We start from the raw sequence: 55,290 nt of genomic DNA on the forward strand, positions 1-55,290 counted from the left end.
TACTCCCCCATGCGCGAAGTCTTCCAGCAGGAGCTCCAGGACGTCCAGGAGCGACTGACCGAGATCGCCGGGCTCGTCGAGTCCGCCATCACCCGTGCCACCCAGGCCTTCAGCGACTCCGACGTCGCGCTCGCCGAGGAGGTGATCGCCGACGACGCCAAGATCGACGAGGCCGCCAACAGCCTCGACGAGATCGCGATCGACATCCTGGCGCGCCAGGCTCCGGTGGCCCGCGACCTCCGCGTCGTCGTCACCGCCCTGCGCGTCAGCTCCTCGCTCGAGCGCATGGGCGACATGGCCGAGCACATCGCACAGCTCGCCCGGCAGCGGTTCCCCGAGAAGGTCGTGCCGAAGGGCCTCCGCGGCACCTTCAAGCAGATGGGCGCCCACGACGTCGCGATGGCGCAGAAGCTCACGCGGCTGCTCGCCACCGAGGACATCCAGCTCGCCGAGGAGATCCGCGACGAGGACGACGCCGTGGACGAGCTGCACGCCAGCGTCTTCGACTTCGTGCTCGGCGAGACGTGGAAGGGTGCGCCGGTCGACACGGTCGACGCGACCCTCGCCTCGCGGTACCACGAGCGCTTCGCGGACCACGCGGTGTCGATCGCGAAGAAGGTGCAGTACCTGGCGACGGGCGACTGGACCGGCGCCTCGAACGCGACCGCGGCGGTCTGACGCCCGGGCTGGCCCCGGCCGCGGCCTCGGTCGCGCCCCCGGCCTCGGTCGGGTTCGCACAACCAAAGTCTCCTCGCGCCGCGGTTCGCCGTGGTTCGGGGAGACTTTGGTTGTGCGCGGCGCGAGCGCGCGCACGCGGCAGGGCATGGCGCGGCGCGGCGCGAGCACGCGGCACGCGGCGCGCGGCACCGCTGCGGTCTGCGAGGATCGTGGCATGGCCCAGGTCGCGATCATCGTCAACGGCATGCCCGGTTCGGGCAAGAGCACGATCGGGGCCGCCCTCGCCGAGGTGCTCGGCTGCCCCTTCCTGTCGAAGGACCGCATCAAGGAGCCCCTCGCCGACGTCGTCGGGCCGATGATCGCCTCGCGGCCGCTCGGCGCCATCGCGATGGAGACGATGTGGTCGATGGCGGGGGCCGTCGAGAACGGGGTCGTCCTCGACGCCGTCTGGCTGCCGTCGCGTGATCGGGACCTCCTGGAGGCGCGGCTCGCCTCCGCCGGGTCGCCTCGCGCCGTCGAGGTCTGGTGCCACGTCGACCGGGCGACCGCCGAGGACCGGCTGCGGGACCGCTACGACCCGGGCACGGTGCCGCCGCGGCACGAGGTGCACGGCGACCTCGCCGATGTCCTGGCGTTCTGGGACGAGCACGGCACCGTCGCCGAGCCGATCGCGCTACCGGGCGTCCCCGTCGTCCGGGTCGACACGACGAAGCCGTACGACGTCGGGGCCCTGGTGCAGGAGATCGCGTCGCACTTCGTCTGACCAGCCGCGGCTCGAGGAGCCGACCGCGCTGCCGAAGCGACACGTCGTCGATGCGGTGATCCGTTCCTCCCGGCAGCGCGACAGGAGTCGGCGGAACGTTCGCGGCACACTGTCGCTCTCGCGAACCCGCCCAGCCGGACGACGAACGCCCCGTCCGGAGACCGGACGGGGCGTTCTGCGTGGCTGGGTTACTTCTTCGCGCCCTGGGCGGCGACCGCGGCGGCGCCGGCAGCGGCGGCCTCGGGGTCGAGGTAGTACGCGGGCTTCGTCGGGCGGAACTCGTCGTCGAGCTCGTACACCAGCGGGATGCCCGTCGGGATGTTGAGGCCGGCGATGTCGTCGTCCGAGATGTCGTCGAGGTGCTTCACCAGCGCCCGCAGCGAGTTGCCGTGCGCCGTGACGAGGACGGTCTTGCCCGCGCCGAGGTCCTTCGTGATGTCCGACTCCCAGTACGGCAGCAGACGGTCGATCACGAGCTTGAGCGACTCGGTGCGCGGCAGCTGGTCGCCGAGCTCGGCGTAGCGGCGGTCCCCGGCCTGCGACCACTCGGCGTCGTCGGCGATGGGGGGCGGCGGCACGTCGAACGAACGACGCCACTCCATGAACTGCTGCTCGCCGTACTCCGCCAGCGTCTGCGCCTTGTCCTTGCCCTGCAGGGCGCCGTAGTGGCGCTCGTTGAGGCGCCAGTCGCGCTTCACCGGCAGCCAGGCCAGGTCCGCCTCGAGCAGGGCGATGTCCGCCGTCTGGATCGCACGGGTGAGCAGGGAGGTGTACAGGACGTCCGGGACGATGCCCGACTCGCTGATGAGCTCGCCGGCGCGCTTCGCCTCCTTCTCGCCCAACTCGCTGAGTCGGACGTCGACCCAACCGGTGAACAGGTTCTTCTGGTTCCAGTCACTGTTGCCGTGACGGAGCAGGACGAGCGTGGAGGTCATGCCACCGATCCTACCGAGCGGCACGTGGCCCGTACGCTGGACGGCATGCCCATCGGGAACGTGACGCGCGGGACGACCGGGTACAACCGGCTCCGCCGAGTCGACCGGTGGATCGCCGCGCTGCCGGCCCTCCGGCGGACCTCCGACCCGCTCGTCGCGGACGTCGGCTACGGCGCGCGGCCGACGACGACGCTCGAACTCCGGGACCGGCTGGCCCGGGTCCGTCCGGACGTCGAAGTCACCGGCATCGAGATCGAACCAGCACGTGTCGCACTCGCGAACGCCGGCACGCGCGACGGGGTGACGTTCCGGCTCGGCGGCTTCGAGACGCCGACCCCGGGCGGCCGCCGGCCCGTCGTGATCCGGGCGTTCAACGTCCTGCGGCAGTACGACGAGTCCGAGGTGACGGCGTCGTGGCGGATCATGCAGGACCGGCTCCAGCCCGGCGGCGCGCTCGTCGAGGGGACCTGCAACGAAGTGGGCCGGGTGGCGTCGTGGGTGACGCTCGACGAGCTCGCTCCCCGGATCTTCACGGTGTCGCTGCGGCTCGCCGGGCTCGACGTGCCGAGCATCGTCGCGGAGCGGCTGCCGAAGGCGCTCATCCACCGGAACGTCCCGGGTGAGCGGGTGCACGCGTTCCTGCGCGACCTCGACCTGGCGTGGGCGGTCGCTGCGCCGCTCGGCACGTACGGGCCCCGGCAGCGGTGGATCGCGGCGGTCCAGGGCATGCGCGACCGGGGCTGGCCGGTGCTGCACGGGGTGACGCGCTGGCGGCTCGGCGAGCTCAGCGTCCCGTGGTCGGCCGTCGAGCCGGCTTGACCGGCGGCGGTGGGCACGCGCGGCGGCCCGGTTCGAAGTGCCGTCGCACAACGGAAGTCACGCCGAACCGCAGATTCGTCCGGTTCCGAGTGACTTCGGTTGTGCGAACGGCCGGCCGCAGGCCGTCGGCGCCGGCCGTCGGCGCCGCCGGCAGGGCGGGTCAGCCGCGCTTGACCGCCCCGAGCCGCGGCAGGCGCGGCACGTTCGCGGTCGCGCCGGCCTCGGGCGGGACGATGGTCTCCTGCGTCGCGGTCACGACCACGTCGTCGGCGGTGAGCGTCAGCGTCGCCGCGCGGTCGAGGGAGCGCTTCACGATCGCGAGCCCGATCGGCCCGAGCTCGTGGTGCACGGCCGAGGCGGCGAGGCGACCGACCTCCTTCTCGTCGAGCACGACCGGGGTTCCGGGCGCCGGGAGCACCGCGTCGGACCCGTCGAGGTGCAGCATCACGACCCGGCGCGGCGGGTGCCCGAGGTTGTGGACCTTCGCGACGGTCTCCTGCCCGCGGTAGCAGCCCTTCGACAGGTGCACGGCGGAGCGGAGCCAGTCGAGCTCGTGCGGGATCGTGCGCTCGTCGACGTCGGACAGCGCCGGACGCCAGGCGGCGATGCGCAGGGCCTCGTACGCCAGCAGTCCCGCGGCGGGTTCGTCCGACGCGGCGATCGCCGACGCGGTGCCGGGGGTGACCACCGCGATGCGGAGGGTCCAGTCGGAGCCGGGGTGCGCCTCCAGGTCGGCGTAGCCCCATCCACCGGGCGTGACGGACGACCACGGGTCGACCCACTCGGCGAGCGGCGTGTCCGGCAGCTCCACGGCGGCGAAGGGCGCGGACGACCCGAACCAGCCGATGGTCGCGAGCTCGGCGGAGCGGTCCGTCACCTCGACGCGGAGCATGAAGCGCATCGACGACAGCCAGGCGGCGAGCGGGGCCGCGTCGGCGGCCTCGGTGAGCAGCCATGCGACCGACCCGTCGTCCACGACGCGGGCGGCGTGCTCGACGCGGCCGGACTGGTCGAGCACGAGGGTCTCGGTCGAGACCCCGGGTTCGAGGCCGAGCAGGAGCTGCGACGTGATCGAGTTGAGCCACGACAGCCGGTCCGGACCGGACACCGTCACGACGCCGAGGCCGAGCTCGACGACGGCGCGACCGCGGGCGAGCAGACGTTGCTCGCCGAGCGGGTTGCCGAAGTGGGCGGCGGGTGCGGCCGTCGCTTCGGACGCAGCGACGAAGCCGGCCCGCGACGCGAACGCTGCCGTGGACGCCATCTCAGTCGACCTTCGCGAGCTGCCCCGAGGCGTGCGAGGTGAGTTCCTGGCCGAGGGCGGCGATGTCCCACGCCCAGAAGAGCTTGCCCTCGACCAAGCCGTACAGCCGAGTCGCCGCCGAGTAGTCCTTCGCGTTCGGCGAGCGCATCACGGCGTCCGTCGCCAGGTCGATGCGGCCCTTCCGGACCCGCCCGACGTAGAGCTCGTTGACGCCCGTCGGATGGATGATCGCCGCCTCGACGTCGAAGCCGTCGTTGTTGTTGCGGAGCGCCTCGACGCTCTCGACGGTGCTGAACGGCGTCGGTCCCTCGCCGAGGAGCATCGCCGGGCCGCGGTCACCGGGCTCGGCCGGACGGTCGATGCGCCAGTAGCCCATCTCGGCCGCGAGCGGGGTGCGCTCGTCGTCGAGCAGCCACGTCGTGGACGAGTAGTTGAGGTACGGCAGCCCGTCGTGGCTGAAGCTCACGCGCTGGCCGAACTCGTAGTTCCGGGGGTCCTCTTCGTCGCCGACGGGGTACTCGACCACGCCCGTGCCCTCCCAGACACCGACGAGCCACGACAGCGGGACGAGTTCGGGGGCGAGACCCTCGGGCAGTTCGATCAACGCTGACCCTTGAACAGCTTCACGACGACGGTCACCGAGACGAACGCGATCGCGAGCGACGCCAGGCCGAGGAGGCCGACGTAGAAGAGCTCGAGCGCAAGCAGCGAATCCATGGTGCGAGTCTACGCGGCACGCCTGACGGCGCCAGGCGAGTGGCGGCGCGTCACCGCGCCAGGAGCACCACCGCGGTGACGAGCACGACGACGAACGCCCCCGACGACGCGATGCTGATCCGCTCCACCAGGCCGTCCTTCGTCGCCGTGATGAGCTGCAGCACGAAGCTGACCAGCACGCAGAGCACGTAGACGAGCAGGAGCCACGCGAAGGAGTCCTTCTGCGTGAGCGTCAGGACCAGCACGGCGCCGACGACCGCGAGCAGCCAGACCGGCAGCACGGACGTCAGCCGGAGACGACGCTGATCGGTGGGCGGCACGGGCTCGGTCACGCGCTCCATCATGACAGAGGCCCCGTCCCGACCGTCCGGTCGGAGAGGTACTTCCCGAGCATCACTAGGATGTGTGCACGACTCCCCCACGCCCTGGAGGTCCTGTGGCCCAGCTCCTGGTACTCACCTCAGCCGCGCCCGGCGACGTCCTGCCGAGCCTCGGGCTGCTGAGCCACCGGATCCGCCACGTCCCCGCCGAGGCCGCACAGCTGGTCAACGCACCGCAGAGCGACCTCATGTTCGTGGACGCCCGCACCGACCTCGCGAGCGCGAAGGCCCTGTGCAAGATCCTCGCGACGAGCGGCTCGACGACCCCGATCATCCTCGTGGTCACCGAGGGCGGCCTCACCGCCGTGAACAGCGAGTGGAACGTCGACGACGTGGTGCTCGAGAGCGCCGGCCCCGCCGAGGTCGACGCCCGCATCCGCCTCAGCGCCGGCCGCGCGTCGAAGAATCAGACGGGGTCGAAGATCCAGGCCTCCGGCGTCGTCATCGACGAGGCGAGCTACTCCGCGAAGGTCCGCGGTCGGCCGCTCGACCTCACCTTCAAGGAGTTCGAGCTCCTCCGCTTCTTCGCCACGCACCCGTCGCGGGTGTTCACCCGCGAGCAGCTCCTCAGCGAGGTCTGGGGCTACGACTACTTCGGCGGCACCCGCACGGTGGACGTGCACGTCCGACGGCTCCGCGCCAAGCTCGGCGACCTCGAGTCCCTCATCGGCACCGTCCGCAACGTCGGGTACCGCTTCAACGTCTACGACGACGAGGCCGACCGGCTCTCGGCGCAGTAGTGGCCGTCGACCTGTCGCGCTTCGCCGTCCCGGGCGAGGCACCGCCGTTCTCGGACCAGACGCTGGTCGACGTCCGCGCCGGACGCGCCACCGTCGTCGGGGACGAGCGCGGGGTCGCCGTGGTGCGCGACGGCGAGCTGGAACTGGCGGTCGGCCTGGAGGCGCGGGGCCAGGGTCTCGGCACCGCCCTCGTCGCGCAGGTGCTCGGGCTGGACGGCGGGGCCGCCCCCGTGGCCGGTTCCGAGTCCGGGCTCACGTCGGCGCCCCGGCTCGCGTCGGCGCCCGGGCTCGCGTCGGCACCCCGGCTCGCGTGGGCGCACGGGGAGCACCCCGCGGCGCGGGCGCTCGCCGCGCGGTTCGGCTGGACCGCCGTGCGCACGCTGCTGCAGCTCCGCGCGCCGATCGCCGACGTCGCACCCGACCCCGGCGTACCGGCCGGGTACACCCTGTCGTCGTTCCGAGCGGGCGACCCCGGGGACGAGGCCGACTGGCTCGCCCTCAACGCCGCCGCGTTCGCGCACCACCCGGAGCAGGGCCGGATGACGCTCGACGACCTCCGCGCCCGCGAGGCCGACGCCTGGTTCTCCGGCGACGACCTGCTGCTGCTCCGCGACGAGGCCGGCACGCTGGCGGGGTCGTGCTGGCTCAAGGTCGAGGGCGACGTCGGCGAGTTCTACGCCGTGGCCGTCCGACCCGACCTGCAGGGGCAGCGGCTCGGCGGGGTGCTCATGCGTGCGGGGACGGCCCGGTTGACCGGTCGTGGCCTCGCCACCGCGGCGCTCTACGTCGAGGGCGACAACGGGCCGGCGCTGGCGCTCTACCGCCGGTCCGGGTTCGCGCAGCACGCGATCGACGTGCAGTACGCCGCTCCCTGACCCTCCTCCACACCGCGCCGTTCACCGTCGGTTTCCACAGCGTCCACCCGGGACGCCCCGGCCGCAGGGGGCGGGTGGCAGGATGTGGGCATGGACACCGAACCGCAGCTCGACGGCGAATCCGTCGCACCGGACCTCGACGACTTCGACGAGGTCGTGGAGATCGAGCACGAGTCGCTGCCGACGGACCGCTACTTCGACCGTGAGCTCAGCTGGCTCCGGTTCAACCAGCGCGTGCTCGAGCTGGGCGAGGACCGCACGCAGCCCCTCCTCGAGCGGGCGAACTTCCTGGCGATCTTCGCGTCCAACCTCGACGAGTTCTTCATGGTCCGGGTCGCCGGCCTCAAGCGCCGCATCGACACCGGCATCGCCGTGCCGACCAACGTCGGCCGCGCGCCCTCCGACGTCCTGCGCGACATCGCGAAGAAGGCGCACGAGCTGCAGGACCGCCACGCGCAGGCCTTCATCGGCTCGCTCAAGCCGGACCTCGACGCCGCGGGCATCCACATCGAGCACTGGTCCGACCTCGACGAGGCCGACCGGCTGCGCATGCGCGAGTACTTCAACGAGCAGATCTTCCCCGTCCTGATGCCGCTCGCGGTGGACCCGGCGCACCCGTTCCCGTACATCTCCGGGCTCTCGGTCAACCTGGCGGTCCGAGTCCGCAACCCGAAGTCGCAGCGGCAGGAGTTCGCGCGCCTCAAGGTGCCGCAGAACTTCTCGCGCTTCATCAAGCTGCCGGACGACAACTCCGGCCGTCTGCGCTTCATCCCGCTCGAGGACCTCATCGCGAACCACCTCGACGACCTCTTCCCGGGGATGGAGGTGCTCGAGCACCACGTGTTCCGGGTCACCCGCAACGAGGACGTCGAGATCGAGGAGGACGAGGCCGAGAACCTCATCCAGGCCCTCGAACGCGAACTGCTCCGTCGCCGCTTCGGCCCGCCGATCCGTCTCGAGATCACCGAGGACATGGACCCGGTGACGCTCGACCTGCTCGTGCGCGAGCTCGACATCACCGAGCAAGAGGTCTTCCGGCTGCCGTCGCCGCTCGACCTCGGCGGGCTGTTCGAGATCTCGAAGATCGCCCGCCCGGACCTGCACTACCCGAAGCACGTGCCGACGACCCCGGTGCAGTTCCAGCCCGGCGAGCCGAACACCAAGCCCGACCTGTTCCGCGCGATCGCCGCGAAGGACGTCCTCGTGCACCACCCGTACGAGTCCTTCGCGACGAGCGTCCAGGCGTTCCTCGAGCAGGCCGCCGCCGACCCGCACGTGCTGGCGATCAAGCAGACGCTGTACCGCACCTCGGGCGACAGCCCCATCGTCGAGGCCCTCATCGACGCGGCCGCCGCGGGCAAGCAGGTCCTGGCGCTCGTCGAGATCAAGGCGCGCTTCGACGAGCAGAACAACATCACCTGGGCCCGCAAGCTCGAGAAGGCCGGCGTGCACGTGGTGTACGGCCTGGTCGGGCTGAAGACGCACTCCAAGCTGGTGCTCGTCATCCGGCAAGAGGGCGGGACGCTCAAGCACTACAGCCACATCGGCACGGGCAACTACAACCCGAAGACCTCGCGCATCTACGAGGACATGGGCCTGTTCACCTCGGACGACGTCGTCGGCAAGGACCTCACGCGCCTGTTCAACGAGCTGTCCGGCTACGCGATCGAGAAGAAGTTCAAGCGTCTGCTCGTCGCGCCGCTGCACCTCCGGAAGGGCCTGCTCAAGCGGATCCAGACCGAGGCCGACCACGCCCGCGCCGGCCGTCCCTCGGGCATCCGGATCAAGGTCAACTCGATGGTCGACGAGCAGATCATCGACGCGCTGTACCTGGCGAGCCAGGCCGGTGTGCCGATCGACGTCTGGGTGCGCGGCATCTGCTCGCTGAAGCCGGGCATGGAAGGCGTCAGCGACACCATTCGCGTGCGGAGCGTCGTCGGCCGGTACCTCGAGCACTCCCGGGCGTTCGCGTTCCACAACGACGGCGACCCGGCCGTGTTCATCGGCTCGGCGGACATGATGCACCGGAACCTCGACCGTCGGGTCGAGGCTCTCGTGCGCCTGTCCGACCCGGCGCACGTCAACGAGGTCGAGGAGATGTTCGACCTCGCGATGGCGGACACCACGAGCTCGTGGCACCTCGAGTCCGACGGCGAGTGGACGCGCCACTCCACCGACGAGGACGGCCGACCCCTCGACGACGTGCAGAATGTCCTCATGCGGAAGATCTCGGCGCGGAAGCGCTCCACTCGGTGAGCGGCGGCTCATCCGGGCCGGTCGTCGCAGCGGGCGCCGTCGTCTGGCGTGAACAGGACGGCGTCCCGCTCGTCCTGCTCGTGCACCGCGACCACCACAAGGACGTCTCGTTCCCGAAGGGCAAGGTCGACCCGGGCGAGAGCGTCCCGACGACCGCCGTGCGCGAGATCGACGAGGAGACCGGCTACCGCGTGCACCTCGGTGCGCCCCTCGGCACGGCCGAGTACGTGCTGCCGAGCGGTCGCGACAAGGTCGTGCACTACTGGGCTGCGCGGGTCTCCACGAAGGAGCTCGAGCGCGCCGGCACGTTCCACCCGAACGACGAGGTCGCCGCGGTCGAGTGGGTCACCCTCGACGACGCCCGCGCCCGACTGACGTACGAGCGCGACGTCGCGATCCTCGACCGGTTCGCCGACCGCGTCGCCGCCGGGGAGCACCGGACCTTCGCGCTCATCGCACTCCGGCACGCCAAGACCGTGCCCGGCTCGGACTGGGACGGCCCCGACGCCACCCGTCCGCTCCTGCCGGTCGGCCGGAGCCAGGCCAGGGCGGTGGCGTCGCCCGTCGCCGCGTTCGGCCCGAAGAAGATCATCAGCAGCACGGCGGCACGGTGCCTCGCGACCGTCGAACCGCTGTCGGCGAAGACCCGACTCGGCGTCTCGAGCACGCCGGACATCAGCCAGGACGCCCACGACCTCGGTGCGGCGAACGTGAAGGGCGTCGTGCAGAAGCGCCTCGAGAAGGCGAAGTCGACCGTCCTCTGCTCACACGGCCCGGTGCTGCCGGACATCATCGCCCGCATCGCCACGGCGACGGCGGACGACAGCGGCCGGTTCGACCTCCGTCGCGCCGCCATGCTCTCGGTCGGCGACTTCGCCGTGATGCACATCGCCGACGGCCGACTCGTCGCCGTGGAGACGCACCGCAACACCGTCGCGGCGTAGGCCGACGTCGGCGGGGCGACCCGCGCCTCCAGGCCCGCACGTGCCCGCCCCGAGCCGGAAGCCGCCAGTCGGGCGCATGCGTCTGCATGCTCCTGCGGAGTGCACGACGTTCCCGATCCTGCACCCGTCGGCGCGCCCGCGCACGGCGCCGCGTCCGACACAACCCCTCGTTCACCTCCCGTTCACCAGCGCGGGGGAACCCCGTCACTTCGCGTCCCTACAGTCGCTCCCGGGTCGGCACCGGCCCGCGGGACCACCACAGCGGTCCCACCTGCACTGACTTTCCCGAAGGGACCCCTGTGAACATCAAGCGAATCGGTACCGTGGCGGCGATCGCCATCGTCGGCGCCGTCGTGCTGTCCTCCTGCGCCGCGAACGAGGGCGCGGGCAACGCGCCCTCCGCCACGTCGAAGGCCGGGACGGACTACTCGAAGCTCTCCGGCACGCTGACCGGCTCGGGTTCGTCCGCCCAGCAGACCGCCGAGGCCACCTGGGCCGCCGGCATCCAGAACGTCGCCTCGGGCCTCACGGTCAACTACTCGCCCGACGGCTCCGGCGCCGGCCGCAAGAACTTCATCTCGGGTGCCGCGGACTTCGCCGGCTCCGACGCCGCGCTGAAGGACGAGGAGCTCTCCGGCTCGTTCGCGCTCTGCGCCGCGGACTCGAAGGCCATCGACATCCCGGTCTACATCTCCCCGATCGCCATCGCCTACAAGGTCGACGGCGTCAAGGACCTCACGCTCGACGCGAAGACCATCGCGGGCATCTTCTCGGGCAAGATCACCAAGTGGAACGACTCGCAGATCGCGTCGCTCAACAAGGACGCGAAGCTGCCGGACGCGACCATCACGGTCGTGCACCGCTCCGACGACTCGGGCACCACGCAGAACTTCTCCGAGTACGTCTCGGCGAACGCCGGTGACGTCTGGACCAAGGAGCCCAGCCAGACCTTCCCGTTCCAGATCGGCGACAGCGCCAAGGGCACCTCGGGTGTGGCCTCGGCCATGGCCGGCGCCTCGAACGCGATCACCTACATCGACGACTCCGGCGCCGGTGACCTCGACAAGGCGAAGCTCATGGTCGGCGACAAGGCCACCGAGATCTCGGCCGAGGGCGCTGCCAAGGTCGTGTCGGACTCCAAGGTGGCCGAGGGCCGCGCGGACAACGACCTCGCGATCGACATCGACCGCAAGGACACCGCGGACGGCGCATGGCCGCTCGTGCTCGTCTCGTACGCGATCGCCTGCCAGGAGTACAAGGACGCCGACAAGGGCACGCTCGTGAAGGGCTACCTCGACTACGTCGTCTCGAAGGACGCGCAGGAGGCAGCCGCGAAGGAGGCCAAGTCGGCCGCCCTCACGGACGACCTCTCGGAGAAGGCCGCCAAGGCCGTCGCCTCCATCAAGTAAGGCACCCTGATCGCCCGGACGCCGGTCCCACCCACCTGACCGGCGTCCGGGCGCTCGGCCGTCGCAGCCCCGACGGTCGCACCACCGGACACACCCCCCAACCCGACGCCTCCCCCGGCGTTCCTCCGACAGGAGTCCCATGACGACCGCACCGGCCCAGCCAGTGGCCCCCGTCGCCCCCAAGCCGAAGGCCGTCGTCCGAGTCGGCGACCGCGTCTTCTCCGCCGCCTCGGTCATCGCCGGCGGGCTGATCCTCTTCGTCCTCGTGCTCGTCGCCGCCTTCCTGGTCTGGCAGAGCATCCCGGCGTTCAGCGCCAAGGTCGGCGAGCTGCCGAACGGCGCCGCGAACTTCTGGGACTACGTCGGCCCCCTCGTCTTCGGCACCGTCTGGTCCGCGCTCATCGCGCTCGTGATCGCCGTGCCGCTCTCGCTCGGGATCGCCCTCTTCATCTCGCACTACGCGCCCCGTCGCATCGCCCCGGTGCTCGGCTACGTGATCGACCTGCTGGCCGCGGTGCCGTCGGTCGTCTACGGCCTCTGGGGGATCGTCGTGCTGGCGCCGTTCGTGAAGCCCTTCTACGGGTTCCTCAACGAGTACCTCGGCTGGATCCCGTTCTTCTCCGGGCAGGTCTCCGGCACCGGCCGCACGATCCTCACCGCCTCGATCGTCCTCGCCGTCATGGCGATCCCGATCATGACCGCGGTGATGCGCGAGATCTTCCTGCAGGCGCCGCGCCTCAACGAGGAGGCCGCCCTGGCCCTCGGCGCGACCCGCTGGGAGATGATCCGGATGTCGGTCCTGCCGTTCGCGAAGTCCGGCATCGTGTCCGCGATCATGCTCGGCCTCGGCCGCGCGCTCGGCGAGACGATGGCGATCGCGCTGGTGCTGTCGGTGTCGACGAACGTCACCTTCCAGATGCTCACCTCGCTGAACCCGTCGACGATCGCCGCGAACATCGCGCTGCAGTTCGCCGAAGCGTCCGGCACGGCCCTCAACGCACTCATCGCCTCGGGTCTGATCCTCTTCGTCATCACCCTGGTCATCAACATGCTGGCGCGCTACATCGTGCGCAAGCGGGTCTCCTGAGAGGTCACACCCGATGTCCCTCGCTCTCCGTCAGACCGGCATGACCGGCAACGCGTACGCCAACGGCAAACTGCACAAGTCGGTGCCGTGGCTCCTCCTCGTCGGCTCCTGGGTCGCCCTGGTCGCCGTCTTCGCCCTGCTCAACGCCGGTGGCGCCGTCAAGGACTTCAACGTCGTCGCGGCGCTGTTCCTCGGCACGGTCCTGTTCGACGTCCTCATCGTCGTGGTCTCCCGCATCGTCGAGGGCGGGCGGAAGGCGGTCGACCGCCTCATCACCTCGCTCGTCGTCACGGCGTTCGTCATCGCGGTGCTGCCGCTGGTGTCGCTGCTCTGGACGGTCCTCGCCGACGGCCTCGCCCGCTTCGACGCGAACTTCTTCACGTACTCGATGCGCGGCGTCATCTCCGAGGGCGGCGGCGCCGTGCACGCCCTCATCGGCACGCTCGAGATCACGCTGTTCGCGGCGCTCATCTCGGTGCCGATCGGTCTGCTCACCTCGATCTACCTCGTCGAGTACGGCAAGGGCGCGCTCGCGAAGGGCATCACGTTCTTCGTGGACGTCATGACCGGCATCCCCTCGATCGTCGCCGGCCTGTTCGCCTACTCGCTGTTCGCGCTGTTCCTCGGCCCGGGCGCCCGCTTCGGTCTGGTCGGCTCGGTTGCCCTGAGCGTGCTGATGATCCCGATCGTCGTGCGCTCCACCGAAGAGGTCCTGAAGATCGTCCCGATGGAGCTCCGCGAGGCCTCGTACGCGCTCGGCGTCCCGAAGTACCTCACCATCCTCAAGGTCGTGCTCCCCACCGCACTCGCCGGCATCACCACCGGCGTCATGCTCTCCATCGCCCGCGTCATCGGCGAGACCGCACCGCTCCTGGTCACGGCCGGGTTCACCGCGAGCATGAACTACGACCTGTTCAAGGACCCGATGATGACGCTGCCGGTGTTCGCGTACACGCAGTACTCGCAGCAGGGCGCCAACCCGGTGCCGTTCGTCGACCGGGCCTGGACCGCGGCGCTGCTGCTCATCATCATCGTGATGCTGCTCAACCTGCTCGCCCGGTTCATCACCCGCCTCTTCGCCCCCAAGCTCAGCCGCTAGTCCCCGCCACCCGAGCGACCAGCGTCACCACCCACCCCGAAGGAATCACGTGTCCAAGCGCATCGAGGTCGACGGCCTCAACGTCTACTACTCGAAGTTCAAGGCGGTCGAGGGCGTCGACATCACGATCGAGCCCCGCACCGTGACCGCGTTCATCGGTCCGTCCGGCTGCGGCAAGTCCACCTTCCTCCGCACGCTCAACCGCATGCACGAGGTCATCCCCGGCGCCTACGTCGAGGGTTCGGTCAAGGTCGACGGCGACGACCTGTACGGCCCCGGGGTCGACCCGGTGCTCGTCCGTCGCCAGGTCGGCATGGTCTTCCAGCGGCCGAACCCGTTCCCGACGATGTCGATCAAGGACAACGTCCTCGCCGGCGTGAAGCTCAACAACAAGCGCATGTCCCGCTCCGAGGCGGACGAGGTCGTCGAGCGGTCCCTGCAGGGCGCGAACCTCTGGAACGAGGTCAAGGACCGCCTCGACAAGCCCGGCATGGGCCTGTCCGGCGGGCAGCAGCAGCGCCTCTGCATCGCGCGGGCGATCGCCGTGCAGCCCGACGTGCTGCTGATGGACGAGCCGTGCTCCGCGCTCGACCCGATCTCGACCCTCGCCATCGAGGACCTGATCGAGGAGCTCAAGAAGGAGTTCACGATCGTGATCGTCACGCACAACATGCAGCAGGCGTCGCGCGTGTCCGACAAGACGGCGTTCTTCAACATCGCCGGCACGGGTGCGCCCGGCAAGCTCATCGAGTACGACGACACCGCGACGATCTTCTCGAACCCGTCCGTGCAGGCCACCGAGGACTACGTCTCGGGCCGCTTCGGTTGAGTTCGCGGTGATGTCGGGGGCGGCTGGACCGACCCCGAACGACAAGGCCGACGTCGTACGACGTCGGCCTTGTCGTTCGTTGCGGGCGCGGACCGTTGCGGGCGCGGCAGTGTGACATCGCAGTCGTCGTACGACATCGACGGAGTCGTTCCGAGTCCGCGTCCCCATCGCCCGAGTCGCGCCGGCGCCCGACCCGCACGCGCCCGCCGGCCGCCCGACCCGGCCGCCCGCGCCGCGCACGCCGCCGCCCACGCACAACACTCCCCTCGCGGATCGTGCCACGCGAGGGGAGAGCGCTGTCAGGCCGTCAGGCCGTGGTGACCGCCATGATCGGGGTCGTCGTCGGCTGCTTCGAGCCACCCTCGGGCTCGACGGTCATGCCGATCGTCACGTCGTGCGAGCGGCTGCCCGAGAGCACCGCCGCGTTCACACCGTCGGTCGACCCGTCGAGCAGGCCGGCGGCGGTGATCTTGCCACCCGTGCCCTCGGAGCCGATGTACCAGAGCTGGTAGGTCTTGCCCTTCGGAGCCTGCGCGACACCGTCGAGGATGACCGCGGACTTGCCGAGGTCGTTCGACCAGACGACCGTGGCCGTCCCGCCGCCGGCGACCTTCGCGGTGCTCCGCTTGAAGTCCGACGCGGCGTAGATCCGGTCGAGTCCGCTGCTCGCCTGCGTCGTGCCCGGGCCGGGCTCGTTCGACGGAGCGAAGGACGTGCCGACGCCGAGTCCGACGCCGAGGAACACCACCGCGACCGCGGCTGCGGCGGAGAGGGCTGCTGCCGGACGCTGGAACCAGCGGCGCTGCGCGGCGCCCTCGGCCCGGCCACGACGGGTGGTGACGGACGTGGCGGGGGTGAACCGTGCCTCCTGGCCGGCGTCACCGTCCGTCTCGGGGACGGGAGTGGACAGCAGCGGGGCCGCCGAACCAGCCGGGGCAGACGGAGCAGCCTGGGAAGTCGGAACAGCAGGAGCAGCCTGGGCCGTCGCGGACGGAGCAGCAGGCGCCGAGGCGAGCGGCGCAGCCTGCGGGGTCGAGGCGATCTGGGCCATCAGCGACGCCTTGAGCGACGCGGGCGGCTCGATCGGGTCGACGGCGTAGGCGAGCTGCAGCGCGGTCTCGCGCAGCGAATCCGTCTCGGCCCGGAGTTCGGGAGACGAGGACAGCGTGGCCTCGAGCAGTGCGCGCTCGTCGTCGGAGAGGGCGTCGAGGGCGTGGGAGCCCGTCAGCAGTGCAGGGTCATCGTGGTGCTCGGTCATGATGTCACCCCCATCTCGTCGCGGAGTCGGATCATCCCGTCACGGAGACGGGTCTTGACGGTGCCGATCGGGACACCGAGGTGTTCGGCCATCTCGCTGTGCGAGTAGCCGCCGTAGTACGCGAGCTGGACCGCCTGGCGCTGGAACTCGGTGAGTTTGCCGAGCGCCCGGCTGACCCGTTCGTGCTCGATGCGGATCTCGACCGACTCGGAGACCTGGTCGAAACCGGCCTCGAAGTCGCGGATGCCGATCTTCGTGTCACGGTCGTGGGAGGACTGCGAGGCCCGCACCCGATCGACCGCTCGGCGGTGCGCCATGGTGAGGATCCAGCTCGCTGCCGTGCCGCGTGAGCGGTCGTAGCGGGTGGCCTGCTGCCAGACCTCGAGGAAGACCTCTTGTGCGACCTCTTCCGACTGCGCACGGTCCCGGAGGAGGCGCGTCACGAGACCGAGCACACGGCCCGACAGCACGTCGTACAGGTCGGAGAAGGCAGCCTGGTCGCCCGCCGCCACCCGGGCGAGGAGGTCGTCAGGCGACGCCTGAGCCGGCTCGGCTGAGCTCCAGCTCTCGGTGTCGCGTTCCACGAGTGCAAGCATTGCAGGTTTCCCTCCTCCCGGTTGCGATTGGCCTGTGAGTTCGGCTCGCACACACACGTTCGGGTCGTGTGGTGCGAGCCGGACGAGGGCCCGTGTGACCCGCAGGGAATTGACCGCCAGGGAGCGGACCGGGTCGCACGGGGCCCTCGCATCGTGACCGGCGAAGACGCCTGCCACGATGATGATTCGGCACGCTCGGGCGGTCGGATTGGAGGAGTTCTCGAACCCGTTCCGTTCGGCGGCTGCGGACCCCGTCCGGGCGCGTCCGGTGCGGGCCCGGTGCGTTGTCCGGGGCGCGCCCGGGACACGCCCGGTGGGTTGTCCGGGGCGCGCCCGGCACCCCGTCGTGTCCACCGAGAGTGAACACGGGTCGTGCGCACGGCCGACGTCTCGTAGAATCGATCTCGCCGGGCCGCAGCAAGCCCCGGGCTCCAAAATTCGCCGCTTCGAGCGGCCTCGCGCCGAGAGGCGCTTCTGCGGCCCGGTTTTCCTCTGCCCGCTCGGGCTGGTCTTCCGGGTCCGGCCTGGTCGTGCAGCTTCGGCTGGTCGTCCGCCCCGGCCTGGTCTTCCGGGTTCGGCCTGGTCGTGCGTCTTCGGTCTGGAGGCGCGGCTCGGCTCCGCCCCGCCGCTCGCTCAGTCCAGGCTGTCGCGACGCCAGAGCGCCGCCGCCTCGGTCAGGTCGGCTGCCAGCTCCGTGAGACGGAGCGCCCGCGTCGTCAGCTCGCTCGCTCGGTCCGACGCCGTCAGGTCGGAGTCGTCCGCGACCGACGTCGCACCCGCCGCGGTGAGCCGGCAGAACGCCGCCCCACGGTCGAGCGCCACCGCGAGGTCGCCCGTGTACAGGCCGTGCAGGATCCGGTCCGCCAGGGTGAGGATCTCCGCCGGCCCCGTCGGTTCCTCGGCACCCGCGACCGCCTGGTCGATCGTGCCGATCCGCTCCGCACCCCGCTCGAAGAAGTACGCGATCTCGGTCGGGTTCTGCCGGATCACCGTGCGCACCAGGTAGATCCGCCACAGGGCGCCCGGCAGCGTGTGCGCCCCGACGCGCGCCCACAGCTCGGCGATCGCGTCGATGCCGTGCACGTCCGTGTAGGTCACCAGACGCTCGACGACCGCCGGGTCCGGGTCCTGCCGCACGCGGTGGAGCAGCGCGTTCGCGGTCTCGTGGGCGACACGGTTCACCACGGCAGGGTCTTCGCCGCCCTGGATCGCGGCGAACTCCTGGTCGGTGAAGTGGACGGGACGGTGGTGATCGCGAGGCACCGCGACAGTGTAGGCGCGGCCGGTGACGTTCTCGTCCCCCGTTCGCCGAGAACGCAACCGGCCGGATCCGGGTACCGTGCACCGCCAGGGAGGCACCCCTCCCGGACGTGAAGATAGAGGACTCTCCATGAACGCCCTGCTCATCATCCTGGCCGTGATCGCGGTCATCCTGCTGTTCGTCGGTGGTTTCACCGCGAGCCTGAAGTTCCTGCTCTGGGTCGGGATCGTGCTGCTCATCGTCGCGGTGATCGTGTGGCTCCTCCGCACGCTCACGGGTCGGCGTAGCTGACACCAGGACAACGGTTCCGAACCGGAGGCCCTCACCCGCTAGCCTTGCGGGTGAGGGCCTCTAGCTCAGTTGGTAGAGCACCGGACTTTTAATCCGAGGGTCGTGGGTTCGAGCCCCACGGGGCCCACAGGCTCCTGAACCACGGCTTTTCATCCGAGGGTCGTGGGTTCGAGCCCCACGGGGCCCACAGTCTCCTGACCGCGAGCCCACAGTCTTTGCCGTCTCCTACCGCAGGGGGACGATGCCCTGGGACTGCCGCGGGAACGTCGCGAGCACCTCCTCGGGGATGTTCAGGTGCTGCGACACCAGCGACGGCGGCAGGTGGGCCAGCCAGTTCGCGAGCGAGACCTCCTCGTAGTGGTCGCTCCGGAACGTCTCGATGTAGATCAGCGGCTCCGTGCCGGTGTTCTCCACGTAGTGCCCGAGGTTCCGCTTCACGACCCCGACGTCGCCGGCCTTGAAGTCCATGGTGTTCGCGTGCGGCCCGGTGTTGAACACCGTCATGCGCGCCTGGCCCTTCAGGTAGTACTGCCACTCGTCGGCGTTCGGGTGCCAGTGCAGCTCCCGCATCGACCCGGGCTGCACCACCGTCAGCGCCGCGGCCACCGTCTTCGCGGCGGGGAAGTTCGTGCTGTCCGCGATCCGGATGCTGCCCCCGCTGTTCTCGAACCGGGGCGCCGTCTTGGCCATCCGGAAGATGACCGGCTCGGTCCCGCCCCACTCGACGCCGGCGGAGAGCTGGTCCTGCTCGAGGTCACCGGGGACGTCGCCGGGGAAGATCCAGAGGTCGTGCAGCGGCAGGTCCGCGAAGGCCTCCTGCGCGACGCCGAAGTTCTTCGCCAGGACCTCCGGCGGGGTGTGGGCGAACCAGTCCGTCAGCAGCAGGGTGTTGCTCTCGGACTGCTCGCCGCTGTCGAAGGCGAGGACGAACTCCGCACCGTCCGGCCCGAGGCCCTGCAGGGAGTGCGGGAGCCCCGCGGGGAAGTACCAGAGATCACCCTCGAAGACGTCCTCCACGCTCGGCAGCCCCTCACGGCTCAACGTGGTGACCCGGCAGGACCCGCGGGTCATCAGCGCCCACTCCGCGGTCTGGTGCCAGTGCAGCTCGCGGATGCCCCCGGGCTCGAGGTGCATGTTCACGCCGGCGATCTCGTCGGAGATCGCGAAGTCGGACTGGGTGAGCTCCCGCGCCCACCCGCCACGCTGGACCCGTCGGGGCGAGATGTTGAACGAGGACCAGAAGAACGCCTGGGTGCTGATGTCCGTCGCCGGCGCGTTGAGCTGACTCGGGAACTGCTCCGCGAGCACCGGGTTCTGCGGCCCCGTCATCGTGTTCGCGGCGCTGTCGTCCGCGATGTTGACGAGTCCCTCCTGGGGGAGGTCGGGGTCCCCGACGGTGGGTGTCTCGTGGTGCGGAGGGGTGGGTTGGTCCGTCATCGTCTGCTCCTTCGTGCCGGTGTGCGCGTCAGCACCATCGGAACAGGTGGCGGGGACCGACCCCAAGCGTCATTCGACTCGCTCGTCCGACCCCACGAGCCGGTCGTCCGACCCCGCGGTCCCCTCGACGGATCGCGGCGCTCCGGCGCGCTCGGCGATCGCCTCGGTGAGCACGTCCGCGAGGAACGTCGACCCGGTCGCCCGGACGATGAACGCGCGACTCGACGGAGTGAGTTCACCGCGGTGCACGGCGTCGACGACGATCTCGCGGACGGCTTCCCGCCGACCCGCGTGGAGCGCGGCGAGCTCCCGGTCGGCCTGCTCCAGCTGCTCGGTCTGCATGTCGATGGACGCTAGACCGATCGCTCCCGCGGCTCATCGGTCAAACGACTCGTTCGTGCGGGGTCATACGCCCGTGCGGGCGCTGTGCCGCGACGCGGAGCGGACGTCGCCGCGCACGAGCGAGGGGCGCGCCCGGCGTGGTGCCGGTGCGCGCCCCTCCGGACCGGTTGGCCTAGCTCTTGAGGAAGGCGAGGAGGTCCGGGTTGATGACGTCGGCGTGGGTCGTCAGCATGCCGTGGGGGTACCCCTCGTAGATCTTGAGGGTCGCGTTGCTGAGGAGTTCGGCCTGCTTGAGCGACGCGGCCTTGTACGGGACCACCTGGTCGTCGTCGCCCTGCGTGACGAGGACCGGCACCGAGATGGCCTTGAGGTCCTCGGTCTGGTCGGTCTCGGAGAACGCCTTGATGCCCTCGTAGTGCGCCAGCGCGCTGCCCATCATGCCCTGGCGCCACCAGTTCGCGATGACGGGAGCGGAGACGTCGGCGCCCGGCCGGTTGAAGCCGTAGAACGGGCCCTCGGCGACGGCCTGGTAGAACTCGGCCCGGTTCGCGGCGAGCGCGCTGCGGAACCCGTCGAGCACCGAGATCGGCGTGCCCTCGGGGTTGGCGTCGCTCTGCAGCATGATCGGGGGAACGGAGGACACCAGGACCGCCTTCGCGACCCGGCCCTGCGGCTCGCCGTACTGCGCGACGTACCGTGCCACCTGTCCGCCACCGGTGGAGTGCCCGATGTGGATCGCGTCCCGCAGGTCGAGGTGCTGCACCAGCGCGTCGGTGTCGCTCGCGTAGTGGTCCATGTCGTGCCCGGTGCCGATCTGCGACGACCGTCCGTGCCCGCGGCGGTCGTGGGCGATCACGCGGTAGCCGTTCGCCAGGAAGAACAGCATCTGCGCGTCCCAGTCGTCCGCGGACAACGGCCATCCGTGGTGGAAGACGATGGGCTGCGCGTCACGCGGCCCCCAGTCCTTGTAGAAGATCTCCGCACCATCGCTGGCAGTGACGAACGCCATCTTGAACCTCCGTGATCGTGTGCTCCACCTCGTACGCGGGCTGGCCGCTGCCTCCCTGTCGGCGGAAGGATCGGAGCAGTTCTCAACGTAACGCCGTGCGCGATCCGCGCGCCTGCGTCATCCGTCCCGATTGCACGGGAAACGGACGCCCCCGTGGGCGAGCAGTCCGGGGGCAACCGGGGTACAAGTCCCCCTCAGCCAGTTCATGGCCGTTCCACCGCACAGTTCAGTCGGCGTTCAGCGGACTGTTGGCGTGGCGCCGATAGTGTCGTTCCCGGATCCGATCGCCGGGTCCTGCACCACAGCACCACCGCAGAACGAACGGGGTACACCGTGACCGAGCACATCGAAGCCACGCCGACCAGCACCACCGGTGACGCGCGCCGCATCGTCGAGCTCGCGGCCTCGACCAACACGACGATGAGCAACGAGCTCCTGCTCGACACGCTCCGCCGGAACGCCCAGGTCACGACCCGCCACATCCGCAAGGACTTCGCCGAGGTCGCCACCGCCACCGCGGTGCTCGGGTACGTGTGCCGGCAGCGCAAGGACTTCATCGCCCTCCGCGGTGACGATCCGGCCTGGGCGCAGGAGGTCGGGCGCTACGCCACCGAGTCGCTCGCGGTCGAGGCGCTCCGCATGCGTCGCGCCTGACGACGGAAGACGAACGGAGGCCCCGCCGGAACACCGGCGGGGCCTCCGTCACGCCGGGTGCGACGGAGCGACCGGGTCAGGACCAGACGCGGCGGATCCCCCACGAGCCGGTCCACGACTCGCCCGGCTCGAGCCAGCGCAGCCCCTCACCGGAGTTGAGCGCGTTCGCCGGCGCCGTCATCGGTTCGACCGCCACCGCCAGCCCCGTGCCGTCGCCACGGGGGAACTCGCGCGACGTGAACACCTGCACGTACGGGAACGACTCGTCCTGCCAGAGCTGCACACCGTCACCCTCCGGCCCGTGCAGCGTCGTGCGGCGGAGCCCCTCGGCGTCGGGCGTGATGTCCCGGTAGGCCGTGTCGAGGTCGGAGTCCCCCGCCCGACGGCCCTGCCGCAGGTCGTACCCGGTTCCGTCCACGGGCACCGATCCGTTCGGCACCTTCTGCTCGTCCACGGTGAACGCCGTCGCGGCGTCGAGCGTCACGACGAGGTCGTCAGCGGGGGTGTCGCCGGCGCGGAGGTACGGGTGCGCGCCGATCGCGAAGGGCGCGCGCACGCCGGACCGGTTCACGACCTCGTGCGTGACCCGGATGCCGTCGTCGACGAGTTCGTGGTGCACACGGGTCTCGAGGGTGAAGGGCCAGCCGTGCTGCGGGTGGATCGTGGCCTCTTGCACGATGCCGGACTCGGTCTGGGACACGACCCGGTACGGCGCGAACCGGAGCAGCCCGTGCGAGGCGTTGCCGTACTTCGGCTCCGAGACGTCGAGCTGCTGCCGCTTGCCGTCGAGCTGCCAGACCCCGCCGGCCACGCGGTTGGGCCACGGCGCCAGCACGATGCCGTTCGCCCCGGGCGGCTGCTCCGAGACGGGGAACGGCTCGGTCAGGTCGAACCCGGCGACCCGGAGCTCCCGGATGCCCGCGGCGACCTCGGTGACGACCGCCTCGACGACCCCGTCGGGTCCGGCATGGCGGAGGTGGTACTGGCCACCGGTGGGTGCTGCTGCGGTCATGGGGTCTCGTTCCTTCCGGTTCCTGCTGCCGTGGCACGGTCGCTGCCGTCGGCCACCACGACCTCGACCCCGGCCGCCCGGACGGGGGCGACGGCGTCCGCCGTGGTCTCGGCGGTGACGACGACGTCGATGTCCTCGAGCGCGCGGACGACCCCGATGTGGGCCCGGCCGAACTTCGACCCGTCCGCGACCACGACCGTACGCCGAGCGGTCGCCGCGAGCATGCGCTTCGCCTCGGTCTCGGGCAGGTTGACGTTCGTCAGTCCGTGCTCGACGTCGACGCCCGTGCCGCCGAGGAACACGACGTCCGCGGCGATGAGTGGCAGCAGCGTGTTGTTGAACGGCGCCACGAGGGAGTGCTGCAGCGGCCGCAGCGTGCCACCGGTGACGACGACGGTGAAGCGCGGCACGGCCCGTTCGAGTGCGAGCGCCGTGGTGAGGGAGTTCGTGACGACGGTGAGGTCGACGAGGTCGGTCCGGGCCACGAGCGCCTCGGCGACGGCGGCCGGGGTGGTGCCGACGTCGAGCACGACGCACTGGCCGGAGCGCACGAGCGCCGCGGCCGCACGGCCGATCGCCGCCTTCGCGACCTGGTGCTCCACGGCGGTCTCCTCGAAGGGCCGTTCGCCGGAACCGGCCCCGAGGCGGACGGCACCGCCGTGCACCCGCCGGATCCGTGCCTCCAGTTCGAGCGAGGCGAGGTCCTGCCGGACGGTCACCTCACTCGTTCCGAGCGCCGCTGCCAGGGCGGCCGTCCGGACCAGGCCGGGTGCGCCCTCGACGATGGAGACGATGCGGTCCTGGCGCAGCGGCGCGGGGAGCGCGCCGGCGAGGAAGGAGAGGTCGTCGTCCGTCATGGGCCCAGTTTCGCTTGCTTCCGGAGTCTTTCGCAACGCTTCGGATGCGCGCTAGGGTGGGTCGATGATCACCAAGCGCGTGACGAAGCTCGCGGACGGCCGCGACCTCATCTACTTCGACGACGCCGACTCGACGCTGCCCGCCGAGCGCAGCATCGACGAGCGGGTGCTCGACCCGCGGCCGGAGACGGCGCGGATGCGGCAGGACGTCCTGACGGGTGAGTGGGTCTCCATCGCGGCGTCGCGGCAGAACCGGGTGTTCCTGCCGCCGGCCGACCAGGACCCGCTCGCGCCGCAGACCCCGGCCAACCCGTCCGAGATCCCCAGCCGCTACGACGTCGCCGTGTTCGAGAACCGGTCGCCGTCGTTCGGCCCCCTGCTCGAGGCGGACGACGCCCCCACCTCGCTCGAGTCCCTGAGCGACGTCGGCCTGAACCGGCAGCTCCGCTCGGTCGGCCGGTGCGAGGTCGTGTGCTTCTCCCCCGAGACCTCGGGCTCGTTCGCGTCGATCTCCGAGTCACGGGCCCGCACCGTGGTCGAGGCCTGGGCGGACCGCACCGCAGCACTGTCGGCGATGCCCGGCATCCAGCAGGTGTTCCCGTTCGAGAACCGGGGCGAGGCGATCGGCGTCACGCTGCACCACCCGCACGGGCAGATCTACTCGTACCCGTACATCACCCCGCGCACGCAGCGGCTGCTCGCGTCGATCGAGCGGTTCGGGCCGGACCTGTTCGAGCAGCACCTCGCGAACGAGCGTGCCTCGGAGCGCGTCGTGCTCGCCGGTGAGCACTTCACCGCGTTCGTGCCGTTCGCCGCGCGCTGGCCGATCGAGATCCACATGCTGCCGCACCGGCACGTGCCGGACTTCGCCGGGCTCACCGACGCCGAGAAGGACGAGCTCGCGCACATACACCTGCGGCTCACCCGTGGTCTCGACGCGCTCTACGGCGACCCGACCCCGTACATCGCCGCCTGGCACCAGGCCCCGGTGCACACGGCCCGCGACACCGTGCGCCTGATGCTGCAGATCACCTCGCCGCGACGTGCGGCGGACAAGTTGAAGTTCCTGGCCGGCAGTGAAGCCGCCATGGGCGCCTGGATCGGGGACCTCGTGCCCGAGAAGGCGGCCGAGTTCATCCGAGGAGGGATCGAACGAGCATGACGTTCCAGCAGGTCTACGGGTACGAGCCCGCGGTGCAGTACTCCGCCCCGGGTCGGGTCAACCTGATCGGCGAGCACACCGACTACAACGACGGGTACGTCCTGCCGTTCGCGATCGACCGCCGCACGACCGCGTCGATCGCCCCGCGCGAGGACCGGGTGCTCCGGGTCGCCTCGGCCTTCGACGAAGCCGGCGGCCCCGTGTCGCTCTCGCTCGACGAGCTCTCCCCCGACGCGATGAGCGGCTGGTCGGCGTACGTGTTCGGCATCGCCTGGGCGCTCCGCGAGCAGGGTGCCGACCTCACCGGCAAGACCGGGTTCGACGTCTTCATCGACTCCGACGTGCCGGTCGGCGCTGGGCTCTCGTCGAGCGCCGCCATCGAGTGCGGCGTCGCCCTCGCGTTCAACGACCTGTGGGAGCTCGGACTCGACCGGAAGACGCTGGCGCGCGTCGGCCAGTACTCCGAGAACCACGCGGTCGGCGCTCCGACGGGCATCATGGACCAGTCCGCGTCGCTCCTCGGCGAGCAGGACGCCGTCGTCTTCCTCGACTGCCGGACGCTCGACACGGCCGTCGTCGACCTCGCGCTCGAGGCGAACGGTCTCGAGGTCCTCGTGATCGACACCCGCGTCGAGCACGCCCACGCCACCGGCGGGTACGCCGCGCGCCGGGCGTCGTGCGAGAAGGGTGCAGAGGTCCTCGGGGTCGAGGCGCTCCGCGACGTCACGGTCGAGGACCTCCCGCGTGCGCAGGAGCTCCTCGACGACGAGACCTTCCGTCGCGTCCGTCACGTCGTGACCGAGGACCAGCGCGTCCTCGACACGGTCCGCACGCTCCGCGAGCAGGGCCCGCGCGCGATCGGCTCGCTGCTCGTCGCCTCGCACGAGTCGATGCGCGACGACTTCGAGATCTCCGTGCCGGAGCTCGACCTGGCGGTCGCGACCGCGATCGAGCAGGGTGCGGTCGGCGCACGCATGACCGGTGGCGGTTTCGGTGGTGCGGCGATCGCGCTGGTCGACCGGGAGGCCCGTGGTGCGATCACCGCGGCCGTCACCGCCGCCTTCGCGGCGGCCGGGTACCGCGAGCCGAACGTGTTCACCGTGCACGCCGCGCAGGGCGCCCGGCGCGACTGAAGGTCGCGCTCGGCGCGGGGCGGTCGCGCCCGGCGCGGTGGCAGTCGCGCCCGCGGCGGGGTTTCGTGCGCAGCGACACCTCACGCGCTCGACCGCCCGTGAGGTGTCGCTGAGCGCGAAAGGACCGGCCGCAGGACCTGTTGGGACCGGTCGTCGCAGCGCGTTCAGCCGGTGTAGTCCGCGTACCGGACGTGCTCCACGACGTTCCCGAGGACGAACGGGTGCGTCCGACCGTGCTCGACGGCCCACTGCAGCCACGCCATCTGCGCCGGCATGAGCAGCCAGACGAGCACTGTCGTCCCGAGCACGCCCGCGAGCGCCAGGCCCATCACGGTGTGCTCGTCGAACCGACGGGCTCCGCGGCGGGCGATCGCCACGACGAAACCGACGACCGCGAACCCGACCGTCAGCATCGTCCACCCGAGCGACGGGTGGGACACGAACGAGTACTGCTGCCCGGCGTGCTCGACGTCCAGGCTCCAGGTCGACCCGGGCTGCTGGAACAGGATGCACAGCAGCACGATGACGACGAGCCAGCGGGCGTCCTTCGTCAGCTGCGACGGTTCGGGTCGCGGTCGCAGGACCGGCTCGGTCAGCAGTCGTTCTTCCCCCATGGCGAGACCGTAGCACCGCCCCGAGTCTCGCGGCAGTGTCGTCGAGGCTCGGGGCGCGGCCGCGGCGCCGACGCAGCGCGCGGCCGGCCGCCCGCGCGCTACTTCAGGTGGCGCTCCGCGGCCTCGACCACGTTCTTCATCAGCATCGCCCGCGTCATCGGCCCGACGCCACCGGGGACCGGCGACATGAAGCCCGCGACGGACGCCACGGCCGGGTCGACGTCCCCGCGGAGGCGAGCCTTGCCGGTCTCCTCGTTCACGATGCGGGTGATGCCCACGTCGATGACCGCGGCACCGGGCCGCACCCAGTCCGGCTGGACCAGGCCCGCGACCCCGGCCGCCGCGACGACGATGTCGGCACGGCGGCACTCGGCCGCGACGTCGGCGGTCAGCGAGTGCGTGAGCGTCGCCGTGGCCTCGAGGCGGGTGAGCAACAGGCCGAGCGGACGCCCGACGGTCAGGCCCTGCCCGATGATCGTGACGTGCGCACCCCGGATCGGGATGTCGTACGCCTCGAGCATCGCGACGATGCCACGCGGGGTGCACGGCAGCGGGGCGTCGATCGTTCCGGCGCCACCGGGCACGGCGAGCACGAGCTCACCGAGGTTCGTCGGGTGCAGGCCGTCGGCGTCCTTCGCGGGGTCCATCAGCTCGAGCATCGGGGTCGGGTCGATCCCCTGCGGCAGCGGGAGCTGGACGATGAACGCGGTGACCCGGGGGTCGTCGTTCATCTGCAGGATCGCGGCCCGGATGTCGGCTGCGGACGCGGTGGAGGGCAGGTCGATCCGGTGCGAGTCGAGCCCGATCTGCGCCGAGTCGCGGTGCTTGCCGGCGACGTAGGACAGCGACCCGGGGTTCTCGCCGACGAGGATCGTGCCGAGCCCCGGCCGGATGCCGTGCTCGTGCAACCGGTCGATGCGGACGCGGAGCTCGTCGAGCGTCCGGGCGGCGAGGGCGGTGCCGTCGATGCGGACAGCACTGCCCTCACCAGCCCAGAGGGAACGGGGGAGCGCGCCGCTCACGCGTAGAGCGGGAACGCGTCGGTCAGGGTCTTCACCCGGGCCGAGAGCGCCGCGATGTCGGGGTTCGGCATGAGCGTCAGCGCGATGATGTCGGCGACCTCGGCGAACTCGGCGTCGCCGAACCCGCGGGTGGCCAGCGCCGAGGTGCCGATGCGGACACCCGAGGTCACCATCGGCGGACGCGGGTCGAACGGCACGGAGTTCCGGTTCACGGTGATGCCGACCTCGTGCAGCAGGTCTTCGGCCTGCTTGCCGTCGACCTCGGAGGTGCGCAGGTCGACGAGCACCAGGTGCACGTCGGTGCCACCGGTGAGGACGTCGATGCCGGCGGCCTTCGCGTCGTCGGCCGTCAGACGCTCGGCGAGCGCCTGCGCGCCGCGGATGGTGCGCTCCTGGCGCTCCTTGAACTCCGGCGTGCCGGCGAGCAGGAACGCGGTGGCCTTGGCGGCGATCACGTGCATGAGCGGACCGCCCTGCTGGCCCGGGAACACGGCCGAGTTGAGCTTCTTGAACAGCGACTCGTCGTTGGACAGGATGATGCCGGAGCGGGGGCCGCCGAGGGTCTTGTGCACCGTCGAGGACACGACGTGGGCGTGCGGCACCGGGGACGGGTGCAGGCCGGCGGCGACGAGGCCGGCGAAGTGCGCCATGTCGACCCAGAGCTTCGCGCCGACCTCGTCCGCGATCTCGCGGAACTTGGCGAAGTCGAGCTGCCGTGGGTAGGCGGACCACCCGGCGATGAGGACCTTCGGCTGGTGCTCGATGGCCTTCGCGCGGATGTCGTCGTAGTCGACCTCGAACGTCTCGGGGTCGACGCCGTACGCGACGGCGTTGTAGATCCGGCCGGAGAAGTTGAGCTTCATGCCGTGGGTCAGGTGCCCGCCGTGCGCGAGCTCGAGGCCGAGGATCGTGTCGCCGGCCGAGGCGATGGCGTGCAGGACGGCTGCGTTCGCGGTCGCGCCGGAGTGCGGCTGCACGTTGGCGTACTCGGCACCGAAGAGCGCCTTGGCCCGGTCAATGGCGAGCTGCTCGGCGACGTCGACGTACTCGCAGCCGCCGTAGTAGCGCTTGCCCGGGTAGCCCTCGGCGTACTTGTTGGTGAGGACGGAGCCCTGGGACTCGAGCACCGCACGCGGCACGAAGTTCTCGGACGCGATCATCTCGAGGGTGTCGCGCTGACGGCCGAGCTCCTGCTCGAGGACGCGTGCGATCTCGGGGTCGACCTGGCTGAGGGGGGCGTTGAAGGTGGTGGTGTCGGCCGCGGGGGGCAGATCGGTGATGGACACGGGACTCCTCGTTGTCTGTCCGTCGCGCGCGTGCACGACGAGGTGGACGGTGGGGCGCGGCCCAGGCGTACGGCCGCGCACCGTGTCAGGTGTCGCTTCCCGATGGTGACCCATCCAACGCCAGTCGCGACCCCACGATCGTACCGAGGCCGCCCGTTCGTGTCACCCTGGTTCCATGACCATGCTGACGCCCGACGTGGACGAGCGCACGAGCGTCCGACCGGACTCCCCCTGGGTCGCGGTCGTGTGGGACGACCCGGTGAACCTGATGTCGTACGTCACCTACGTCTTCCAGCGGTACTTCGGGTTCCCGCGCCCGAAGGCGGAGCGGCTGATGCGGCAGGTGAACGACGAGGGCAGGGCGATCGTCGCGACCGGCCCGCGCGAGGCGATGGAGGCCCACGTCGAGGCGATGCACGGCTACGGCCTGCAGGCCTCCGTGGACAAGGCCCCGACCACGTGATCCCGTTCGTCCGCCGCGCCGACGGCGTCCACCTCGGCATGTCCTCCGGCGAGCGCTCCGTCCTCACGTCGCTCACCGAGCAGCTGCAGCAGGTCCTCGCCGGCGACCTGGCGTCGGACCCCGTGGCGGTCCGGATGTTCCCGGACGCGTACCCGCAGGACGAGGACGCGAGTGCCGAGTTCCGCCGGTTGACCGAGTCGGACCTGGTCGCGCAGAAGACCACGAACGTCACGACGGTCCACGAGTGGCTGACCGGTGCGCGCGACGGCGCGTTCGGTGCGGAGGACGAGCAGGCCTGGCTCCGCTGCCTGACCGATCTCCGCCTGACGATCGCGGACCGACTGGGCATCGTGGACTCGGCGAGCGAGGAACGGTCGTACCGGTCCGACTCTGGCGTCGGGCTGCGGGACGTCTACGACTGGCTCGGGTACGTGCAGGAGCACCTGATCGAGACGCTCACCGCCGTCCGCTGACGTGCGTCCGGTGGGTCGCCGGCCTGGAGGCACGACTCACCTTCCGGGATCGGCTCACCTGATCGACAGGAAGCCTTGCAAGTTCTCCTGCTGAAGTAGTACCGTCGCGGTATGGCTTCCCCGAGCGCACCCGACCTCGCCAGCGACCTGCTGACGATCTACGGGCGCGTCCGCCGGACACTGCTCACCGGCAAGTCCGACGAGGTCACCGCCTCGCAGACCGCCGCGCTCGGACGGCTGCTCCGGCACGGCGAGAGCACCACCGCCGACCTCGCCCGGGCCGAGGGTGTCCGTCCTCAGTCCATGGGCGCGACGATCCAGGCGCTCGTCGACCTCGGACTGGTCGAACGCCGGCAGGACCCCGCCGACGGCCGACGCACCCTGGTCCGTGCCACCCCTGCGGGCGCCTCCGCCCGCGAGGACGCGTGGGCCGCCCGCAGCCGTGTCCTGACGGAGCTGCTCGGCACGCTCTCCCCCGAGGACCGCGAGACCGTCGCGCGCTCCCTCGCCATCCTCGAAACCCTCGTCGAACCGTGACCACCCGGAGCGGCGACCCGCGCACCTGACGCGAGCCGCGCCTCCAGGCCGTCACGACGCGACCACGTCGCAAAGGCAGCACACCACGTCCACCGCAACCACCCCGACACCCGTCGTCCCCTCCGGCAGCACGGGGAGCGGCTTCGGCCCGAAGCTCCTCGTCCCCGTCCTGGTCGGGCCGCTCCTCAACCCGATCAACACGACCATGGTGTCCGTCGCGCTCGCCCCGATCTCGCGTGATCTCGGGATCGGTGCCTCGCAGGCGATCTGGCTCGTCGCCGCGCTGTACCTGGCGAGTGCGATCGCGCAGCCGACGATGGGCAAGCTCGCCGACCGGTTCGGGCCGAAGAAGGTCTTCCTGACCGGGCTCGTCATCGTCGGGATCGCCGGCGTGGTGCCCGAGTTCCTGACCGGGTTCGGCGGCGCGGTGTTCGCCCGGGTGCTCATCGGCATCGGGACGTCGTCGGCGTACCCGGCGGCGCTCACGACCCTCCGGCAGCACTCGCTCCGCATCGGGAAGCCGACGCCGTCGCTCGTGCTCGGCGCCCTGTCCATCACCTCGCTCGTCTCCGCTGCGGCCGGGCCGCCCCTCGGCGGCGCGCTCATCGCCGCGTTCGGCTGGCACGCGATCTTCCTGGTCAACGTGCCGCTCGCCGTGTTCGGGATCGTCGTGGCCGCGCTGTGGCTGCCGTCCGACCGGCTGCGCCCGCGCCCCGACGAGGGCCTGCCCGTCCTGACCTCCCTCGACCCGCTCGGCCTGCTGCTGATGACCGGCACGGTGTCGGCGCTGCTCGTGTTCCTGCTCGACCTGTCGGCCGGTCTCTGGTGGCTGCTCGGCGTCGCGGTCGTCCTGCTCGTCGCGCTCGTGCTGTGGGAGCTGCGCGCCGTGAAGCCGTTCATCGACGTGCGGATGCTCGCGCGCAACGGCGCCTTGTCGCGGACGTACGTGCGACTCTTCCTGGCCTACGTGCTGGCCTACACGGTGACCTACGGCTTCTCGCAGTGGGTGCAGGACGTCGCGGGGTACTCGAGCGACGTCGCCGGGTACCTGCAGCTGCCGGCCGCGATCGTCGCCGGCGTCGTGTCGTTCCTCGTCGCGCGGAAGACCGCCGTGCGCGGGCCGCTCATCGTCGCGGCCGTCGTGCCGATCGTCGGCGGGGCGCTCCTGCTGCTGCTCCACGCCGGGTCGCCCGTCTGGCTGCTCCTGCTCGCGCCGGCACTGTTCGGGGTGCCGCAGGCCCTGGCGTCCGTGTCGAACCAGGCGGCGCTGTACCGCGTGGTGCCCGCGGAGGCCATCGGCACGGCGGCGGGGCTCTCGCGGACGAGCGTCTACATCGGGGCGATCGCGGCGTCGTCGCTGATCGGCGGCGTGTTCGGGCAGGCTCCGACGACGCCGGACCTGCACGTGCTCGCGTGGGTGATCGTCGGGGTGGCGGTGCTGCTGAGCGTGCTGACGATCGGGGACCGGGCGTTGGGGCGGCGCGCAGTGTAGCGCCGCCTGCGCCGCGCCCGCTCCCGCGCCCGAGCCCGAGCCCGCGCCCGAGCCCGCCGGCCCGTCGAGGGAGCAGGAATCGTCGGGTCCACACGCCGCACCCGACGTTTCCTGCTCCCTCGACCGCGCGACTCCACTCCGCGCCGCGCCGCACCGCCCCACCCCGGTACCCTGATCCGGTGACCGACCCGACGCCCGCGACCCCAACGCACTGGACCCTCACGCTGGTCTGCGACGACCAGCCCGGGATCGTGCACGCCGTCTCCGGAGCGGTGGTCGCCGCACAGGGCAACATCACCGAGTCGCAGCAGTTCTCGAGCGTCGACACGAACACGTTCTTCATGCGCCTGCAGGTGATGGCGCCGGTCGACCGCGCCGCCTTCGAGGAGGCCCTCGCGCCCGTCACCGAACGCTACGACGCCCGCGTGCAGCTCGACGTCGTCGGCCGGCCGCTGCGCACCCTCGTGCTCGTGTCGAAGGCCGGCCACTGCCTCAACGACCTGCTCTACCGCCAGCGCGGTGGGCAGCTGCCGATCGAGGTGCCCCTCGTCCTGTCGAACCACGCCGACCTCGCCGAGCTCGCGTCGTTCTACTCGGTGCCGTTCGAGCACCGTCCCGTCACCGACGCGGAGTCGAAGCGGCAGATGGAACAGCGCATCCTCGACGCCGTGGAGGAGCACGACATCGAACTGGTCGTCCTCGCCCGCTACATGCAGATCCTGTCGCCGGAGCTCTGCGCGGCGCTCGAGGGTCGCGCCGTCAACATCCACCACTCGTTCCTGCCCGGCTTCAAGGGTGCGAACCCGTACCGGCAGGCGCACGCCCGCGGCGTGAAGCTCATCGGCGCGACGGCGCACTACGTCACGAGCGACCTCGACGAGGGGCCGATCATCGAGCAGAACGTGGTGCGGGTCGACCACACGAAGGACCCCGCCGACCTCGTGTCGATCGGGCAGGACGAGGAGTCCCGCACGCTCACCCAGGCGGTGCGCTGGATCGCAGAGGACAGAGTCCTCCTCGACGGCGCCCGCACGATCATCTTCAAGTAGGACCCGCATGTCAGCACCGCAGTCCCCCGTCGACTGGGGAGAGACCCCGGACCCGCACGCCATCCGTCCGCGCCGGCTCGACGGCTGGCGCGTGCTCCGCATCCTGGTGTGCACGTTCGGGCTGCTGTCGCTGGCGACGTGGGGCTACTTCGCGTGGCCGTTCCCGATGCCGGCGATCCTGTTCATGATCGGTGCGCCGGTGTTCGCGGCGCTGGTCTGGTACTTCTTCCGCTCGCCCGCCTCGCCGATCGAGACGGACGTGGTCGGGAAGACCATCGTCGAGGTCGCCCTGGTGGTGGCCGCCGGTGGCTGCTGGATCTCGATCGGGCACCCCGTGGTGGGGCTCGTCTTCATCGTCGTCGCCGCTCTGTCCGGTGTGGTGCAGTTCCGGAAGGAGACCCGGTGAACGGCCTGGAGGCACGCAGCACCCTGATCCGGTCGGCCCACCTGGTCGACGGGGCCGGGTCCACGGCGGACGGCTGGGTCCTCGTCGCCGGTGACACCATCCGGGCTGTCGGCTCCGGCGCCGATGCCCCCGCGGCGGATCAGGTCGTCGACCTCGGTGACGCCGTCCTGACTCCCGGGTTCACAGACCTGCACGGGCACGGCGGAGCGACCGAGGCGTACGAGGACGAGTCCTTCGCCGGCTCACTCGCGATGCACCGGTCGCACGGCACGACCCGCTCGGTGCTGTCGCTCGTCGCGAACCCGATCCCCGCGCTGGCGGCGTCGCTGCGACGGGTCCGTGCCGTGATGGCCACCGACCCGCTCGTGCTCGGCGTGCACCTCGAGGGGCCGTTCCTCTCCCCGCACAACAAGGGCGCCCACAACGAGTCGTTCCTCGTGTCGCCGACGCCGGCCGCCGTCGATGCCCTGCTCGAGGCCGGCGAGGGCGTCATCCGCCAGGTCACCGTCGCGCCCGAGCTGCCGGGCGCGCTCGACGCCGTCCGTCGTTTCGTGTCCGCCGGCGTGGTCGTCGCCGTGGGGCACACCGTCGGCACGTACGACCAGGCCCGCGCCGCGTTCGACGCCGGCGCGACGGTGCTCACGCACGCGTTCAACGCCATGCCGGGGCTCCACCACCGGGCGCCCGGGCCGATCGGCGCCGCCGTGGCCGACGACCGCGTCACGCTCGAACTCATCCTCGACGGGGTGCACGTGCACCCCGTCGTCGCCTCGACGCTGATGCGCGCCGCACCGGACCGGGTCGCCCTGATCACCGACGCCATGGGGGCCGCCGGTGCTGCCGACGGCTCCTACCGGCTGGGCTCGCTCGACGTCACGGTGACCGACGGCGTCGCGCACGTCGCCGGGACGGACACCATCGCGGGCTCGACGCTGACGCAGGACGTGGCCCTCCGGAGCGCGGTGACGCGTGCGGGGCGGACGCTGCCCGAGGCCGTGGCCGCCCTGACGAGCGTGCCGGCCGCTGCGCTGGGGCTCGGCGACCGTCTGGGCCGTCTGGCGCCCGGGTTCGCCGCCGACCTCGTGGCGCTGTCGCCGTCGCTCGAGGTGCAGCGCGTCTGGGGCGCGGGACTCCCGCTCGCCTGAGGCCGATCAGAGCGGCCGCGCGAAGCAGATCGAACCGGCCTGCTCGCGGTAGGGGCCGAACGGCCGGATCCGCTGGAACCCGTGCCGCAGGAACAGGTTCACGGCGTGCGGTTGCAGGACCCCCGTCTCGGCCACGACCGCCGGCGCCTGCAGTTCCTCCGCCTGCGCAAGCAGTTCGAGCAGCAGGGCGTCGCCGATGCCCCGGCCCCGCCGGTCCGGCCGGACGAACAGCCGCCGGATCTCGAACACCCCGTCGCCCGCGGCGGTGAGCGACCCGGTGCCGAGCGCCGTCCCCGTCGTGTCCCGCGCGAGCACGTGCGCGGCGGCCGTGGCCTCGGTGAGCGGCCGACCGACGTCTGCCGGACGACCGTAGATCCGGTCGACCTCGATCCGGGCAGCAGCACGGAGCCGCACGGCGTCGTAGTGGTCGAACCGGTCGGCCGTGACCGAGAACGGCAGGGGCTGCATCGTGGGACGTTCCTCGCTGACGGTGCGTCGTCGCACTGCCGGGTGGGTCGGTGGGTGGTCGTGCTGGATGCGTGCCGCCGCTCGAACCCGACGAGCGGCGGCACGGGTGCGCGATGTCACTCGAACCCGAATCGAGTGGTGTCGCGCGCAGACGGCGAGCGCCTGCCCTCGGACAGCCCTCCTGTCCGCGGTCCGTGTCGTCGGGCTCAGCCGACGGAGTCGAGGTCCCACACCGGGGCGACGTAGGTCCGCGACCACCCCTCGCGGAGCCGTGTGACCGCACGGTCGAACGCCTCGAGCAGGTCCATGTCCGGACGGACCATGGACTGCAGCTGCAGCCCCTCGTAGGTGGCGAGCAGCTGCTCGGACCCGCGCGCCGGCTCCATCGTCCGCGGCTCCCGCCCGAGCAGGACGTCCCGCTCGAGGGAGTGCTGCACGAACGCGTGGAACCGCCGCCACCGAGCGTGCAGCATCGGCGCCAGGGGGTGTTCCGGCGACGCCGCGATGTTCAGCGTCGCGGTCAGGAACCGCATGAGCGAGGGGTCGGCGATGTTCGCGGTGACGATCGCCCGGAGGAAGGGGACGGTGCCGCGCTGCTCGGCGAGGGGCATGAGCGGTGCGGTCCGCTGGTCGTTCCACCGGTCGATGGTCGCGAGCAGCAGGCCGTCCCAGCTCGGGAAGGTGCGGTCGACGACCTCGACCGGCTCACCGGCTTCGGCGGCCACGACGGCCGGGGTCACCTCGTGCAGCGGACGGGTCCGGAGCGCGTGGATCATCCCCTCCACGACCGTCGATCGGAGGGACGCTGCATCCGACGGGTGCGGCGGCGATTCGATGTGCATGCATACATACGACCAGCGCGTCACCGACGAGAGGTACCCCCAGAACAGGAACGTACGTTCTCTGGACAGACACCCCGCACGGCGATCGACCAGCTCACCGGTCGACCGGACGCCCCCGCGCCCCGCTCGCCCACGCGGTGTCCGCGGTGGCCCCGACCTGCAGCGACAGCGTGCCGCCCCGCGTCACGAACGACGCCGGCACCCACGACCGGTCGAGCGTCCGCCCGTCCAACCGCGCACCCTGCACGTACGGCTCCGTCCCCGAAGACCGGATGACGATTCGCTGCCCGCTCGACCGGCGGATGTCGACGGTGCTGAACGTCGGGCTCCCGATGAGCATGTCGGCCCGTCCCGGCGTCTGCGGGTACAGCCCGATCGACGCGAAGACGTACCAGGCGCTCATCGTCCCGAGGTCGTCGTTCCCGGGCAGCCCGTCCGGGCCGGTGCCGTAGGCGTCGTCGACGACCTGCCGGACGGTCTCCTGTGTCTTCCACGGCTGGCCGAGCGCGTTGTACATCCACGGCGTGTGGATGTCGGGCTCGTTCGTCGGGTCGAACTTCGTGGCGTCGCCGCCGGTCACGGCCCAGTTGCCGGACGCGTCGTGGAAGAAGGCGTCGAGCCGGGCGACCGCGGCGGCGTCGCCACCGAGGGCCGTCGACAGCCCGCTGACGTCCTGCGGCACGAGCCACGTGTACTGCGCGCTCGTCCCCTGCGCGAAGCCGACGCCGGTCGAGGGCGACCAGTCGGGCGTCCACGATCCGTCGGCCTGCCGTGCGGCCTGGTACCCGACCGCCGGGTTGAACGTGTTCTGCCAGTACGTACCCCGCTCCGCGAACATCCGGGCGTCCGAGCGCAGCCCGAGGGAACCCGCCCAGTACCCGAGCGCACTGTCGGAGATCGAGTCCTCGAGGGTCTCGGCCGCACCGCCCCAGCACGCGCAGTCGTCGTTCGCGGCGTAGTGCCGCTGCAGGTACTCGTCGAGCGCGGGTCGCTGCGCCAGGCACTGGCCCGGGCAGCCGATGTCGCTCTCGGCGTCGGCGTTCTCGACCGTGGCCTGCTTCCGCAGGGACTCGTAGGCGGCTCGGACGTCGAAGTTCCGGACGCCCATGGCGTACCAGGTGGCGAGCGTCGCGGCCGAGGGGTCCCCGGTCATCACGTGCGTCGGTGCGCCGAGGTGCAGCCACCGGTCCCACACTCCACCGTTCTGCTGGGCGAACCGCAGCATCGACTGGGCCATGTCCCCGGCGACGTCCGGTCGCAGCAGCGCGAGCAGCTGGATCTGCGCCCGGTACTGGTCCCACCCGGAGTACGTGCCGTAGACAGCGCGGTGTCCGCGGTCCGTCCGGTGCACGCGGAGGTCCGGCCCGAGGTAGCGGCCGTCGCGGTCGTTCAGCGTGTTCGGCTGCATGAGCGCGTGGTAGACGGACGTGTACAGCTGGGTGGTCCGGTCGTCCGTCCCGCCGCCGACGCGGATGCGGGAGAGTTCCCGGTTCCAGGAGGCGCGGGTCGCCGCCGCCACGCTGCTGACGGTCGAGTGCCTGGTCACCTCGCCGTCGCGGTTGGCGGCTGCTCCGGCAGCACTCACGTACGAGATGCCGATCGTCGCGTGCACGGTGGCACCGCGACGCGCGTCGAACCCGACCCACGCGCCGGAGCCGCGTCCGGCGCGGTCGGCGCCGGTGAGGTACCCCTCCCCACCGGAGGAGGCCGTGCCTCCAGGCTGGACGGTGCCGTCCTTCCAGGTGCCGGTGCTCGTGAAGGCGCGGTCGAAGGTGGCCGTGAAGAACAGCCGGTAGTAGCTGCGGCGGTCCGGGTTGGTGGCGCCGCCGCCGTTCGCGCGGCGGCTGCAGAAGCCGCCGGTCAGGACGCTGCCGCTCACCGTGCGGGTGCGGGCGTCGACGCGGGTGGTGGCGGCCTCGCTGCCGTTGATCGAGTTCGAGGTGCGGAAGAGCAGGTTCGCGGCCTTCCCGGCGGGGAACGCGAACTCGCCGATGCCGGCGCGGGTGGTGACGGCGAGGTCGGTGCGGACGCCGTTGTCGAGCGTGACGCCGTACCGGCCGGGGCTCGCGGACTCCTGGTCGTGCGAGTACCCGGCGGCGTAGACCGCGTCGGTGCTGTCGGCGGAGGGCGACGTCGTGACGGGAGTCGTCACCGGCATGATCGGCACGTCGCCCGCGGCTCCCGGCGCGCAGCCGGCGCCGTTGAGGTGCGTCAGGCTGAAGCCGCGCAACCGGTTCACGTCGTACGAGTACCCGTTCGCCACCGGGGTCGAGGTCTGGTCGCCCGCGGTGCCGGTCGGGCTCCACTGCAGCATGCCGAACGGCGCGGTGGCTCCGGGCCAGGTGTTGCCGTCGCCGCTCGTGCCGATGAACGGGTCGACGTACCGGGCCGGATCGGAGACGGTCCTCCCCGCCTGCACTGCCTGTCCCGAGGGCGATGCGACGGCCGGCACGGCGACGACCCCCGTCCCGAGCAGCGCGGCGATCGTGGCCACCGCGGCGAGCGACAGCGGCCGGATCGGGTGACGGAGGGGCGGGCGACGGTGCACGCGAGAACGGTTCACGTCGGCGACGCTAGACCCCTCGGACGGGGGACGCGCGCCGGGTCACCGACCGGTCCCCCGCTGTTCACGTCGACCGATGCGCGGCTGACACTGGTGGACGTCTCGGGCAGGGCGTACTCTTCGCAGCACCCAGCCCGGACCCCGCTGACGTCAGGACGGGTCGGGGCCGCACGGGTTCGTGGCCCCGTCGAGCACCGCCTCGGACCGGTTGGTCCGGAGTGCACCCACCCACTCACTCACTCACGACCGCAGACGCCGATGACGGCCGCGGTCTCCGCCACCCGATCCGATCACGCGATCCGGGTCGGCCGCTCGGCTCCACAAGGACCGGCCATGCACCACACGTTCGTCACATCCCACGCGCTCGACACGACCGCGATGCTCATCATCGTGGTGGCGGCGACCAGCGCCTGCACCATGCCCGCGACCGAGGACTCGTCCGTGACCCAGACGTCCCGGGCGGGACCACCGACGGACGCCGCAACGACGGCTCCGTCTGCTTCGACGGCTCCGTCCGCCGAGCCGCGCCCCACCCCGGGGCACACGGCCCGGCCGCGGGCTCCCGGAGCGGACGTCCTCGAGGGCACCTGGCGTACGGAGCTCTCACGCCAGGACCTCGGCTTCGCCCCGTCCGGTCGTGCGACACCGCCGCCGAACCAGAGCGGCCTCAGCGAGGCGCCCGAATGGCGCGTGCTCGTCTTCCACCGATCGCGTCTCACCGTGCTCGGCGGCCGCGGGGTCGACCCGACGAGCATCGAGGAGATGACGTTCAGCGCAGCGGGCGCGGTCCTCACGATCACGTCCGAGGGGCGCGTCTTCCGCGTCCGCTGGGCGGTCTCCTTGGACGGGTTGACCCTCACGCCGACGCCGGACGGCCCACTGCCCCCGGCGGTGCTCGTCCTGCACCCCTTCGCCCGCGTCCACGACTGACCACGACCGGCCGGGGCACACCGGGTCAGGACCCGGCGCGCACCGCGACGCATGCCTGCCTCGGGTCTCAGAGCCAGGCGGCAACGCCTCCGTGCCGCGAGCACGTTCCACTGCGCGACTGGCTGAAGCTGTAGGTGCCGTCGCCGCACTTGGCGGTCGCCCCGCTCGGGGCACTCTCGGCAGCCTGAGGCCGGCAGATCGTGTTACCCGCACTGTTGACGTACGAGCCGTTCGTGCAGGCCGGCTGTGCAGGAGGGGGCGGCGGTGCGACGTAGGTGCCGACAGATGTGACCTGGGCAGTCGGCGGCGTCGTGACCGTGTCACTGACGAGCGTGCGCCGGGTCTCCACGCCATCCGTCGTGGTGATGCGCCACGTCTTCGTCTGGACGCCGTCGCGGCCCGTCGTCGTGACGACCGACGTCCCCTTCGCGCGAGTTGCGTCCTGGACCGTCTGCGACGCGAAGGGCACCGCGATCGTCTGGGTCACCGTCTTCGTCACGACGACCGGCGTGGGCGTCGGCGTGGCGGTGTGGGTGGGCCTCGCGGTCGGCGTCCGTTCGGCGACGAAGGCGTGAGACCGGCTCGTCGAAGCGTGGGTGGTGGCAGCGACGACGGGCTCTGACGGCGTCGGGTGTGTCGCACCGAACGCCGAGCCGGAGCCGATCATCACGACGAGCGCGACGCCCGCACCGAGCGCTGCTGCCGACCGCTTCCGGGGCAGCCGAAGCCACGTCGTCCGTCGGAACACCACGCCGTAGACGGCCGTGAGGAGGACGACCAGCGACACCAGCATCACCGTTCCCCAGAAACCATTGGCCGCGAGTCCGACCAGCACGAGGAGGGCTGTCGCAACGAACCCGATCCACGTACCGACAGGGATCCGCCGCCGCGCTCGAATACGGGGTGGCTGGGGTGGCTGGACGGACAACGGCGCTCCTTCGGGTCGAGAACTGCGTCAGTCTGCGATGTAATTCTCGAACCGCCCAGCCCCCTGTTCACGGGGGAAGCACCGGCCGGGGTCGGTTTTCCGGACCCGGATGCATCCGAGCATCGAGGATCCGCGTTCCGCGGCTCGCACCTTTTCTGCGCGCACCGGACAACGGCTGCGAGGATGACCCCATGAGCGTCATGGTCTCCCTCTTCGATGCACGCCGCACCCGCACCAGCGAGAAGTACACGGCCTACCCACCGGACGTGCTGCCGATGTTCGTCGCCGAGATGGACAGCATGCTCGCCGAGCCCGTTCGGGAGGCCCTCGTCGCAGCCGTGACGAACGGGGACACCGGGTACGTCGGCCACGGCCGCGCCCTGCCCGAGGCGTTCGTCGACTTCGCCGAGGACCGCTGGTCGTGGCGGATCGACCCCGACCTCGTCCGGACGACCACGGACGTCTCCGTCGCCGCGGTGGAGACACTCCGCCGGGTCATCGAGCCGGGCGACCAGGTCGTCATCATGCCGCCCGTGTACCCGCCGTTCTGGGAGTACGTGACCGAGGCCGGCGGCTCCGTGACCGAGGTCCCGCTGCTGCCGCCGTCCGGGCCGGTCGACCCGTTCGACACGACGGCCGGCTGGCGGATGGACCTCGACGGCATCGCCCGCGCCTTCGCCGACGGCGCCCGCACCGTGCTGCTCTGCAACCCGCACAACCCCCTCGGGCTGGTGCACGACCGTTCGTCGCTCGTCGCCCTGGCGAAGCTCGCCGCCGAGTGGGGTGCCGTGGTCGTCTCGGACGAGATCCACGCCCCGCTCGTGCACGCCGACGCTGCCTTCACGCCGTTCCTCGACTCCTGCCCCGAGGCCGCGTCACTCGGGGTCGCACTGACGAGTGCGAGCAAGGCGTGGAACCTCGCCGGCACGAAGTGCGCGCTCATGATCGGGGCCTCGGACCGTGCGCGGGCGTGGTTCGACGGGATGCCCACCGAGGTCGTCGAACGCACCGGGATCCTCGGCTACACCGCCAGCGTCGCCGCGTTCAGCGAGGGCGGGCCGTGGCTCGCTTCGCTCCTCACCGAGCTCGCGGCGAACCGGCGCACGCTCGCCGAACGCCTCGGCGACGTGCTGCCCGGCACCGGCTACCGGCAGCCGCAGGCGTCGTACCTGGCGTGGCTCGACCTGCGCGCGCTGCCGTGGGGCGACGACCCCGCGGCGCTGCTCGTCGACGAGGCGAAGGTGGCGCTCGGCAGCGGACCGGACTTCGGACGGCAGGGTGCCGGGTTCGCGCGGCTCAACTTCGGGTGCTCGGCGGAGACCCTCGAGGAAGGACTCAGCCGCCTGCACACCGCGTGGTCGCGGCGGGCAGACGGCTGATCGGTCGGGTCGGCGGGACTACTCGAACAGCTGCCAGGCCGGCTTGTTCGCGTACGTGTACTTGTAGTAGTCGGCGAGCTGCAGGCCGGCGGCGGCTTCCTCGTCGACGACGACGGTCGCGTGCTCGTGCAGCTGCAGCGCGGAGCCGGGGACGAAGGAGCTGAGCGGCCCCTCGACCGCGGCGGCCACGGCGTCGGCCTTCGACGAGCCCTGCGCCACGAGGACGAGTTCGCGGGCGTCGAGGATCGTGCCGAGGCCCTGCGTCATGCAGTGCGTCGGGACCTGGTCGAGCGAGTCGAAGAAGCGCGCGTTCGCCTCGCGCGTCGACGGGGCCAGGGTCTTGATGCGCGTGCGGGACGCGAACGAGGACGTCGGCTCGTTGAAGCCGATGTGGCCGTTCGCACCGATGCCGAGGATCTGCACGTCGACCCCGCCGGCGGCACGGATCGCGGCGTCGTACTCCTTCGCGGCGAACTCGAGGTCGTCGGCACGGCCGTCCGGCACCCGCACGCGCGACGGGTCGAACCCGAGCGGTGCGATGACGTCGCGTGCGATGACGCTGGCGTAGGACTCGGGGTGCTCGAGCGGGATCCCGACGTACTCGTCGAGGGCGAACGCTCGGGCCTCGGCGAACGAGATCTCCCCCGCGTCGACGCGACGCTGCAGGTCGGCGTAGATGCCCTGCGGGCTGGACCCGGTGGCGACACCGATGACGGCGGACGGCTTCTTCGCGACGACGGAGGCGATCTTGGCCGCGGCGACGCGACCGACCTCAGCCGGCGTGGGCAGGATGATGATCTCCACGCCACCACCCTACTGGTCATGACCAGTCCGCGACAGGGCCGGGCCGGGTGTGGGTAGCGTGGCGGCATGCCCACGCCTGACTTCGTCCTGTCCCTGCGCTCGAAGATCGGCACCGAGCCGCTCTGGCTGACCGGGGTCACCGCCGTCGTCACCCGCGGGACCGGACCCGACCGCGAGCTGCTCGTCGTCCGTCGGGCCGACAACGCCGCGTTCACGCCGGTGACCGGGATCGTCGACCCCGGTGAGGAGCCCGCCGTCGCCGCCGAACGCGAGGTCCTCGAGGAAGCCGACGTCGTCGCCGTGGCCGAGCGGCTGGCGTGGGTGCAGGTCCTGCCGGAGATGACGTACGCGAACGGCGACCGTGCGCAGTACCTCGACCTGGTGTTCGCCTGCCGGTACGTGTCCGGGGACCCGTTCCCCGCCGACGGCGAGAACACCGAGGCGTTCTGGGCACCGCTCGACGCGCTGCCCGAGATGCCGGCGAACATGCTCGCCCGCATCGAGGCGGCCCTGTCCGACGAGCCCGCGGCGCGCTTCCAGCGCTGACCCCACCGGTCTGGAGGCGCGGTGCCAGGCCGCCCCGGGCCTCCCGTCCGCGTCCCCTGACGTTTCGGGCACAGCGACAGTCCACGCATCTGGTCGCGCGTGAACCGTCGCTCGGCGCGAAAACTCGTCGCGACTACGTGAGCGGTGCGACCGCCACGGGCGCGCCGAGCAGGCGGACGGCGACGGCGTCGCCGGCCGCGCGGCGGTCGCCGACCTCGTGCTGGACGGTCACGACCGTGTCGTCGTCGAGCCGGACCGTCGTGCGCCGGATCGACCCGAGGAAGCTCGACGAGACGACGGTGCCGGTGACGCCCTCCGCCGCGAAGGCGACGTCCTCCGGGCGGACGTAGGCGAGCACCGGTCCGTCGGGCACGGCGCCGTCGAGGGCGAGCACGCGGAACCCGTACACGAAGACGTCGTCGCCGCGCAGGTCCCCGCGCAGCCGGTTCGACTGGCCGACGAAGTCCGCGGTGAACGCCGACGACGGGGAGCGGTAGAGCTCCTCGGGCGTGCCGATCTGCTCGATGTCGCCGGCGTTCATCACCGCGATGCGGTCCGAGACGGCGAGCGCTTCCTCTTGGTCGTGGGTGACGAACACGGTCGTGATGCCGAGGTCGCTCTGGATGCGCCGGATCTCGTCGCGGAGGGACACCCGCACCTTGGCGTCGAGCGCGGACAGCGGTTCGTCGAGCAGCAGCACCCGAGGGCGGGTGACGAGTGCCCGGGCGAGGGCGACACGCTGCTGCTGGCCGCCCGAGAGCTGGTGCGGGTAGCGGTCGGCGAAGTCGGCGAGGTGGACCATGTCGAGCGCGTCGATCACCCGCTCCCGACGCGACGCCGCCGGCACCCGGCGCATCTCGAGCCCGAACGCGACGTTCTGCCGCACCGTCATGTGCGGGAACAACGAGTACTGCTGGAACACCATGCCGATGTCCCGCTTGTCGACCGGCACCGAGGACACGTCGGACCCGTCGATGCGGATGGTGCCGGCGTCGATGCCCTCCAGTCCGGCGAGCGCGCGGAGCGCCGTCGTCTTGCCGCAGCCGGAGGGGCCGAGGAGGGAGACGAACTCGCCGGGTTCGATGCGGAGGGACAGCCCGGCGAGGGCACGGTGGCTGCCGTAGTGCTTCTCGACGGCGTCGAGTTCGACGGTCGCTCCCGAGGTGGACATGGACGCCGGGGCAGCGGGGGCGGTGATGGTCATGCGGGGTCCTTCGGGGTGCGCGGGCGGCGCGGACGGACACCGGTGCGGCGACGTCCGATCCGGCCGATGACGACGAGCAGCACGAATCCGAAGACGAGTGCGCCCAGCGAGAAGATCGCGGCGACGTACGGATCGGTCGACTGCACGAGCAGGAGCGCCGTCTGGAACGTCGTGCGAGAGAGGAACGAGGCGAGGGTGTACTCGCCGAGGACGACCGTGATGGTGAGGAAGCACGCGGCCGTGATGCCCCGGCGGAGGTTCGGCAGCAGGACCCGCCACGTCACCGTCCACCACGAGGCGCCGAGCGACCGCGCGGCCTCCGTGAGCACTGCCATGTCCATCGCGGTGATGGCGGCGGCGATCGGCCGGAACGCGAACGGCAGCGAGATGATGCCGATCGCGAAGGCCAGCGTCCACGCCCCCGACCCGAAGACCTGCGCGACGACCTGGTACACGGGGATGAAGCCGACGACCAGCACGACGACGGGCACGGTGATCGGCACGATGCACACGAAATCGAGCACGCGGCGGAGGCGCGGGTAGCGGAGCGCGGTGATGATCTGCGCCGGCAGGAGCACGAACAGCACGATCGCCACGGTGATGACCGCGATGAGGAGCGAGGCGCCGAGGCCGTCGAACACCGGCTGGTACGTCGCGGTGTTGACCGGGTCGGCGATGGCGCTGTAGTGCGCGAGCGTCAACCCGCCGTCGGTCCCCTGGCGGAAGGTGAACTGCGCGAGGGCGATCAGCGGGACGGCGAACACGAGGCCGATCACGATCAGCACGATCGCGGCGGTGACCCGCGACGGAGCCGCGCCGAAGCGTGGGACGCGAGTCGTGCCTCCAGGCCGTGCCGACGTCGTGCGCGCCGGACGCGAGCCGACGGCCGCGCTCATCGCTGCCACCTGGCGGCCCGGCGCTGCAGCAGCGAGTACCCGGCCATCACCACGGCCATCACGACCACCATGCCGAAGGCGAGCACCCCGGCGACGTTCTGCAGCCCGATGAGCGTCTCGCTCGTCAGCTGCGTGCGAATGGTGAGCGGCACGATCCCACCCTGCGAGATGAGCGCCGCAGCGGTCGCGAACGACGAGAAGCCGTTCGCGAAGAGCAGGAGCAGCGATCCCCAGAAGGCGGGCGCCAGCACGGGCAGGCCGATGCGCCGCCAGTACGTCAGGCGGGACGCTCCGAGGGTGGCGGCGGCTTCGCCCCACTGGGTCTTCACGCCCTCGAGGGCGGGCATGAACGTCAGGACCATCAGCGGCACCTGGAAGTAGACGTAGGGGATGACGAGCCCGGGCACCGTGTAGAGGAAGGTGCCGTTCGCGTTGAGGTCGACGTGGAACGCCGAGACGAGCCACGTGGTGACGAGCCCCTGCGCACCGATCGTCGCGATGAACGCGAACGCGAGCATGACGCCGCCGAACTGGGCGAGGACGCTCGCGGCCGAGTCGATCATCGACCGGACGACGCCGTCGGGGCGGAGTGCGGCGAGTGCCCAGCAGACGACCGCTCCGATGACGGCACCGATCACCGCGGAGACGGCGGACAGGCCGAAGGACCCACCGAACGCGCGGAGGACCGACGGATCGGCGAACGCCGCGAGGTTCGCGAACGTGAAGCGGCCGGACCCGTCGAAGAAGCCACTGCCGACCGCGATGACCGCGGGGACGGCGAGGAAGAGCAGGACGTACGCGGCGAACGGGGTGAGACCGAGCCACGCGACGCCGCCGCGGCGCCGGACACGGGGTCCGGCGACGCGGCGGGCGGTGGCATCGGCGGGGCCGAGCGCGGCGCGGGTGGCGGCGGGGCCCGCGGTGCGGGGGCCCGCCGTCGCCGTGGCGGGTGCTGCGCCGGGCGCGGCCGGCGCCGATGCGGTGGTCATGCTGCTCAGGACCCCATCGTGGCGGACCACTTGGCCGACAGCACCTTGGCCGCAGCCGCGACCTGCTCGTCGGTCAGCTCGACGTAGTCCTTCGGCGCGCCACCGGCGGCGTCGAGGGCGTCCTGGTCGACCTTGCCGGACTTCTCGAGGGCGGCGAGGGTCGACGGGAAGGCGCCGGCCTGCAGGTACAGGTTCTGCACCTCGGGGCTGGCGATGTACTCCTGCCAGAGGCGTGCGGCCGCGGGGTGCGGTGCGTCCTTGCTGATCGCCTGCGAGTAGTACGAGCCGAGCGCCTGCCCCTTCGGGACGACGGTCTTCCAGTTCTTGTTGCCGCTCGCGCCCGCTGCGGGGCCCCACGCGAGGTTGTTGTACGACCACTGGACGACGACGGGGGTCTCGCCCGAGGCGACCGTCGCCTGCGTCGGCAGCACGTTCTGGAAGTTGCCGGCCTGCTTCAGCTTGCCGAAGTAGTCGACGCCCTTCGTGATGTCGTCGGCCGAGCCGCCGTTCTCGAGCGCGGCGAGGTACACGGCGGACGCGGCCTGGTTCGCCTGCGTCGGGTCGCCCGAGATGGAGACCTTGCCCTTGTACTCGGAGCCGAGCAGGTCGTTCAGGTCCTTCGGGGCGTCCGAGATCTTCGACGAGTCGTAGCCGATCGACATCAGGCCCGTGTAGTCACGCGTCCACTTGCCGTCCGACTGCTTGAGGTCGGTGGGGATGTCGTCCCAGTTGGCGACCTTGTAGTCGGTCAGCAGGTCGAGGTTCTCCTGCAGGACCGCGTTGCCGAGGTCGAGCACGTCCGGAGCCGTCGACTGGCCCTTCTGCGACTTCACCGCGGCGACCTCGTCGGCGCTCGAGCCGTTCGGGTTCGCGGAGTTGACCTTGACGCCGTACTTCTTGGTGAAGCCGTCGATGATCTTGCCGTAGTTGGCCCACGACGGCGGCAGGGCGATGACGTTGAGCTGGCCCTCGGCCTTGGCGGCCTTGACGAGGGCGTCCATGCCGCCGGAGGACTCGGCGCTCGTGGCGGTCTTCCAGTCGGTGTCGCTGTCGGAGCCAGCGGTGGCCGAGCTCGTCGCCGAGCATCCGGCGAGGGTGACGATCGCGGCGGCGGCCAGGGCGAGGCCGGCCAGGGTGCGCTTGTGCTGCACGGGGTGTGCCTTTCGGGTGCTTCGGGTGCTGTGGGGACTTCGGCCCGGGTCCGGGCTCGGGATGATCGTGGACGTGCCCGGTTTCCGGGCAGTGCTGCGGTGGTGAACGGAGACGGAACAGCGGGTGCGGCTGTGCGGTTTGCTCGGTTCAGGTCGTGTGGTTCGGCTCGGCTCGGTCGTGTGGTTTCGGCTCGGTCGTGTGGTTTCGGCTCGGCCCGGTCGTGTGATTACGGCTCGGCTCGGTCGTGTGGTTTCGTTCGTTCGCTCTGGAGGCACGCATGCGGTTCACGACGACGGTCCTGCAAGCACGGAAGACGGCTACCGGACTGCCCGTCCCGTCCTCCGTCATCGAGGCGCTCGGCTCCGGGAAGCGCCCGTCCGTGGTGGTCACGATCAACGGCAGGTACACCTACCGGTCCACCGTCGGCGTCATGAACGAGCAGTTCCTCGTGCCGCTCTCCGCCGAGCACCGTGCGGCCGCCGGGATCGCGGCCGGGGACACCGTCGAGGTCACGCTCGAGATCGATGCCCTGCCGCGGGTGGTCGACGTGCCCGACGACCTCGACGCGGCGCTGAGCGCTGCCGGGGTGCGGGCGGCGTTCGACACGCTCTCGAACTCACGGCAGCGGGCGCTCGTGGACCCCGTGGAGCAGGCGAAGGCGCCGGAGACCCGGGCCCGGCGCATCGAGAAGGCCGTGGAGGCGCTGCGCGGGTAGGGGTGCCCGGTCGAATCGGGCGTACCTGGTGGATTCGGGCGTACCTGGTCGGAAGTTCCCGGTCAGTACGCCCGAATCCACCAGGTACGCCGGCCGCTCAGGCCCCGAGTTCGACGAGCACCCTCGGGATCTCGGTCACGAGCTCGCTCGCCAGGTAGCCGAGCGACCCGACCTGGACCGCGAGGCGATCCCCCGCCGCCGCGTGGACGTACGACGCCCAGGCCACGGACTGCGCCGGCTCTGCACCGCGGGCCAGCAAGCCGGTGACCGCACCCGAGAGGACGTCTCCGCTGCCGCTCGTGCCGAGTCCACCGGAGCCGGTGCCCTTCAGCCAGGTCCGCCCGCGGGGCGTCGCGATGGCGTCACCGAGCGCCACGACCGCGCCGAATCGCTGGGCGATCGCCATCGCGTCGGCCACGGTGTCGTCGCTGGGCTCTCGGCCGAGCAACCGCTCGGCTTCGCCGCTGTTCGGGGTCATCACCAGACGGTCCCGGAGCGGCGCCAACCGGTCCCGCACGTCGGCGGCCACGCCGAGCGCGAAGGCGTCGAGCACCACTGTCGTCTGCGGGCCCACCACGTCAGCGAGACCGGCCACCAGGTCGCGTGTGCCGTCCGGTTCGTCCAGCCCCGGCCCGACGAGCACGGCGTCGGCGCTCGACGCCGAGGCGGCGATCCCCTCGAGCGCGCCCACGGCGACGTGTCCGTCCTGGTCCTCGTCGAGGGGTTCGACCCCGGACTCCGGCAGGGCCACCGCGACCTCCTTCGCCACGCTCCGCCCGACGGCCAGGGTGAGACGGCCCGCGCCGACCCGGAGCGCGGCGGACGCCGAGAGCATCGCGGCACCGGGCGTCCGCGCCGCGCCACCGACGACGAGCACCTGCCCGCGGCCGTACTTGCCGGCGCCGACCTCGGGGAGCGGCCAGCCGCGGAGGAAGTTCGGGGTGATCGCGTCAGCGGACATGTTCGTCGTCCTTCCGGCCGGTGTGCTCGGTGACCTCGTCGTCGTCCAGGTGTCCGACTGAGGAGAACTCCTCGAGCACCCACGGCGCAGCGACGCCGTCTCGTCGAAGCCGTGTGAGCGACGCGTTCGCCACGGCGTGTGTCTGCGCGAACTCCATCAACGCCGGCTCGTCGAGGTCGAGGCACACGGCGACCGTCATCATGACGACCGCATCGTGCGCGGCGATGACCAGGCGCTCCGGACCCTCGAGACGGTCCACGTCGACGAGCAGCGAGCGGAGCCGCAGCATCACGTCCGCCCACGACTCCCCACCCGCGGGCCGGTGGTAGTACTTGCCGAGCCACTGCCGGCGGCGTTCCTCGTCCGGGTACCGGTTGCGGACGCCCTGCAGGGTGAGCAGGTCGAGGACCCCGAGCTCGCGGTCGCGGAGGCGCTCGTCGACCCTGCCGTCCGGTTCGTCGAGGCCGCCGGCTTCGAGTGCGATCTCGATCGTCTGCTGCGCGCGGAGGTACGGCGAGACCCACAGCGTGACCGGGACGTCGTCGATCCCGCGGTCGGCGAGTTCCTGCCCGAGGGAACGTGACTGCTCCGTCCCCAGCGGACTGAGCGGGACGTCGGCGTCCCGGTACCCCACGTCGATGAGGTCCTCGCCCGCCGCTTCGGCCCGGGCCGCCGCGACGTTCGCGACCGATTCACCGTGACGGACGAGCCAGATCTCCTGCACTGCCATGCCGCCACGCTAGCCACGCCGCGCTGTACCGGCTCACCGACGTGGTCAGGACGCCGCGGGATGGGCGCTCCGCAGTGGTCGGACAGCGCAGGGCAGCCCAGCGGCGCGGAGCCGGAACGCCAGGGCCTCGAGGTCCCACAGGTCGCGCCACTCGAGCCGGACGACCACCCGCACGCCGGGCACCATCAGCAGGTCGGCGTGCCGTCGTTTCTCCTCGAGGAAGACCTCGGTGGGGCTCCGGCCCCGCAAGTACCGCTCCTGCGTGTACTTCGCGCGGCCGTCGATCTCGACGACGACCCCCTCGCCCGGGAACCAGAAGTCGACGAGTGCGCGACGACCCCCGACGACGAACTCCTGCTGCAGCACCGGCGCGGGCAGCCCGAGCTCACGGAACACCACCCGGGCCAGGGACTCCGCCGGCGACCCCGACCGGCCGTCCGCCAACTCGAGGACCTGGGCGGCCAGGGCACGCCCGCGAGCAGAGGCCTGCACTGCGGCGCGGAGGTCACGAGGGCTGATGCCCCGACTGAGCGCGGCGTCGGCGACGACCACCGCGGCGCGCAGGTCACCGTTCATCGCGATGTCGATCACCGTCCGGGGAACGGCGGTCACCGCGATGCCGCCGACCCGGACACGTTCCGCTGATGACACCGGTCTGGTGTGCAGGACCAGTTCCGCGCTCTTGGCGCGGTACATCGACTCGGGCACGGTCGCGTGCACCGGGACGTCCCAGCCGCCGAGCGAGGGGAGTCCGTGGACCGCTGCGGCGGACAGGTGCGACGCGGTGGCCCGGGTGCCGATCCGCCCGAGCCGCGCGTACACGCGGGTCACGTAGCGCTGCCGTGGCCCGGCTGCGTCCCACGCTGCGCCCTCGACGAAGGCGTTCGGTCCAGCCCGGACGAGGCGACCCGGTCCGTGGAGTCGGGTCCGTCGACGAAGGGTGGTGGCGTCGAGTCCGGCCTCGCGCGTTGCCGATGCACGCAGGATGGGAAGCGGTTCGTTCATGCACGCGACGATGCCCGCTCAGCCACGCGCGAACCGGGCCGGCGACCGAAACTGTGGACGCGCCTCCAGGCCCGCCCGCATGTGGAGGACGGACGTTCCTTCCCATGACGGACGCGATGGAAAGCGGAATCGGGCGTACCTGGTCAGAACTTTCGACCAGGCACGCCCGATTCCACTCGGTACGCCCGAATCCGCCAGGCCAGCACCCGCCCCCCACCCCGCCCCGCGCGCAACACGGCGCCGGACGGAACGCACCCGTGTCCCGTCCGGCGCCGCGGTCTCTCCGGCGGGCCCGCTGCCTCAGGCCCGACGTACCCGCAGTGTCACGATCTCGAAGGGCCGGAGCGTGAGCACGACCGGCTCCCCCGACTCCCACTGATCGCCGAGCGGGCGTTCCAGCAGGTCGACCGCCGCGACTGAGGCGACGTCGAACCCGAAGTCGACGCCAACGTCGGACGCCCGGCCTCCCGACCCCTCGTAGAGCCGCACGACGACGTCGCCGGAGCGGTCCTCGGCGAGCTTCACGGCCTCGACGAACACCTGCGGCGACGACACCACGACGAGCGGCTCCACCGGCGAGGACCCCTGCACCGCACGCACCGGCAGGTTGAGCCGGTAGCCGGAGTCGGCGGCGTCGAGCACGGACGGTCCGACGCGCAGCACGGTCTGGAACACGTGGTGCCCCTGGTCGGCGGACGGGTCGGGGAACGTCGGTGCGCGCAGCAGCGACTCACGGACGAGCGTGGTGGTCCCGCCGTCCGGACGGGTCGAGCGGGTGATGTCGTGTCCGTACGTCGAGTCGTTGGCGACGGCGACCCCGAACCCGGGCTCGGCGACGTGCACCCAGCGGTGCGCGGACGTCTCGAAGCGCGCCATGTCCCACGAGGTGTTCTGGTGCGTCGGCCGGTCGATGTGCCCGAACTGGATCTCGCTCGAGGCCGAGGCCGCACGCACGTCGAGCGGGAACGCCAGCTTGAGGAGCTTCTGCTTCTCGTGCCACTCGACCTCGGTCTCGATGGTGAGCTCCGGCTGCCCGGCGACGGCCGAGTACCGCGTGGTGATCGACGACGACCCGAAGGGCCGGGTGACGACGAGCTGGTCGCTGGACACCTCGACCGACGACGCGTCGAGCACGGTCCCGCTGCGCTGGTACGCGCGGTCGATGTCCCACGCCTCCCACTGGTTCGGGGTGTCCCGGAACACGGTGTACTGCGCGGCGACGGCGCCGGGCGCGACGGCGTCACGGCCGGTCGCGTGGTCGACGAGGGACACGACGTGCCCACCCGCGTCGATGGTCGCGGTGACGACGCCGGTGTCGAAGACGAAGCGGTCGCCGTTCCGGACGGGAGGCACGGGTCGCGCCGCGTCGACCGGCGCACCACCCAGCCCGGTCACGCCGTCCGCCGAGACCGGGGACGCGTTGAACCGCACGACCGTGCCGACCGTGGCGCTGCCACCGACGGCGCTGCCGGTGCCGGACGCGTCGGACGGCGCGTCGAGCAGCGCGCTCCCACCACCGGCGAGGGACGTGGACGACGCCCCGACCCCGGCGAGCGCCGCGGCCCCACCGTTCGCGAGCGCGCTGGTCGCGTTGCCGATCAGGCCCTCGAGCACGGTGGCGACGCGGGCGTAGTTCTCCTCGGCGTTCTCGTAGACCCAGGCGATCGAGGAGCCTGGCAGGATGTCGTGGAACTGCTGCAGGAGGACGGTGTGCCAGACCTCCTCGAGCTCCTCGTACGGGTAGTCGAGTCCGAGCCGCACGGCGGCCGTGGCCGCCCACAGTTCGGCCTCGCGCAGCAGGTGCTCGGAGCGCCGGTTGCCCTGCTTCGTGCGGATCTGCGACGTGTAGGTGCCGCGGTGGAACTCGAGGTACATCTCCCCCGACCACACGGCGGGTGTCGGGAGCGCTGCCTCGAGCTCCTCGAACACCTCGGCCGGGGTGCCGAGGTCGACCCGCGGCGAGCCGTCGAGGTCGTGCTGGCGTCGGGCCGCAGCGACCATCTCGCGGGTGGGTCCACCGCCGCCGTCGCCGAAGCCGTACAGGAGCATCGACGTGTTCGCGACGCCGCGCTCCTTGTTGCCCCGTTCGCCGCGGTGCAGGTCGGCGGGCGAGACGTCGGAGTTGTAGGTGTCCGCCGGGGGCAGGTGGGTGAGCACCCGTGAGCCGTCGATGCCCTCCCAGTGGAAGGAGGTGTGCGGGATGACGTTCGTCTCGTTCCACGACGGCTTCTGCGTGACGAACCACTTCGAGCCGGCGGCGCGGACGATCTGCGGCAGGGCGCCGGTGTAGCCGAACGAGTCGGGCAGCCACGCCTCGGGGGTGTCGATGCCGAACTCCTCGAGGAACAGGCGCTTGCCGGCGACGAACTGCCGGGCGAGCGCTTCGCCACCGGGCAGGTTCGTGTCGGACTCGACCCACATGCCGCCCACCGGGATCCACCGGCCCTCGGCGACGCGCTCCTTGATCCGTGCCCAGATGGACGGGTAGCCGTCACGGATCCAGGCGTACTGCTGCGCGGACGAGCAGGCGAACGTGAAGTCGGGGTCGCGGTCCATCAGGTCGAGCACGTTCGAGAAGGTGCGGGCGCACTTGCGGATCGTCTCGCGGACGGGCCAGAGCCAGGCGGAGTCGATGTGCGCGTGGCCGACGGCGACCGCTCGGTGCGCTGCGGCACTGGCGGGGACGGCGAGCACCGGCGCGAGGACCGCGCGGGCGTCGGCAGCGGTGCCGGCGACGTCGTCGGGGTCCACGGCGTCGGCGGCCCGCTCCAGCGCGCGGAGGATGTCCGCGCCCCGGGTGCCGTCGGTGGGCAGTTCGGCCATCAGGCCGCGCAGGACCCAGAAGTCCTGCTGGAGTTCCCACACGGTGTCGTCGCGCTCGACGAGTTCGAGCCGGTGCACCTTGTAGATCGGCTTCGTCCCGGCGGTCGAGCGCGAGCCGAGCGGTGTCGCGCCCTGGAAGCTGTCGCCGCCGATGTCCGGGTTGGCCGCGGCCTCGACGTAGAGCTCGAACGACTCCCCCGGACCGACCTCGAGCGGCACGGTGTCGTTCTTCGGCTCGATGCCCTTGATGGTCGAGCCGTCCGGACGCCAGGCGAGACCCTCCGCCTGGAACCCGGGGTGCCGCTTGGTGAACCCGAGGTCCACCAGGAGCTCGGCGGTCGTGCCGGGAGCGGTCCCGAAGTCCGACGGCACGGTGCCGCGGATCCGGAACCACGTGGTGCCCCACGGGCGGCCGCCCCAGGACCCGCCGACCGTGAACGGCTCGTACGCGGCGTCCACCGCGACCGAGAACGGTACCGGCTCGTCCGGCACGGTCCAGGCCGCGATCTCGACGGGTGCGGACCTGCGGTGGACCGCGGGGTCGATGCGGTCCCGGACGAGGCGGGCGATCCGGGCTTCGACGAGTGGTTCGTCGTGGTGCATGGAGGTGGTTCCTTTCCAGCGGGGACGGTCAGCGAGGACGTTCAGCGGCGACGATCAGCGGGGACGATCAGCGGCGACGGTCAGCCGTGTCGGGCGTCAGCCCTTGATGCCACCGGCGAGGGCGTTGCCGCCGCCGAGGCCTCGGGACACGAGGACGTAGAGGGCGATGACCGGCACGGAGTACACGATCGAGAACGCGGCGAGCTGCCCGTAGGCCACCGCCCCGTTCTGCCCGAAGAAGTTGAAGATGCTCACCGCGGCGGGCACCTTGTCGGGCGAGAGCAGCAGGACGAAGGGGACGAAGAAGTTCCCCCACGCCTGGATGAACACGAAGATGAAGACCACGGCGATGCCCGGGCGCATGAGCGGGATGACGATGCGCCACAGCGTGGTGAACATCGACGCCCCGTCGGTCCAGGCCGCTTCCTCGAGCGAGATCGGCACCGAGTCCATGAAGTTCTTCGCCATCCAGATCGCCATCGGCAGGCTCGTCGCGGCGAGGAAGAACACGCACCCCCACACGTTGTCGATGAGGTTGAGCGACACGAACAGCGCGTAGACCGGCACCATCATCGCGGTGATGGGCAGGCCGGTGCCGAACAGGATGCTGTACAGGAACGGCTTGTTCACGCGCATCTTGTAGCGGGACAGCGGGTACGCCGCCAGGATCGCGACGACGACCGTCACGATCGCGGTGCCGCCGGACAGCAGCAGGCTGTTGCCGAGCGGGATGAACGACAGCTCGGGTGTGAGCACCTTCGCGAAGTTGTCGAGCGTGAACTGCGACGGCAGCTTCACGGACAGCGAGGCCTGCGCATCGAGCGAGGCGAACACCAGCCAGAGGAGCGGCACCGCGAAGCAGACCGCGATGACGAGCAGCACGACGTTCGACACCCACCGCATGGTCCGGCCGCGCGGCGAGGTCATGTGCAGCGACCCGGGAGCGGTGACCGATCGGGTCGTGGTCGGGTCGAGGGACGGGGCAGTGATGGCCATCAGTCCACCTCCGGCTTGAGCGCGCGGATGTAGATGATCGAGAAGACCGCCCCCACCACGAGCAGGATGGTCGCGATCGCGGTCCCGAATCCGAGCTGCGAGAACTTGAACGCTTCTTGGTAGGCCAGGATCGGCAGGGTCGACGAGTTCGTGCCCGGCCCACCGCCGGTCATCACGAAGATGAGGGTGAACACCGACAGGGTCTGCAGCGTCGTCAGCATGAGGTTCGTCGAGATGCTCCGGCGGATGACGGGCAGCGTGATGTACACGAGCCGCTGCCAACCGGTGGCACCGTCGACCTCGGCGGACTCGGTGATCTCCTCGGGGACCTCCTGCACGGCGGCCGAGTAGACGAGCATCGAGAACGCGGTCCCGCGCCAGATGTTCGCCAGGATGATCGCGAGCATCGGGTACGTGTAGAGCCAGTTCGGCCCGCTGATCCCGATCGACTTCAGGAACTCG

56 protein-coding genes, 1 tRNA gene and 1 riboswitch (1 of these 58 cut by a window edge) are annotated in these 55,290 nt (G+C 71.3%); of the genes, 27 read left to right on the forward strand and 30 right to left on the reverse strand.

Features of this window, described 5'->3' with window-relative positions; genetic code table 11:
- Positions 1 to 9 precede the first annotated feature (9 nt).
- Together phoU and EDF64_RS05120 are read left to right on the forward strand one after the other, a co-directional pair.
- Entirely contained in the window at positions 10 to 678 is a 669-nt protein-coding gene (gene phoU / locus EDF64_RS05115; RefSeq protein ID WP_133518998.1) for a phosphate signaling complex protein PhoU, read from the forward strand.
- A gap of 214 nt (positions 679 to 892) precedes the next feature.
- Complete coding sequence (locus EDF64_RS05120) at positions 893 to 1,441, forward strand: AAA family ATPase (protein ID WP_166645611.1); 549 nt, start codon at positions 893 to 895, stop codon at positions 1,439 to 1,441.
- A 188-nt stretch (positions 1,442 to 1,629) separates the two neighbouring features.
- On the opposite strand, the gene EDF64_RS05125 is transcribed toward EDF64_RS05120, so the two are convergent.
- Positions 1,630 to 2,376 (reverse strand): phosphoglyceromutase, encoded by a 747-nt coding sequence (locus tag EDF64_RS05125; RefSeq protein ID WP_133519000.1) that lies wholly within the window; start codon positions 2,374 to 2,376, stop codon positions 1,630 to 1,632.
- A gap of 45 nt (positions 2,377 to 2,421) precedes the next feature.
- On the opposite strand from EDF64_RS05125, the gene EDF64_RS05130 reads away from it, so the two are divergent.
- Positions 2,422 to 3,195 carry a class I SAM-dependent methyltransferase gene (locus EDF64_RS05130; protein ID WP_133519001.1) on the forward strand — a complete coding sequence of 258 codons (774 nt, stop codon included), beginning with the start codon at positions 2,422 to 2,424 and terminating at the stop codon, positions 3,193 to 3,195.
- Positions 3,196 to 3,355: 160 nt separating this feature from the next.
- Here EDF64_RS05130 and EDF64_RS05135 read toward each other — a convergent pair whose 3' ends face one another.
- From EDF64_RS05135 to EDF64_RS05145, 3 genes are all read right to left on the reverse strand, one after another.
- Complete coding sequence (locus tag EDF64_RS05135; RefSeq protein ID WP_133519002.1) at positions 3,356 to 4,459, reverse strand: YgfZ/GcvT domain-containing protein; 1,104 nt, start codon at positions 4,457 to 4,459, stop codon at positions 3,356 to 3,358.
- A 1-nt stretch (position 4,460) separates the two neighbouring features.
- The gene (locus tag EDF64_RS05140; RefSeq protein ID WP_133519003.1) at positions 4,461 to 5,063 is read right to left on the reverse strand and encodes an FABP family protein; all 603 of its coding nucleotides are present in this window, start codon (positions 5,061 to 5,063) and stop codon (positions 4,461 to 4,463) included.
- Between the two features lie 163 nt (positions 5,064 to 5,226).
- Entirely contained in the window at positions 5,227 to 5,508 is a 282-nt protein-coding gene (locus tag EDF64_RS05145; RefSeq protein WP_133519004.1) for a hypothetical protein, read from the reverse strand.
- A gap of 104 nt (positions 5,509 to 5,612) precedes the next feature.
- On the opposite strand from EDF64_RS05145, the gene EDF64_RS05150 reads away from it, so the two are divergent.
- From EDF64_RS05150 to pstB, 8 genes are all read left to right on the forward strand, one after another.
- Entirely contained in the window at positions 5,613 to 6,296 is a 684-nt protein-coding gene (locus EDF64_RS05150; protein WP_133519005.1) for a response regulator transcription factor, read from the forward strand.
- Positions 6,296 to 7,171: a mycothiol synthase gene (gene mshD / locus EDF64_RS05155; RefSeq protein WP_133519006.1), complete on the forward strand. Its 876-nt coding sequence runs from the start codon at positions 6,296 to 6,298 to the stop codon at positions 7,169 to 7,171. The genes EDF64_RS05150 and mshD overlap by 1 nt, the downstream gene beginning before the upstream one ends.
- Positions 7,172 to 7,261: 90 nt before the next feature.
- The gene (locus tag EDF64_RS05165) at positions 7,262 to 9,427 is read left to right on the forward strand and encodes an RNA degradosome polyphosphate kinase (RefSeq protein ID WP_133519007.1); all 2,166 of its coding nucleotides are present in this window, start codon (positions 7,262 to 7,264) and stop codon (positions 9,425 to 9,427) included.
- Complete coding sequence (locus tag EDF64_RS05170) at positions 9,424 to 10,371, forward strand: NUDIX hydrolase (RefSeq protein WP_133519008.1); 948 nt, start codon at positions 9,424 to 9,426, stop codon at positions 10,369 to 10,371. The genes EDF64_RS05165 and EDF64_RS05170 overlap by 4 nt, the downstream gene beginning before the upstream one ends.
- 299 nt (positions 10,372 to 10,670) lie before the next feature.
- Entirely contained in the window at positions 10,671 to 11,780 is a 1,110-nt protein-coding gene (locus EDF64_RS05175; protein WP_133519009.1) for a phosphate ABC transporter substrate-binding protein PstS, read from the forward strand.
- Positions 11,781 to 11,919: 139 nt separating this feature from the next.
- A complete protein-coding gene (pstC, locus tag EDF64_RS05180; protein ID WP_133519010.1) occupies positions 11,920 to 12,867 on the forward strand; it encodes a phosphate ABC transporter permease subunit PstC in 948 nt (315 codons plus the stop codon).
- A 13-nt stretch (positions 12,868 to 12,880) separates the two neighbouring features.
- Positions 12,881 to 13,966 (forward strand): phosphate ABC transporter permease PstA, encoded by a 1,086-nt coding sequence (gene pstA / locus EDF64_RS05185; protein WP_133519011.1) that lies wholly within the window; start codon positions 12,881 to 12,883, stop codon positions 13,964 to 13,966.
- Positions 13,967 to 14,015: 49 nt separating this feature from the next.
- On the forward strand, positions 14,016 to 14,795 hold the full coding sequence (gene pstB / locus EDF64_RS05190; protein WP_133519012.1) for a phosphate ABC transporter ATP-binding protein PstB: 780 nt from the start codon (positions 14,016 to 14,018) through the stop codon (positions 14,793 to 14,795).
- A 307-nt stretch (positions 14,796 to 15,102) separates the two neighbouring features.
- On the opposite strand, the gene EDF64_RS05195 is transcribed toward pstB, so the two are convergent.
- From EDF64_RS05195 to EDF64_RS05205, 3 genes are all read right to left on the reverse strand, one after another.
- Positions 15,103 to 16,053 (reverse strand): anti-sigma factor, encoded by a 951-nt coding sequence (locus EDF64_RS05195; RefSeq protein WP_133519013.1) that lies wholly within the window; start codon positions 16,051 to 16,053, stop codon positions 15,103 to 15,105.
- Complete coding sequence (sigK, locus tag EDF64_RS05200; RefSeq protein WP_208108841.1) at positions 16,050 to 16,649, reverse strand: ECF RNA polymerase sigma factor SigK; 600 nt, start codon at positions 16,647 to 16,649, stop codon at positions 16,050 to 16,052. Before sigK ends, EDF64_RS05195 begins: the two co-directional genes overlap by 4 nt.
- A gap of 633 nt (positions 16,650 to 17,282) precedes the next feature.
- A complete protein-coding gene (locus EDF64_RS05205) occupies positions 17,283 to 17,912 on the reverse strand; it encodes a DNA-directed RNA polymerase subunit beta (RefSeq protein ID WP_133519015.1) in 630 nt (209 codons plus the stop codon).
- 127 nt (positions 17,913 to 18,039) lie between these two features.
- Here EDF64_RS05205 and EDF64_RS18105 point away from each other — a divergent pair, with 127 nt between their 5' ends.
- The gene (locus EDF64_RS18105) at positions 18,040 to 18,201 is read left to right on the forward strand and encodes a DUF2207 domain-containing protein (RefSeq protein ID WP_166645612.1); all 162 of its coding nucleotides are present in this window, start codon (positions 18,040 to 18,042) and stop codon (positions 18,199 to 18,201) included.
- A gap of 54 nt (positions 18,202 to 18,255) precedes the next feature.
- Positions 18,256 to 18,328: transfer RNA gene (locus EDF64_RS05210), tRNA-Lys, on the forward strand.
- Between the two features lie 98 nt (positions 18,329 to 18,426).
- On the opposite strand, the gene EDF64_RS05215 is transcribed toward EDF64_RS05210, so the two are convergent.
- The 3 genes from EDF64_RS05215 to EDF64_RS05225 all read right to left on the reverse strand — a co-directional run bounded on the left by EDF64_RS05215 (position 18,427) and on the right by EDF64_RS05225 (position 20,989).
- Positions 18,427 to 19,638 carry a cupin domain-containing protein gene (locus tag EDF64_RS05215; RefSeq protein WP_208108842.1) on the reverse strand — a complete coding sequence of 404 codons (1,212 nt, stop codon included), beginning with the start codon at positions 19,636 to 19,638 and terminating at the stop codon, positions 18,427 to 18,429.
- Positions 19,639 to 19,707: 69 nt separating this feature from the next.
- On the reverse strand, positions 19,708 to 19,980 hold the full coding sequence (locus tag EDF64_RS05220; RefSeq protein ID WP_133519016.1) for a hypothetical protein: 273 nt from the start codon (positions 19,978 to 19,980) through the stop codon (positions 19,708 to 19,710).
- Positions 19,981 to 20,152: 172 nt separating this feature from the next.
- Positions 20,153 to 20,989 carry an alpha/beta fold hydrolase gene (locus tag EDF64_RS05225; RefSeq protein ID WP_133519017.1) on the reverse strand — a complete coding sequence of 279 codons (837 nt, stop codon included), beginning with the start codon at positions 20,987 to 20,989 and terminating at the stop codon, positions 20,153 to 20,155.
- Positions 20,990 to 21,322: 333 nt separating this feature from the next.
- Here EDF64_RS05225 and EDF64_RS05230 point away from each other — a divergent pair, with 333 nt between their 5' ends.
- On the forward strand, positions 21,323 to 21,643 hold the full coding sequence (locus EDF64_RS05230) for a hypothetical protein (protein ID WP_133519018.1): 321 nt from the start codon (positions 21,323 to 21,325) through the stop codon (positions 21,641 to 21,643).
- 76 nt (positions 21,644 to 21,719) lie between these two features.
- Here the strand turns inward: EDF64_RS05230 and EDF64_RS05235 are convergent, their stop codons facing one another.
- Positions 21,720 to 22,655, reverse strand: a complete 936-nt coding sequence (locus tag EDF64_RS05235; RefSeq protein ID WP_133519019.1) for an aldose 1-epimerase family protein — start codon at positions 22,653 to 22,655, stop codon at positions 21,720 to 21,722.
- Positions 22,652 to 23,512: a DeoR/GlpR family DNA-binding transcription regulator gene (locus tag EDF64_RS05240; protein ID WP_133519020.1), complete on the reverse strand. Its 861-nt coding sequence runs from the start codon at positions 23,510 to 23,512 to the stop codon at positions 22,652 to 22,654. The genes EDF64_RS05235 and EDF64_RS05240 overlap by 4 nt, the downstream gene beginning before the upstream one ends.
- A gap of 64 nt (positions 23,513 to 23,576) precedes the next feature.
- On the opposite strand from EDF64_RS05240, the gene galT reads away from it, so the two are divergent.
- Together galT and galK are read left to right on the forward strand one after the other, a co-directional pair.
- Entirely contained in the window at positions 23,577 to 24,674 is a 1,098-nt protein-coding gene (gene galT / locus EDF64_RS05245; RefSeq protein ID WP_133519021.1) for a galactose-1-phosphate uridylyltransferase, read from the forward strand.
- Positions 24,671 to 25,807 carry a galactokinase gene (gene galK / locus EDF64_RS05250; protein ID WP_133519022.1) on the forward strand — a complete coding sequence of 379 codons (1,137 nt, stop codon included), beginning with the start codon at positions 24,671 to 24,673 and terminating at the stop codon, positions 25,805 to 25,807. Before galT ends, galK begins: the two co-directional genes overlap by 4 nt.
- A gap of 164 nt (positions 25,808 to 25,971) precedes the next feature.
- Here galK and EDF64_RS05255 read toward each other — a convergent pair whose 3' ends face one another.
- From EDF64_RS05255 to glyA, 3 genes are all read right to left on the reverse strand, one after another.
- Complete coding sequence (locus EDF64_RS05255; protein ID WP_133519023.1) at positions 25,972 to 26,421, reverse strand: hypothetical protein; 450 nt, start codon at positions 26,419 to 26,421, stop codon at positions 25,972 to 25,974.
- A gap of 98 nt (positions 26,422 to 26,519) precedes the next feature.
- Positions 26,520 to 27,443 carry a bifunctional 5,10-methylenetetrahydrofolate dehydrogenase/5,10-methenyltetrahydrofolate cyclohydrolase gene (locus EDF64_RS05260; RefSeq protein ID WP_133519024.1) on the reverse strand — a complete coding sequence of 308 codons (924 nt, stop codon included), beginning with the start codon at positions 27,441 to 27,443 and terminating at the stop codon, positions 26,520 to 26,522.
- The gene (gene glyA, locus EDF64_RS05265; protein ID WP_432207015.1) at positions 27,440 to 28,723 is read right to left on the reverse strand and encodes a serine hydroxymethyltransferase; all 1,284 of its coding nucleotides are present in this window, start codon (positions 28,721 to 28,723) and stop codon (positions 27,440 to 27,442) included. The genes EDF64_RS05260 and glyA overlap by 4 nt, the downstream gene beginning before the upstream one ends.
- 58 nt (positions 28,724 to 28,781) lie before the next feature.
- Positions 28,782 to 28,867, reverse strand: a riboswitch (ZMP/ZTP riboswitch).
- A gap of 37 nt (positions 28,868 to 28,904) precedes the next feature.
- Between glyA and clpS the strand changes: the two genes are divergently transcribed.
- The 7 genes from clpS (at position 28,905) to nagA (ending at position 34,294) form a co-directional block, all read left to right on the forward strand.
- Positions 28,905 to 29,192 carry an ATP-dependent Clp protease adapter ClpS gene (gene clpS, locus EDF64_RS05270; protein WP_133519025.1) on the forward strand — a complete coding sequence of 96 codons (288 nt, stop codon included), beginning with the start codon at positions 28,905 to 28,907 and terminating at the stop codon, positions 29,190 to 29,192.
- Entirely contained in the window at positions 29,189 to 29,665 is a 477-nt protein-coding gene (locus tag EDF64_RS05275; RefSeq protein WP_133519026.1) for a DUF2017 family protein, read from the forward strand. Before clpS ends, EDF64_RS05275 begins: the two co-directional genes overlap by 4 nt.
- A gap of 111 nt (positions 29,666 to 29,776) precedes the next feature.
- Positions 29,777 to 30,202 carry a MarR family winged helix-turn-helix transcriptional regulator gene (locus tag EDF64_RS05280; protein WP_133519027.1) on the forward strand — a complete coding sequence of 142 codons (426 nt, stop codon included), beginning with the start codon at positions 29,777 to 29,779 and terminating at the stop codon, positions 30,200 to 30,202.
- Between the two features lie 169 nt (positions 30,203 to 30,371).
- Complete coding sequence (locus tag EDF64_RS05285) at positions 30,372 to 31,694, forward strand: MFS transporter (protein ID WP_279512726.1); 1,323 nt, start codon at positions 30,372 to 30,374, stop codon at positions 31,692 to 31,694.
- Between the two features lie 179 nt (positions 31,695 to 31,873).
- Entirely contained in the window at positions 31,874 to 32,743 is an 870-nt protein-coding gene (purU, locus tag EDF64_RS05290) for a formyltetrahydrofolate deformylase (RefSeq protein ID WP_071292162.1), read from the forward strand.
- 7 nt (positions 32,744 to 32,750) lie between these two features.
- The gene (locus EDF64_RS05295) at positions 32,751 to 33,149 is read left to right on the forward strand and encodes a YrdB family protein (protein ID WP_083402760.1); all 399 of its coding nucleotides are present in this window, start codon (positions 32,751 to 32,753) and stop codon (positions 33,147 to 33,149) included.
- A 5-nt stretch (positions 33,150 to 33,154) separates the two neighbouring features.
- Positions 33,155 to 34,294, forward strand: a complete 1,140-nt coding sequence (gene nagA, locus EDF64_RS05300; RefSeq protein WP_133519287.1) for an N-acetylglucosamine-6-phosphate deacetylase — start codon at positions 33,155 to 33,157, stop codon at positions 34,292 to 34,294.
- A gap of 6 nt (positions 34,295 to 34,300) precedes the next feature.
- Here the strand turns inward: nagA and EDF64_RS05305 are convergent, their stop codons facing one another.
- The 3 genes from EDF64_RS05305 to EDF64_RS05315 all read right to left on the reverse strand — a co-directional run bounded on the left by EDF64_RS05305 (position 34,301) and on the right by EDF64_RS05315 (position 38,167).
- Positions 34,301 to 34,762, reverse strand: coding sequence for a GNAT family N-acetyltransferase (locus EDF64_RS05305; RefSeq protein ID WP_166645613.1), 462 nt, complete (start codon positions 34,760 to 34,762; stop codon positions 34,301 to 34,303).
- Positions 34,763 to 34,968: 206 nt separating this feature from the next.
- Entirely contained in the window at positions 34,969 to 35,604 is a 636-nt protein-coding gene (locus EDF64_RS05310) for a TetR/AcrR family transcriptional regulator (protein ID WP_071292161.1), read from the reverse strand.
- 94 nt (positions 35,605 to 35,698) lie between these two features.
- A complete protein-coding gene (locus tag EDF64_RS05315) occupies positions 35,699 to 38,167 on the reverse strand; it encodes a GH92 family glycosyl hydrolase (protein ID WP_243736261.1) in 2,469 nt (822 codons plus the stop codon).
- Positions 38,168 to 38,500: 333 nt separating this feature from the next.
- Between EDF64_RS05315 and EDF64_RS05320 the strand changes: the two genes are divergently transcribed.
- Positions 38,501 to 39,097, forward strand: a complete 597-nt coding sequence (locus EDF64_RS05320) for a hypothetical protein (RefSeq protein ID WP_133519030.1) — start codon at positions 38,501 to 38,503, stop codon at positions 39,095 to 39,097.
- A 67-nt stretch (positions 39,098 to 39,164) separates the two neighbouring features.
- Here EDF64_RS05320 and EDF64_RS05325 read toward each other — a convergent pair whose 3' ends face one another.
- On the reverse strand, positions 39,165 to 39,890 hold the full coding sequence (locus tag EDF64_RS05325; RefSeq protein ID WP_347813179.1) for a DUF3761 domain-containing protein: 726 nt from the start codon (positions 39,888 to 39,890) through the stop codon (positions 39,165 to 39,167).
- A gap of 326 nt (positions 39,891 to 40,216) precedes the next feature.
- Between EDF64_RS05325 and EDF64_RS05330 the strand changes: the two genes are divergently transcribed.
- The gene (locus EDF64_RS05330) at positions 40,217 to 41,404 is read left to right on the forward strand and encodes a MalY/PatB family protein (protein WP_133519031.1); all 1,188 of its coding nucleotides are present in this window, start codon (positions 40,217 to 40,219) and stop codon (positions 41,402 to 41,404) included.
- 18 nt (positions 41,405 to 41,422) lie between these two features.
- Here the strand turns inward: EDF64_RS05330 and nagB are convergent, their stop codons facing one another.
- The gene (gene nagB / locus EDF64_RS05335; protein WP_133519032.1) at positions 41,423 to 42,208 is read right to left on the reverse strand and encodes a glucosamine-6-phosphate deaminase; all 786 of its coding nucleotides are present in this window, start codon (positions 42,206 to 42,208) and stop codon (positions 41,423 to 41,425) included.
- A gap of 66 nt (positions 42,209 to 42,274) precedes the next feature.
- On the opposite strand from nagB, the gene EDF64_RS05340 reads away from it, so the two are divergent.
- Positions 42,275 to 42,754 (forward strand): NUDIX hydrolase, encoded by a 480-nt coding sequence (locus EDF64_RS05340; protein WP_133519033.1) that lies wholly within the window; start codon positions 42,275 to 42,277, stop codon positions 42,752 to 42,754.
- A gap of 133 nt (positions 42,755 to 42,887) precedes the next feature.
- Here EDF64_RS05340 and EDF64_RS05345 read toward each other — a convergent pair whose 3' ends face one another.
- From EDF64_RS05345 to EDF64_RS05360, 4 genes are read right to left on the reverse strand one after another with little or no spacing between them, the layout of a single operon-like run.
- A complete protein-coding gene (locus EDF64_RS05345) occupies positions 42,888 to 43,958 on the reverse strand; it encodes an ABC transporter ATP-binding protein (RefSeq protein ID WP_133519034.1) in 1,071 nt (356 codons plus the stop codon).
- Complete coding sequence (locus EDF64_RS05350) at positions 43,955 to 44,854, reverse strand: ABC transporter permease (RefSeq protein WP_133519035.1); 900 nt, start codon at positions 44,852 to 44,854, stop codon at positions 43,955 to 43,957. The genes EDF64_RS05345 and EDF64_RS05350 overlap by 4 nt, the downstream gene beginning before the upstream one ends.
- Entirely contained in the window at positions 44,851 to 45,843 is a 993-nt protein-coding gene (locus tag EDF64_RS05355) for an ABC transporter permease (RefSeq protein ID WP_133519036.1), read from the reverse strand. The genes EDF64_RS05350 and EDF64_RS05355 overlap by 4 nt, the downstream gene beginning before the upstream one ends.
- Positions 45,844 to 45,848: 5 nt before the next feature.
- Positions 45,849 to 46,994 (reverse strand): ABC transporter substrate-binding protein, encoded by a 1,146-nt coding sequence (locus tag EDF64_RS05360; RefSeq protein ID WP_133519037.1) that lies wholly within the window; start codon positions 46,992 to 46,994, stop codon positions 45,849 to 45,851.
- A 278-nt stretch (positions 46,995 to 47,272) separates the two neighbouring features.
- On the opposite strand from EDF64_RS05360, the gene EDF64_RS05365 reads away from it, so the two are divergent.
- Positions 47,273 to 47,710, forward strand: coding sequence for a YdeI/OmpD-associated family protein (locus tag EDF64_RS05365; protein ID WP_133519038.1), 438 nt, complete (start codon positions 47,273 to 47,275; stop codon positions 47,708 to 47,710).
- 97 nt (positions 47,711 to 47,807) lie between these two features.
- Here EDF64_RS05365 and EDF64_RS05370 read toward each other — a convergent pair whose 3' ends face one another.
- The 6 genes from EDF64_RS05370 to EDF64_RS05395 all read right to left on the reverse strand — a co-directional run.
- Positions 47,808 to 48,671, reverse strand: coding sequence for an NAD(P)H-hydrate dehydratase (locus EDF64_RS05370; protein ID WP_133519039.1), 864 nt, complete (start codon positions 48,669 to 48,671; stop codon positions 47,808 to 47,810).
- A complete protein-coding gene (locus EDF64_RS05375; RefSeq protein ID WP_133519040.1) occupies positions 48,661 to 49,401 on the reverse strand; it encodes a histidine phosphatase family protein in 741 nt (246 codons plus the stop codon). Before EDF64_RS05375 ends, EDF64_RS05370 begins: the two co-directional genes overlap by 11 nt.
- 45 nt (positions 49,402 to 49,446) lie before the next feature.
- Entirely contained in the window at positions 49,447 to 50,406 is a 960-nt protein-coding gene (locus tag EDF64_RS05380) for a hypothetical protein (protein ID WP_133519041.1), read from the reverse strand.
- 300 nt (positions 50,407 to 50,706) lie between these two features.
- Positions 50,707 to 53,832, reverse strand: coding sequence for an alpha-mannosidase (locus tag EDF64_RS05385; protein WP_133519042.1), 3,126 nt, complete (start codon positions 53,830 to 53,832; stop codon positions 50,707 to 50,709).
- A gap of 96 nt (positions 53,833 to 53,928) precedes the next feature.
- Positions 53,929 to 54,828 carry a carbohydrate ABC transporter permease gene (locus EDF64_RS05390; protein ID WP_432207014.1) on the reverse strand — a complete coding sequence of 300 codons (900 nt, stop codon included), beginning with the start codon at positions 54,826 to 54,828 and terminating at the stop codon, positions 53,929 to 53,931.
- Positions 54,828 to 55,290: the final stretch of a carbohydrate ABC transporter permease gene (locus tag EDF64_RS05395; RefSeq protein ID WP_133519043.1), read on the reverse strand. 488 nt of this gene lie beyond the right edge of the window; the window shows 463 of its 951 coding nt (coding positions 489-951); its start codon lies off the right edge, out of view — the gene reads right to left on this strand; the stop codon is at positions 54,828 to 54,830. The genes EDF64_RS05390 and EDF64_RS05395 overlap by 1 nt, the downstream gene beginning before the upstream one ends.

The organism is Curtobacterium flaccumfaciens, from assembly GCF_004361695.1.
Classification (GTDB): Bacteria; Actinomycetota; Actinomycetes; order Actinomycetales; family Microbacteriaceae; genus Curtobacterium; species Curtobacterium flaccumfaciens_B.

Bases quoted from the DNA above. Each gene is read 5' to 3' on its own strand.
- EDF64_RS05125 (WP_133519000.1), bottom strand. From the start codon at position 2,376: ATGACCTCCACGCTCGTCCTGCTCCGTCACGGCAACAGTGACTGGAAC.
- EDF64_RS05220 (WP_133519016.1), bottom strand. From the start codon at position 19,980: ATGCAGACCGAGCAGCTGGAGCAGGCCGACCGGGAGCTCGCCGCGCTC.
- clpS (WP_133519025.1), top strand. From the start codon at position 28,905: ATGACCATGCTGACGCCCGACGTGGACGAGCGCACGAGCGTCCGACCG.
- phoU (WP_133518998.1), top strand. From the start codon at position 10: ATGCGCGAAGTCTTCCAGCAGGAGCTCCAGGACGTCCAGGAGCGACTG.
- EDF64_RS05310 (WP_071292161.1), bottom strand. From the start codon at position 35,604: ATGCACATCGAATCGCCGCCGCACCCGTCGGATGCAGCGTCCCTCCGA.
- EDF64_RS05165 (WP_133519007.1), top strand. From the start codon at position 7,262: ATGGACACCGAACCGCAGCTCGACGGCGAATCCGTCGCACCGGACCTC.
- EDF64_RS05375 (WP_133519040.1), bottom strand. From the start codon at position 49,401: ATGGCAGTGCAGGAGATCTGGCTCGTCCGTCACGGTGAATCGGTCGCG.
- EDF64_RS18105 (WP_166645612.1), top strand. From the start codon at position 18,040: ATGAACGCCCTGCTCATCATCCTGGCCGTGATCGCGGTCATCCTGCTG.
- sigK (WP_208108841.1), bottom strand. From the start codon at position 16,649: ATGCTTGCACTCGTGGAACGCGACACCGAGAGCTGGAGCTCAGCCGAG.
- EDF64_RS05305 (WP_166645613.1), bottom strand. From the start codon at position 34,762: ATGCAGCCCCTGCCGTTCTCGGTCACGGCCGACCGGTTCGACCACTAC.
- EDF64_RS05215 (WP_208108842.1), bottom strand. From the start codon at position 19,638: ATGACGGACCAACCCACCCCTCCGCACCACGAGACACCCACCGTCGGG.
- EDF64_RS05325 (WP_347813179.1), bottom strand. From the start codon at position 39,890: ATGCTGGTGTCGCTGGTCGTCCTCCTCACGGCCGTCTACGGCGTGGTG.
- EDF64_RS05130 (WP_133519001.1), top strand. From the start codon at position 2,422: ATGCCCATCGGGAACGTGACGCGCGGGACGACCGGGTACAACCGGCTC.
- EDF64_RS05255 (WP_133519023.1), bottom strand. From the start codon at position 26,421: ATGGGGGAAGAACGACTGCTGACCGAGCCGGTCCTGCGACCGCGACCC.
- galT (WP_133519021.1), top strand. From the start codon at position 23,577: ATGATCACCAAGCGCGTGACGAAGCTCGCGGACGGCCGCGACCTCATC.
- EDF64_RS05365 (WP_133519038.1), top strand. From the start codon at position 47,273: ATGCGGTTCACGACGACGGTCCTGCAAGCACGGAAGACGGCTACCGGA.
- EDF64_RS05195 (WP_133519013.1), bottom strand. From the start codon at position 16,053: ATGACCGAGCACCACGATGACCCTGCACTGCTGACGGGCTCCCACGCC.
- EDF64_RS05240 (WP_133519020.1), bottom strand. From the start codon at position 23,512: ATGACGGACGACGACCTCTCCTTCCTCGCCGGCGCGCTCCCCGCGCCG.
- EDF64_RS05370 (WP_133519039.1), bottom strand. From the start codon at position 48,671: ATGTCCGCTGACGCGATCACCCCGAACTTCCTCCGCGGCTGGCCGCTC.
- EDF64_RS05340 (WP_133519033.1), top strand. From the start codon at position 42,275: ATGCCCACGCCTGACTTCGTCCTGTCCCTGCGCTCGAAGATCGGCACC.
- EDF64_RS05120 (WP_166645611.1), top strand. From the start codon at position 893: ATGGCCCAGGTCGCGATCATCGTCAACGGCATGCCCGGTTCGGGCAAG.
- EDF64_RS05320 (WP_133519030.1), top strand. From the start codon at position 38,501: ATGCACCACACGTTCGTCACATCCCACGCGCTCGACACGACCGCGATG.
- EDF64_RS05350 (WP_133519035.1), bottom strand. From the start codon at position 44,854: ATGAGCGCGGCCGTCGGCTCGCGTCCGGCGCGCACGACGTCGGCACGG.
- pstC (WP_133519010.1), top strand. From the start codon at position 11,920: ATGACGACCGCACCGGCCCAGCCAGTGGCCCCCGTCGCCCCCAAGCCG.
- EDF64_RS05355 (WP_133519036.1), bottom strand. From the start codon at position 45,843: ATGACCACCGCATCGGCGCCGGCCGCGCCCGGCGCAGCACCCGCCACG.
- EDF64_RS05235 (WP_133519019.1), bottom strand. From the start codon at position 22,655: ATGACCGCAGCAGCACCCACCGGTGGCCAGTACCACCTCCGCCATGCC.
- pstA (WP_133519011.1), top strand. From the start codon at position 12,881: ATGTCCCTCGCTCTCCGTCAGACCGGCATGACCGGCAACGCGTACGCC.
- EDF64_RS05380 (WP_133519041.1), bottom strand. From the start codon at position 50,406: ATGAACGAACCGCTTCCCATCCTGCGTGCATCGGCAACGCGCGAGGCC.
- EDF64_RS05330 (WP_133519031.1), top strand. From the start codon at position 40,217: ATGAGCGTCATGGTCTCCCTCTTCGATGCACGCCGCACCCGCACCAGC.
- EDF64_RS05280 (WP_133519027.1), top strand. From the start codon at position 29,777: ATGGCTTCCCCGAGCGCACCCGACCTCGCCAGCGACCTGCTGACGATC.
- EDF64_RS05390 (WP_432207014.1), bottom strand. From the start codon at position 54,828: ATGGCCATCACTGCCCCGTCCCTCGACCCGACCACGACCCGATCGGTC.
- EDF64_RS05225 (WP_133519017.1), bottom strand. From the start codon at position 20,989: ATGGCGTTCGTCACTGCCAGCGATGGTGCGGAGATCTTCTACAAGGAC.
- EDF64_RS05295 (WP_083402760.1), top strand. From the start codon at position 32,751: ATGTCAGCACCGCAGTCCCCCGTCGACTGGGGAGAGACCCCGGACCCG.
- EDF64_RS05345 (WP_133519034.1), bottom strand. From the start codon at position 43,958: ATGACCATCACCGCCCCCGCTGCCCCGGCGTCCATGTCCACCTCGGGA.
- EDF64_RS05135 (WP_133519002.1), bottom strand. From the start codon at position 4,459: ATGGCGTCCACGGCAGCGTTCGCGTCGCGGGCCGGCTTCGTCGCTGCG.
- galK (WP_133519022.1), top strand. From the start codon at position 24,671: ATGACGTTCCAGCAGGTCTACGGGTACGAGCCCGCGGTGCAGTACTCC.
- EDF64_RS05385 (WP_133519042.1), bottom strand. From the start codon at position 53,832: ATGCACCACGACGAACCACTCGTCGAAGCCCGGATCGCCCGCCTCGTC.